General features: G+C 71.0%; 55 protein-coding genes, 1 tRNA gene and 1 pseudogene. 16 read left to right on the forward strand and 41 right to left on the reverse strand.

Annotated elements, in window-relative coordinates; all coding sequences use genetic code 11:
- Positions 1-564: 564 nt before the first annotated feature.
- Both ACILQS_RS02095 and nudC read right to left on the reverse strand, forming a co-directional pair.
- Positions 565-2,268, reverse strand: a complete 1,704-nt coding sequence (locus tag ACILQS_RS02095) for an ATP-dependent helicase (protein ID WP_395638444.1) — start codon at positions 2,266-2,268, stop codon at positions 565-567.
- Between the two features lie 4 nt (positions 2,269-2,272).
- On the reverse strand, positions 2,273-3,247 hold the full coding sequence (gene nudC, locus ACILQS_RS02100; protein ID WP_395638445.1) for an NAD(+) diphosphatase: 975 nt from the start codon (positions 3,245-3,247) through the stop codon (positions 2,273-2,275).
- Positions 3,248-3,281: 34 nt separating this feature from the next.
- On the opposite strand from nudC, the gene ACILQS_RS02105 reads away from it, so the two are divergent.
- Positions 3,282-4,265: a phosphotransferase gene (locus tag ACILQS_RS02105; protein WP_395638446.1), complete on the forward strand. Its 984-nt coding sequence runs from the start codon at positions 3,282-3,284 to the stop codon at positions 4,263-4,265.
- Between the two features lie 7 nt (positions 4,266-4,272).
- Complete coding sequence (locus tag ACILQS_RS02110; protein WP_395638447.1) at positions 4,273-4,815, forward strand: D-lyxose/D-mannose family sugar isomerase; 543 nt, start codon at positions 4,273-4,275, stop codon at positions 4,813-4,815.
- 83 nt (positions 4,816-4,898) lie between these two features.
- Here ACILQS_RS02110 and ACILQS_RS02115 read toward each other — a convergent pair whose 3' ends face one another.
- Genes ACILQS_RS02115 through ACILQS_RS02125 form a run of 3 tightly spaced genes read right to left on the reverse strand, consistent with a single transcriptional unit; the run spans position 4,899 to position 7,757 of the window.
- On the reverse strand, positions 4,899-5,312 hold the full coding sequence (locus tag ACILQS_RS02115; RefSeq protein ID WP_395638448.1) for an iron-sulfur cluster assembly scaffold protein: 414 nt from the start codon (positions 5,310-5,312) through the stop codon (positions 4,899-4,901).
- A 16-nt stretch (positions 5,313-5,328) separates the two neighbouring features.
- Positions 5,329-6,546 (reverse strand): Zn-dependent hydrolase, encoded by a 1,218-nt coding sequence (locus tag ACILQS_RS02120; RefSeq protein ID WP_395638449.1) that lies wholly within the window; start codon positions 6,544-6,546, stop codon positions 5,329-5,331.
- A complete protein-coding gene (locus ACILQS_RS02125; protein WP_395638450.1) occupies positions 6,543-7,757 on the reverse strand; it encodes a pyridoxal-phosphate-dependent aminotransferase family protein in 1,215 nt (404 codons plus the stop codon). The genes ACILQS_RS02120 and ACILQS_RS02125 overlap by 4 nt, the downstream gene beginning before the upstream one ends.
- A gap of 61 nt (positions 7,758-7,818) precedes the next feature.
- Between ACILQS_RS02125 and ACILQS_RS02130 the strand changes: the two genes are divergently transcribed.
- On the forward strand, positions 7,819-8,313 hold the full coding sequence (locus ACILQS_RS02130; protein WP_395638451.1) for a GNAT family N-acetyltransferase: 495 nt from the start codon (positions 7,819-7,821) through the stop codon (positions 8,311-8,313).
- Positions 8,314-8,415: 102 nt separating this feature from the next.
- Here the strand turns inward: ACILQS_RS02130 and ACILQS_RS02135 are convergent, their stop codons facing one another.
- Genes ACILQS_RS02135 through ACILQS_RS02160 form a run of 6 tightly spaced genes read right to left on the reverse strand, consistent with a single transcriptional unit; the run spans position 8,416 to position 13,363 of the window.
- Positions 8,416-9,579: an amidase family protein gene (locus tag ACILQS_RS02135; RefSeq protein ID WP_395638452.1), complete on the reverse strand. Its 1,164-nt coding sequence runs from the start codon at positions 9,577-9,579 to the stop codon at positions 8,416-8,418.
- Entirely contained in the window at positions 9,576-10,691 is a 1,116-nt protein-coding gene (locus ACILQS_RS02140; RefSeq protein ID WP_395638453.1) for an acetamidase/formamidase family protein, read from the reverse strand. Before ACILQS_RS02140 ends, ACILQS_RS02135 begins: the two co-directional genes overlap by 4 nt.
- A gap of 9 nt (positions 10,692-10,700) precedes the next feature.
- Positions 10,701-11,396: an ABC transporter ATP-binding protein gene (locus ACILQS_RS02145; protein WP_395638454.1), complete on the reverse strand. Its 696-nt coding sequence runs from the start codon at positions 11,394-11,396 to the stop codon at positions 10,701-10,703.
- The gene (locus ACILQS_RS02150; RefSeq protein ID WP_395638455.1) at positions 11,393-12,208 is read right to left on the reverse strand and encodes an ABC transporter permease; all 816 of its coding nucleotides are present in this window, start codon (positions 12,206-12,208) and stop codon (positions 11,393-11,395) included. Before ACILQS_RS02150 ends, ACILQS_RS02145 begins: the two co-directional genes overlap by 4 nt.
- Positions 12,186-12,950: a molybdate ABC transporter substrate-binding protein gene (gene modA, locus ACILQS_RS02155; RefSeq protein ID WP_395638456.1), complete on the reverse strand. Its 765-nt coding sequence runs from the start codon at positions 12,948-12,950 to the stop codon at positions 12,186-12,188. The genes ACILQS_RS02150 and modA overlap by 23 nt, the downstream gene beginning before the upstream one ends.
- Positions 12,947-13,363 (reverse strand): molybdopterin-binding protein, encoded by a 417-nt coding sequence (locus ACILQS_RS02160; protein WP_395638457.1) that lies wholly within the window; start codon positions 13,361-13,363, stop codon positions 12,947-12,949. Before ACILQS_RS02160 ends, modA begins: the two co-directional genes overlap by 4 nt.
- 89 nt (positions 13,364-13,452) lie before the next feature.
- Between ACILQS_RS02160 and ACILQS_RS02165 the strand changes: the two genes are divergently transcribed.
- Genes ACILQS_RS02165 through ACILQS_RS02180 form a run of 4 tightly spaced genes read left to right on the forward strand, consistent with a single transcriptional unit; the run spans position 13,453 to position 17,153 of the window.
- Positions 13,453-14,556 carry a ThiF family adenylyltransferase gene (locus ACILQS_RS02165; protein WP_395638458.1) on the forward strand — a complete coding sequence of 368 codons (1,104 nt, stop codon included), beginning with the start codon at positions 13,453-13,455 and terminating at the stop codon, positions 14,554-14,556.
- Positions 14,557-14,558: 2 nt separating this feature from the next.
- Complete coding sequence (gene glp / locus ACILQS_RS02170; RefSeq protein ID WP_395638459.1) at positions 14,559-15,749, forward strand: gephyrin-like molybdotransferase Glp; 1,191 nt, start codon at positions 14,559-14,561, stop codon at positions 15,747-15,749.
- Positions 15,746-16,747, forward strand: coding sequence for a bifunctional molybdenum cofactor biosynthesis protein MoaC/MoaB (gene moaCB, locus ACILQS_RS02175; RefSeq protein WP_395638460.1), 1,002 nt, complete (start codon positions 15,746-15,748; stop codon positions 16,745-16,747). The genes glp and moaCB overlap by 4 nt, the downstream gene beginning before the upstream one ends.
- Positions 16,740-17,153: a molybdenum cofactor biosynthesis protein MoaE gene (locus tag ACILQS_RS02180; RefSeq protein ID WP_395638461.1), complete on the forward strand. Its 414-nt coding sequence runs from the start codon at positions 16,740-16,742 to the stop codon at positions 17,151-17,153. Before moaCB ends, ACILQS_RS02180 begins: the two co-directional genes overlap by 8 nt.
- On the opposite strand, the gene ACILQS_RS02185 is transcribed toward ACILQS_RS02180, so the two are convergent.
- A complete protein-coding gene (locus tag ACILQS_RS02185) occupies positions 17,150-17,386 on the reverse strand; it encodes a MoaD/ThiS family protein (protein ID WP_395638462.1) in 237 nt (78 codons plus the stop codon). The genes ACILQS_RS02180 and ACILQS_RS02185 overlap by 4 nt on opposite strands.
- Positions 17,379-18,446, reverse strand: coding sequence for a GTP 3',8-cyclase MoaA (gene moaA, locus ACILQS_RS02190; RefSeq protein ID WP_395638463.1), 1,068 nt, complete (start codon positions 18,444-18,446; stop codon positions 17,379-17,381). Before moaA ends, ACILQS_RS02185 begins: the two co-directional genes overlap by 8 nt.
- 71 nt (positions 18,447-18,517) lie before the next feature.
- Between moaA and ACILQS_RS02195 the strand changes: the two genes are divergently transcribed.
- Positions 18,518-19,672, forward strand: coding sequence for a hypothetical protein (locus ACILQS_RS02195; protein ID WP_395638464.1), 1,155 nt, complete (start codon positions 18,518-18,520; stop codon positions 19,670-19,672).
- On the opposite strand, the gene ACILQS_RS02200 is transcribed toward ACILQS_RS02195, so the two are convergent.
- From ACILQS_RS02200 to otsA, 15 genes and pseudogenes are all read right to left on the reverse strand, one after another.
- A complete protein-coding gene (locus tag ACILQS_RS02200) occupies positions 19,669-22,947 on the reverse strand; it encodes a lamin tail domain-containing protein (protein WP_395638465.1) in 3,279 nt (1,092 codons plus the stop codon). The genes ACILQS_RS02195 and ACILQS_RS02200 overlap by 4 nt on opposite strands.
- A gap of 79 nt (positions 22,948-23,026) precedes the next feature.
- Complete coding sequence (locus tag ACILQS_RS02205; protein ID WP_395638466.1) at positions 23,027-23,296, reverse strand: hypothetical protein; 270 nt, start codon at positions 23,294-23,296, stop codon at positions 23,027-23,029.
- 174 nt (positions 23,297-23,470) lie between these two features.
- A complete protein-coding gene (ilvC, locus tag ACILQS_RS02210) occupies positions 23,471-24,496 on the reverse strand; it encodes a ketol-acid reductoisomerase (protein ID WP_395638467.1) in 1,026 nt (341 codons plus the stop codon).
- 99 nt (positions 24,497-24,595) lie between these two features.
- Entirely contained in the window at positions 24,596-25,105 is a 510-nt protein-coding gene (gene ilvN, locus ACILQS_RS02215; RefSeq protein WP_395638468.1) for an acetolactate synthase small subunit, read from the reverse strand.
- 80 nt (positions 25,106-25,185) lie between these two features.
- Positions 25,186-26,991 (reverse strand): acetolactate synthase large subunit, encoded by a 1,806-nt coding sequence (locus ACILQS_RS02220; protein WP_395638469.1) that lies wholly within the window; start codon positions 26,989-26,991, stop codon positions 25,186-25,188.
- A gap of 40 nt (positions 26,992-27,031) precedes the next feature.
- Positions 27,032-28,753, reverse strand: a complete 1,722-nt coding sequence (gene ilvD, locus ACILQS_RS02225; RefSeq protein WP_395638470.1) for a dihydroxy-acid dehydratase — start codon at positions 28,751-28,753, stop codon at positions 27,032-27,034.
- A gap of 43 nt (positions 28,754-28,796) precedes the next feature.
- Positions 28,797-29,633, reverse strand: a complete 837-nt coding sequence (locus ACILQS_RS02230; protein ID WP_395638471.1) for an aldo/keto reductase — start codon at positions 29,631-29,633, stop codon at positions 28,797-28,799.
- Between the two features lie 4 nt (positions 29,634-29,637).
- Complete coding sequence (mnhG, locus tag ACILQS_RS02235) at positions 29,638-30,045, reverse strand: monovalent cation/H(+) antiporter subunit G (RefSeq protein ID WP_395638472.1); 408 nt, start codon at positions 30,043-30,045, stop codon at positions 29,638-29,640.
- Positions 30,035-30,355 (reverse strand): monovalent cation/H+ antiporter complex subunit F, encoded by a 321-nt coding sequence (locus ACILQS_RS02240; protein ID WP_395638473.1) that lies wholly within the window; start codon positions 30,353-30,355, stop codon positions 30,035-30,037. The genes mnhG and ACILQS_RS02240 overlap by 11 nt, the downstream gene beginning before the upstream one ends.
- Positions 30,352-30,903 (reverse strand): Na+/H+ antiporter subunit E, encoded by a 552-nt coding sequence (locus ACILQS_RS02245; protein ID WP_395638474.1) that lies wholly within the window; start codon positions 30,901-30,903, stop codon positions 30,352-30,354. The genes ACILQS_RS02240 and ACILQS_RS02245 overlap by 4 nt, the downstream gene beginning before the upstream one ends.
- Positions 30,896-32,481, reverse strand: a pseudogene (locus ACILQS_RS02250) (Na+/H+ antiporter subunit D). The gene ACILQS_RS02245 and the pseudogene ACILQS_RS02250 overlap by 8 nt, the downstream one beginning before the upstream one ends.
- Positions 32,478-32,945 (reverse strand): Na(+)/H(+) antiporter subunit C, encoded by a 468-nt coding sequence (locus ACILQS_RS02255; RefSeq protein ID WP_395638475.1) that lies wholly within the window; start codon positions 32,943-32,945, stop codon positions 32,478-32,480. Before ACILQS_RS02255 ends, ACILQS_RS02250 begins: the two are co-directional and overlap by 4 nt.
- Positions 32,942-35,821 (reverse strand): Na+/H+ antiporter subunit A, encoded by a 2,880-nt coding sequence (locus ACILQS_RS02260; RefSeq protein ID WP_395638476.1) that lies wholly within the window; start codon positions 35,819-35,821, stop codon positions 32,942-32,944. Before ACILQS_RS02260 ends, ACILQS_RS02255 begins: the two co-directional genes overlap by 4 nt.
- A gap of 127 nt (positions 35,822-35,948) precedes the next feature.
- Positions 35,949-36,764: a trehalose-phosphatase gene (gene otsB / locus ACILQS_RS02265; protein WP_395638477.1), complete on the reverse strand. Its 816-nt coding sequence runs from the start codon at positions 36,762-36,764 to the stop codon at positions 35,949-35,951.
- The gene (otsA, locus tag ACILQS_RS02270) at positions 36,761-38,251 is read right to left on the reverse strand and encodes an alpha,alpha-trehalose-phosphate synthase (UDP-forming) (RefSeq protein ID WP_395638478.1); all 1,491 of its coding nucleotides are present in this window, start codon (positions 38,249-38,251) and stop codon (positions 36,761-36,763) included. The genes otsB and otsA overlap by 4 nt, the downstream gene beginning before the upstream one ends.
- A gap of 151 nt (positions 38,252-38,402) precedes the next feature.
- On the opposite strand from otsA, the gene ACILQS_RS02275 reads away from it, so the two are divergent.
- From ACILQS_RS02275 to ACILQS_RS02285, 3 genes are all read left to right on the forward strand, one after another.
- Positions 38,403-39,269: a sugar phosphate isomerase/epimerase family protein gene (locus ACILQS_RS02275; protein ID WP_395638479.1), complete on the forward strand. Its 867-nt coding sequence runs from the start codon at positions 38,403-38,405 to the stop codon at positions 39,267-39,269.
- A gap of 62 nt (positions 39,270-39,331) precedes the next feature.
- Positions 39,332-39,523, forward strand: a complete 192-nt coding sequence (locus ACILQS_RS02280; RefSeq protein ID WP_395638480.1) for a hypothetical protein — start codon at positions 39,332-39,334, stop codon at positions 39,521-39,523.
- The gene (locus tag ACILQS_RS02285) at positions 39,523-39,822 is read left to right on the forward strand and encodes a hypothetical protein (RefSeq protein ID WP_395638481.1); all 300 of its coding nucleotides are present in this window, start codon (positions 39,523-39,525) and stop codon (positions 39,820-39,822) included. Before ACILQS_RS02280 ends, ACILQS_RS02285 begins: the two co-directional genes overlap by 1 nt.
- A gap of 9 nt (positions 39,823-39,831) precedes the next feature.
- Here ACILQS_RS02285 and ACILQS_RS02290 read toward each other — a convergent pair whose 3' ends face one another.
- From ACILQS_RS02290 to ACILQS_RS02320, 7 genes are all read right to left on the reverse strand, one after another.
- Positions 39,832-40,557 (reverse strand): FadR/GntR family transcriptional regulator, encoded by a 726-nt coding sequence (locus tag ACILQS_RS02290; RefSeq protein ID WP_395638482.1) that lies wholly within the window; start codon positions 40,555-40,557, stop codon positions 39,832-39,834.
- 10 nt (positions 40,558-40,567) lie between these two features.
- Positions 40,568-41,341 (reverse strand): 3-oxoacyl-ACP reductase, encoded by a 774-nt coding sequence (locus ACILQS_RS02295; protein WP_395638483.1) that lies wholly within the window; start codon positions 41,339-41,341, stop codon positions 40,568-40,570.
- 3 nt (positions 41,342-41,344) lie between these two features.
- Positions 41,345-42,703, reverse strand: a complete 1,359-nt coding sequence (locus tag ACILQS_RS02300) for an aldehyde dehydrogenase family protein (protein ID WP_395638484.1) — start codon at positions 42,701-42,703, stop codon at positions 41,345-41,347.
- The gene (locus ACILQS_RS02305; RefSeq protein ID WP_395638485.1) at positions 42,700-43,416 is read right to left on the reverse strand and encodes a gamma-glutamyl-gamma-aminobutyrate hydrolase family protein; all 717 of its coding nucleotides are present in this window, start codon (positions 43,414-43,416) and stop codon (positions 42,700-42,702) included. The genes ACILQS_RS02300 and ACILQS_RS02305 overlap by 4 nt, the downstream gene beginning before the upstream one ends.
- A 5-nt stretch (positions 43,417-43,421) precedes the next feature.
- Positions 43,422-44,780: a glutamine synthetase family protein gene (locus tag ACILQS_RS02310; RefSeq protein ID WP_395638486.1), complete on the reverse strand. Its 1,359-nt coding sequence runs from the start codon at positions 44,778-44,780 to the stop codon at positions 43,422-43,424.
- Positions 44,781-44,890: 110 nt separating this feature from the next.
- Positions 44,891-45,313, reverse strand: coding sequence for a hypothetical protein (locus tag ACILQS_RS02315; RefSeq protein WP_395638487.1), 423 nt, complete (start codon positions 45,311-45,313; stop codon positions 44,891-44,893).
- Positions 45,314-45,373: 60 nt separating this feature from the next.
- Complete coding sequence (locus ACILQS_RS02320) at positions 45,374-46,246, reverse strand: SDR family NAD(P)-dependent oxidoreductase (protein ID WP_395638488.1); 873 nt, start codon at positions 46,244-46,246, stop codon at positions 45,374-45,376.
- Positions 46,247-46,322: 76 nt separating this feature from the next.
- Between ACILQS_RS02320 and ACILQS_RS02325 the strand changes: the two genes are divergently transcribed.
- The gene (locus tag ACILQS_RS02325; RefSeq protein WP_395638489.1) at positions 46,323-46,883 is read left to right on the forward strand and encodes a TetR family transcriptional regulator; all 561 of its coding nucleotides are present in this window, start codon (positions 46,323-46,325) and stop codon (positions 46,881-46,883) included.
- A 148-nt stretch (positions 46,884-47,031) separates the two neighbouring features.
- Positions 47,032-48,585 carry an amino acid permease gene (locus tag ACILQS_RS02330; protein ID WP_395638490.1) on the forward strand — a complete coding sequence of 518 codons (1,554 nt, stop codon included), beginning with the start codon at positions 47,032-47,034 and terminating at the stop codon, positions 48,583-48,585.
- Between the two features lie 52 nt (positions 48,586-48,637).
- Here ACILQS_RS02330 and ACILQS_RS02335 read toward each other — a convergent pair whose 3' ends face one another.
- Positions 48,638-48,916, reverse strand: a complete 279-nt coding sequence (locus ACILQS_RS02335) for a helix-turn-helix transcriptional regulator (protein WP_395638491.1) — start codon at positions 48,914-48,916, stop codon at positions 48,638-48,640.
- Positions 48,917-48,933: 17 nt separating this feature from the next.
- Positions 48,934-49,926, reverse strand: coding sequence for a TerC family protein (locus tag ACILQS_RS02340; protein ID WP_395638497.1), 993 nt, complete (start codon positions 49,924-49,926; stop codon positions 48,934-48,936).
- Between the two features lie 92 nt (positions 49,927-50,018).
- Here ACILQS_RS02340 and ACILQS_RS02345 point away from each other — a divergent pair, with 92 nt between their 5' ends.
- Positions 50,019-50,978, forward strand: a complete 960-nt coding sequence (locus ACILQS_RS02345) for a sodium-dependent bicarbonate transport family permease (RefSeq protein ID WP_395638492.1) — start codon at positions 50,019-50,021, stop codon at positions 50,976-50,978.
- Between the two features lie 114 nt (positions 50,979-51,092).
- Here the strand turns inward: ACILQS_RS02345 and ACILQS_RS02350 are convergent.
- Positions 51,093-51,165 (reverse strand) — tRNA-Lys (locus ACILQS_RS02350).
- A 45-nt stretch (positions 51,166-51,210) separates the two neighbouring features.
- Here ACILQS_RS02350 and ACILQS_RS02355 point away from each other — a divergent pair.
- Complete coding sequence (locus ACILQS_RS02355; protein ID WP_395638493.1) at positions 51,211-51,690, forward strand: peroxiredoxin; 480 nt, start codon at positions 51,211-51,213, stop codon at positions 51,688-51,690.
- Here the strand turns inward: ACILQS_RS02355 and ACILQS_RS02360 are convergent.
- Positions 51,665-51,997 carry a hypothetical protein gene (locus tag ACILQS_RS02360; protein ID WP_395638494.1) on the reverse strand — a complete coding sequence of 111 codons (333 nt, stop codon included), beginning with the start codon at positions 51,995-51,997 and terminating at the stop codon, positions 51,665-51,667. The genes ACILQS_RS02355 and ACILQS_RS02360 overlap by 26 nt on opposite strands.
- A gap of 263 nt (positions 51,998-52,260) precedes the next feature.
- Between ACILQS_RS02360 and ACILQS_RS02365 the strand changes: the two genes are divergently transcribed.
- Positions 52,261-52,509 carry a WhiB family transcriptional regulator gene (locus ACILQS_RS02365; RefSeq protein WP_191282935.1) on the forward strand — a complete coding sequence of 83 codons (249 nt, stop codon included), beginning with the start codon at positions 52,261-52,263 and terminating at the stop codon, positions 52,507-52,509.
- Here ACILQS_RS02365 and ACILQS_RS02370 read toward each other — a convergent pair.
- Together ACILQS_RS02370 and ACILQS_RS02375 are read right to left on the reverse strand one after the other, a co-directional pair.
- Entirely contained in the window at positions 52,506-53,999 is a 1,494-nt protein-coding gene (locus ACILQS_RS02370) for a sensor histidine kinase (protein WP_395638495.1), read from the reverse strand. The two genes, ACILQS_RS02365 and ACILQS_RS02370, sit on opposite strands and share 4 nt — an antisense overlap.
- Positions 54,000-54,003: 4 nt before the next feature.
- On the reverse strand, positions 54,004-54,804 hold an 801-nt coding region (locus ACILQS_RS02375), incomplete at its 5' end, for a CpaE family protein (RefSeq protein WP_395638496.1).

Consider the following 54,804-nt stretch of genomic DNA (forward strand, 5'->3'; position numbering starts at 1 on the left):
CGGGGATCTCCGAGTCGGGGTTCGCGATGCTGGCGCGGTCGCTCGAGGTCTCGCCGGAGGCATCCGAGGCGCTTCTCGATGCCCTCGCGCCGGTGCTCGCGACCGACGCGGCCGAGCCGCTCCCCCGGGCCGCGGTACTCGGGGAGGCTCTGCTCGCGCGGTCGGTCGCCGGCCTGCTGTCGTCGACCGGCGTCCTCGGCGCGCCCGAGGACGCGGCCGTGGTGGTGCTCGTCGCCGACTGGGTACTGGCGCCCGCGGATCATCTCGCCTGGCTCAACCGGGATGTGCCGCATCTGCCGGTCGTCGTGGGGGAGCGGTCGATCGCGGTCGGGCCGCTCGTCGAGCCGGGCGACGGGCCGTGCCTCTACTGCGTGCACCTCGCCCGGATCGACGCGGATGAGGCCTGGCCGGCGGTCGCCACGCAGTTGCTCGGGCGGGCCGGGCGGGAGGTCGGCGAACTCGAGAGGGTCGAGGCGGCGGTGTTCGTCGCGCGGCGGGTGCTCGAACGGCTCGCCGGAACACGGCTGCGGGGTCGGTCGTGGCGACTGGATGCCGGAGGCGGGGTCAGTTCCCGCGTGTGGACGCGGCATCCCGACTGCCGGTGCGGAGTTCCTGAAGGAACCGACTGGGCTGCCGTTCCTGCGCACGCTGACCGCGGCGCGCCCACGACAGGGTCAGCCGTCGGCGCGCTCGCGTGATGCCGACGTAGAAGAGGCGGCGTTCCTCGTCGATCGCCGCGAGCCCCCGGGCGTGCACGACCGGCAGCAGCCCTTCGGCGAGACCGGGCAGGTAGACCGACTCCCACTCCAGCCCCTTCGCCGAGTGCAGGGTTCCGAGCACGACGGCGCGCATCGGCAGGTCGCCCTTCGCCTGCTCGCGGTCGTCGAGTTCGGCGGCGAACCGCGCGAGGGTGACGTCTTCGGGCGTGCCCTCCGCGAAGCGCACGACGGCGTCGAGCCCCGCCCAGTCGGTCGCGCCGAGCTTCGAGTGACCGCGGTCGACGGTCCAGCCGGCGGCGCGGGCCGTGTCGGCGATGAACCCGCGCACCGGATCCTCGGGGAAGCGCTGCGCCTGCACGGCGAGCGCCGACATCACCTTGCGCACCGCCGGGATCTCGAAGAACGGCGTCCCGGCGAGCGAGCGCGTCACGATGCCGCGCGCCGCGAACGCCTCCTCGAACGCCCGCGCCTGGTCGTTGACCCGGTGCAGCACCGCGATCTGCTCCGGCGGAGTCCCGGCGGCCAGTTCGCCGACGACGGCCTCCGCGATCCCCGCCGCCTCCGCCGCGTCGTCGTCGTAGGCCACGGGCTCGGTGACGACGCCCTTGCCCGCGGTCGCGGCCCGCAGGTCGAGCGCTCCGGGGCGGCCGCGCATCAGGCGGTTCGCCAGGTCGAGCACCTGCGGCGCCGACCGGTAGTTGCGTTCGAGTCGCACGATCTCGGCGCCCGGGTGGTCGCGCTCGAACCCGAGCAGGTACGAGCTCGACGCCCCCGCGAAGGTGTAGATGGTCTGGTTGGCGTCGCCGACGACGCAGAGGTCGGTGCGGTCCCCGAGCCAGAGCTTCAACAGCCGGTGCTGGAGGGGCGAGACATCCTGGAATTCGTCGACGACGAAGTGGCGGTACTGCGTCCTCACCCGGTCGCGCGCGATCGGCTCCGAGTCCAGCAGCCCGGAGGCGAGCAGCAGCACGTCCTCGAAGTCGATGCGCCGGCGCTCGTCCTTGATCTCCTCGTACTGCCGCTGCACCTCGGCGACAGCGTCGGCATCCAGCCCCCGCGGCAGCGGACGCTCGCGCGCCGCGCCGACGTAGCGCTCGATGCTCAACTCCGACGTCTTGCGCCACTCGATCTCACCGGCGACGTCGCGCACCGCGCCGGGTCCGAGCCTGATCTTCGCCCGCTCGCCCGCTTCGGCGATGTAGCGCGCCTTGTTGTCCAGCAGCCGCGGAGCGGACCCGCCGACGAGGTCGGGCCAGAAGAAGCCCAGCTGCGCGAGCGCCTCGGCGTGGAAGGTGCGCACCACGGCGCCGGGGGTGCCGAGCACCCGCAGCCGGTGCCGCAGCTCGCCCGCGGCCTTGGCGGTGAAGGTCAGCGCGAGGAGCGTGCCGGGCGAGTAGACGCCCTCCTGGATGCCGTGCGCGATCCGGTGCGTGATCGCCCGGGTCTTGCCGGTGCCGGCACCGGCGAGGATGCAGACCGGTCCGAGGAGCGTCTCGGCGGCGTGGCGTTGGTCGGCGTCGAGCCCGTCGAGGAGGTCCACGGTGCTCACCCGGTCATCCCCACGTGCGGGCTCCGTCGGCGATCTCTCCCCCGTACCAGTGCTCGATGATCGCGCGGGCGATCGACGTCGGTCCGGGCAGGATCACGTCGCCGGCCTCCACCGCGGCGGTCAGCTCGTCGCGGGTGAACCAGCGCAGCGCGACGATCTCCTCGCCGTCGGGCTCCCCCGCGGTGTCCGCTCCGGGCACGGCGCGCGCGACGAACCCCACCATGAGTGACGCCGGGAAGGGCCAGGGCTGGCTGCCGAGGTACTGCGGGTTCTCCACCCGCACCCCCGACTCCTCGAACACCTCGCGGATGACCGCGGCCTCGAGCGACTCCCCGGGCTCGACGAACCCGGCCAACAGCGAGAAGCGCTTCGCCTCCCACATCGCGTTCGAGCCCAGCAGCAGCCGGTCGTCGTGGTCGGTCACCCCGACGATGACGGCGGAGTCGGTGCGCGGGAAGTACTCCTTGCCGGTCTCGTCCTCGCGCACCCAGCCGGCCTTCCCGGGACGGGTCTCGCCGCCCGCGAGCGGCGAGAAGCGCGACACCGTGTGCCAGTTCAGGATGGCGAGGGCCTGGGTGAAGAGGCCGGCGTCGCGTTCGTCGAGCCGGGCGCCGATGCGCCGGAGGTCGCCCCACTCCGCGGGTCCGGTCGGCACGTCGTCGAGCTCGTCGAACCCGTCCGGCGAGTCGACGGCGAGTGCCACGATCGGGGTGCCCACGGCCAGATCGGGCGCGGCGGTCGTCGTGCGCCCGAGGTAGACGGCCAGCGCTGCCTGCGGCACGACCGATGGCGGCAGGATCGCGAGGGTCGTCGGGGAGGCGAGCAGTGCCTTGCCCTCGTGCAGCACGATCGCCCGGGTGCGGGCGTCGTCGAGGAGGCCGTCGATCCCCCCGGCCCGGCCGAGATGGTCGCGGTCGAGGGCGGCGCGGGCGAGCGGCAGTCTCGCTGAGAAGGGAGTGGGTGCGGGAGTGTCGGACATCCGCACTCCTCCCGGGCCGACCTACCCTGTGGACATGGCCCGATCCCATCTCACTCTAGCGGCGCTCGCGACGTCCGCCGTGGCGGGCCTCGACATCGCCGCGGCCCAGCCCTTCGGCGCCCCCGGGGGCGACTTCGACGCCGCGATCCTCACCGGACGCGACGGCCGGCACTGGATCATCCGGGTGCCGCGCAACGAGCGAGCCGAACAGGAGCAGTCGGCCGATCTGATCGCGCTGCGCGCCCTCAGCGCCGGGGTGCGCGCGCGTCTGCCGTTCACCGTGTCGACCTTCGCCGGGCAGGTTCCGGTCGACGGCACGCGCGCGGTCGTGTCGGAGTTCGTCTACGGCTCCAAGGTGCCGCTCGCGTCGATGAGCCTCGAGCTGGCGGCATCCATCGGGGCCGGAATCGCCGCGATCCACGCGCTGCCGCCGAACGTCGTGATCGACGCCGGCCTGCCCTCGCACTCCCCCGTCGAGGCGCTCCGCGCGGTCGTCGCGCTCATGGATCGCGCCTCCGCGACGGGACTCGTGCCCGCCGCCCTCCTCGGCCGCTGGGAGCGGGCGAGCGAGGAAGCCACCCTGTGGCAGTTCACCCCCGCGGTCATCAACGGCGCGCTCGGCTCCGACTCGTTCCTGTCGTCCGACGGCGAGGTGACCGGCCTGATCGGCTGGCACGCCTTGCGCGTCGGCGACCCCGCGGCCGACCTCCAGTGGGCCGCCGCAGCGGGACCCGACATCGCCGACGCGACCTTCGCGGCCTACGCGCAGGTGCGCGGCACCGCCGACCGCCAGGTGCGGCAGCGTGCCGCACTGCTGTCGGAACTCGAGGTCGCCCGGTGGCTGCTGCACGGCACCGAGACGCGCTCGACCGAGATCGTCGACGACGCCGTGGCGATGCTCTCGGAGCTCGCCGACGAGACGCAGAAGGACCTCATGAACCCGATCGGCGGCCCGACGGTGCCGCTCGGCGTCGACGAGGTCGAGCAGCTGCTCGAACGCACCTCGCGCATCCACTGAGTCCCCCGTGCTGACCCCCGCCGAGATCGCCGACGCCCGGGCGTACGCGATCGCGGCGATGACGGATGCCGGCGTCGTGCTCACCGCCGCCGAGCAGGCCGATCTCGAAGTCAGCGACTTCGGACTCGGCGACCTCACGCGCACCGGGCTGCAACTCGTCGTCTACGTCAACACCGACCGCGTCTGCGCGAAGGAGATGGTGCTGCGCCCCGGGCAGACCTGCCCCGAACACGTGCACGTCGGCGCCGGAGACGAGCTCGGCAAGGAGGAGACCTTCCGGGTGCGCGCCGGCGAGGTCTGGCTCTACGTCGAGGGAGACCCGACGTCGGCGCCCCGGGCGGTGGCCCCGCGCCCCGAGCACTACACGGCGTGGCACGAGATCGTGCTGCGTCCCGGCGACCAGCACACGATCATGCCCGGAACGAAGCACTGGTTCCAGGCCGGCCCGACCGGCGCCGTCGTCACCGAGTTCTCCACCCGCAGCACCGACGAACGGGATGTCTTCACCGACCCCGACATCCGCCGCATCACCGTCGTCGCGGACGACTGACCGCGCTGGTCCGCCATCCGCGAATCGTGCCGGTCAGTTTCTCGTAGGCGCGATTCGCAAAGAGCGGACCAAGTATCCGAGGGTCAACCGAGGGCGTCGAGCGCGGCACGCCAGGCGAGGGAGGCGCAGCCGGCGCGGAGGGGATAGCGGCCGATGCGCGCGAACGCCTCGAGGTCGCCGAGGTCGGGCGCGGGCGTGGCTTCGGCGTCGAGGGTGCTCAGGTACCGGTCGGCGAGAGCGCGGAAGCCGGCGACGGAGAGCCCCGGCGCCGCACCACCGAGGGCGGATGCCGCGGCGGTCGAGACGACGCAGCCGTGCCCGTCCCAGCGGAGCGCCTCGATCGCGGCGCCGTCGAGCACGACCCGCACGGTGATGTCGTCGCCGCAGGCCGGGGACCGCCGGTGCGCCTCGCGACCCGCGTCGCCGCCGAGCCCCGCGCCCACCCGGGACTTCGCGAGCTCCTCGATGAGGACCGCGCGGTCCGGTTCGGTGAGCACGACGGGTCCCCCGCGCCTAGCGGTGCTGGTCGGCGAGGTGGAGCACGGCGGCTTCGAGGGCGTCGATCGCGGCGGCGACGTCGTCCTCCCGCACCGACTCGTCGGCGTGGTGGCTGATGCCGCCGGCGCAGCGCACGAACAGCATCCCGATCTCGGTGAGGTCGGCGACGGCCATCGCGTCGTGCCCGGCGATGCTGACCAGTTCGATCGGGTCGGCATCCCCCGTCGCGCGGATGCCGGCGGCCACCGCCGCCCGCAGCGACGGGGAGCACGGGGCCTCGGGCGCGGCGTGGGTGGAGGTCACCTCGAGGTCGAGGCCGCGTTCGACGGCGATGCGCTGCAGCTCGTGGCGGATCAGTCCCCAGGTGGCGTCGCGTCCGGCCGCCGTGCCGTCGCGGAGGTCGAGACTGAACTCGGCGAATCCGGGGATGACGTTGACGGCGTCCGGCTCGACGCGGATGCGCCCGACCGTCGCCGGACTGCCCTGATCGCGCGCGATGCGCTCGATCGCGATGATCGCCTCGCTCGCGCCGAGGAGGGCGTCGTGCCGCAGCTCCCACGGGGTCGCGCAGTGCCGCGCCTCGCCACGGTAGGAGATCATCCGCCGCTCGGCCGCCGCGATCGTCGTGACGACGCCGAGCGCGCGACCCTGCGCTTCGAGTCGCGGGCCCTGCTCGATGTGGCACTCGAGGTAGCCGATGACGCTGCCGGGCGCGCGCGCCGCGGACGCGATGTTCTCGGGGATGAGCCCGAACAGGGTCGCGGCATCGCGCAAGGTCACGCCGTCGGGGTCGGTCAGGTCGAGCCACGAGTCCCGCCAACCGCCCGCGAGCGCCCGCGACCCGAGCAGCGTCGCGCCGAAGCGGGTGCCCTCCTCGTCGCCGAACGCGACCACCTCGAGCGCGAACGGCAGGTCGGCATCCCGCAGCCGGTCGGCGACCTCGATCGCGACGAGCACCCCCAGGATGCCGTCGTACCGCCCCGCTCCCGGAACGGTGTCGAGGTGCGAACCGAGCAGCAGCGCCGGGCGGTCGTCGTCGTCCCTGAGCCGCCGCCCGCAGACGTTCGCCGCCTCGTCGGGCCAGGCCCGCAGGCCGGCTTCGCGCATCCAGGCCGCGGCGATCGCGTTCACCCGGGACTGCTCGGGCGTGAGGTACGCGCGCAGGATGCCGTCTTCCCACGCCGAATGCGTGGCGAGTTCGTCGGCGCGCGCCAGCACCCGAACGGCCGTCACGCGTAGCTCTCCAGCGCCGCGTCGACACCGGCACCCTGGGGCACCGACGCCCCGGCCCGCCGCAGCACCTGCTCGAGCGCCGCGAGGGTGGTGAGCACGGCATCCTTGCGGGCGTTGTAGCCCATCACGCCGATGCGCCACACCTTGCCGTGCAGCGGCCCGAACGAGGTGCCGATCTCGATCCCGTAGTCGGTGAGCAGCGTCGCCCGCACGCCGTCGGGGTCGACGCCGTCGGGGATGTGCACGCCGATGACGTTGTTCATGCGCACGCCCTGGTCGCCGAACAGCTTCAACCCGGTGGCGACGAGTCCCGCGGTCATCGCGGCGCCGTGCACGCGGTGACGCTCGACGGCGGCCGGCATCCCCTCCTCCATCAGGATGCGGGCGCACTCGCGCGCGCCGTAGAGCATCGTCGTGGCCTCGGTGTGGTGGTTGAGCCGCTTCGGGCCCCAGTAGTCGAGGATCTGCGCGAGGTCGAAGTAGTTGCTGCGGATCGGCGCGCTGAGCACCGGGTCGCCTTCGGAGCGGATGCCCGCCTCGACCGACTTGCGCGCCTCGATGACCGCGACCGCCTGCTCGGAGAGCGTGATCGGCGCCGAGCCGGACGGCCCGGCCAGGCACTTCTGGAGGCCCGAGGTGGCGGCATCCACCCCCCACTCGTCGGCGAGGAAGGTGTTGCCCGCGAGGCTCGCGGTGGTGTCGGTGTAGAGCAGGGCGCCGTGCTTCGCGGCGAGCGGGCCGATCTCGTCGAGCGGCTGGGCGACGGTGGTGGAGGTGTCGCCGTGCACGATCGCGAGCACCTTGGGCTTCACCGCGGTGAGTGCCTTCTCGATCTCGGCCGGCGTGAACACCGTGCCCCACTCGCGCTCCAGCACGTGCACCTCGGCGCCGCAGCGCTCGGCGATCTCGCGGAGCAGGTGGCCGAAGCGTCCGAAGATCGGCACGAGCACTTTGTCACCGGGCTCGAGCAGCGACACGAGCGCCGCCTCGATACCCGCGCGGGCCGTGCCGTCGACCAGCAGCGTCGCCTCGTTCGTCGTGCCGAAGACACCCCGGTAGAGCTCCTGCGTCTCGGCCATGTAGCCGGTCATCGCCGGGTCGTACTGGCCGACCAACTGCGCGCTCATCGCCCGCAGCACGCGCGGATCGGCGTTGATCGGCCCCGGGCCCATGAGAAGGCGGGCGGGCGGGTCGATCTGGTTCGCGGTCACGTTCTCATGGTGTCACTGGTTCGTTTCGGGGGGATGACGCCACCGTCGATAGCGTGGCCCCATGGTCCTCGAACTGCGCCCCGCGAGGGCGGACGACATCCCCCGGATCGCCGAGATCTGGCGGCCGGCGTGGCTCGACGGGCACCTCGGCGGCGTCCCGGACGAACTGGTGCGCATCCGCACCCCCGAGAACTTCGTGGTGCGGGCGACGGCGATCCAGCCGCACACGACTCTCGCGGTCGTCGACGGTGCGACGGTCGGGTTCGTCGCGGTCGCCGGGAACGAGATCGACCAGCTCTTCGTGGACGCTTCCGCGAGAGGCCTGGGGATCGCCGACCTGCTGCTGCGCGCCGGCGAGGACGCGATCGCCGCGGCGGGTCACCCGGAAGCCTGGCTCGCCGTCGTGGCGACCAACGCGCGGGCGCGACGCTTCTACGAGCGCAACGGCTGGAGCGACGGCGGGTCGTTCCTCTACGCGACCGACGGGGATGACGGCCTCCTCGACGTCTCCTGCCAGCGCTACGAGAAGTCGCTCACGCCGACTCCCGCGGGTTGAGTGCCCGACGCAGCCGGGGGTATCGAAACCCGACGTGCAACGACCGTATGACTTCGCGGTAACCCGGGGTGGGTTTAGATACACCGCGCTGAGGCGCGGCACTCAACCCGCGGTGGTCGGCAGCAGCAGCTGAGCGAGGTCGAGCAGGGCGAGGTCGCTGCCGCGCGGACCGACGAGGCACAGCCCCACCGGTTCCGGGACGCTCAGCGCCGGCACCGAGAGCCCCGGGCGCCCGGTCAGCCCGGCGACCACGGTGAGGCGCAGGGTGGCGCCGCGCACGGCATCCAGCTCGGCTGCCGACGCCTCGACCGACGGCGCCGCCGACGACGCCGAGGGCACGAGCAGCACGCGGTCGCCGAGCAGCTCCTCCAGCCGGGCGTAGTGGGCCGCAGCGGCGGCGCGGGCGTCGACTTCCTGCTCCCGGGTGACCCCGGCGGCGAGCGCGAACCGTTCCCGGGCGCCCGGGCCGACGGCATCCGGATGCCCGGTGACCCAGCCGCCGTCGGAATCCCAGGCCTCGGCGGCCTGCGTCACCCGGAACGCCTCGAACATCTCGGTGGGATCGCCGAGGTCGACGTCCTCCACGTCGAGACCGGCGAGGGCGGCGGTGAACGCCTCCCGCACGGCCGGCTCGGCGAGGGCGACGAGTCCGGGGTCGACGACGAACCCGCCCGGGTCGACCGTCACGGTGCCGAGAGCGACCTCGACGACGCGGCGCAGAGTCGCGGCATCGCGGGTCAGCCAGCCGACGGTGTCGAAACTCGGCGCCAACGGCCAGACGCCCGCGAGCGGCACCGCGCCGTGCGTCGTACGGAGCCCCCAGAGTCCTTGGTACGACGCGGGCACCCGGATCGAGCCCGCGGTGTCGGTGCCGAGACCGATCGTCGCCTCGCCGAGCGCGACGGCACTCGCCGGTCCGCTCGAGGATCCCCCGGGCAGCCCGCCGGGAACAGCCGGGTTCGGCGGCGGCCCGTAGTGCGGGTTGGCGCCGGCGATCGAGTACGCGAACTCATCGGTCTGCGCGATCCCGCGGAGGGCGGCGCCGGCATCCAGGAGCTGCTGCACCGCCGGGGCCGTGCCCACCTCGACCGGCGCCTCCGCGAGGAACGTCGGATTGCCGGCACCGACCGCGAAGCCCGCGATCTCGTAGAGGTCCTTCACGGCGACGGTCTCGCCGCTCAGCGGCCCGTCGGCGGCTCCCGCCACGAGGGGGTCACCGAGTTCTCGCCAGACACTCGTGTCGAAACTGTTCAGAGGCTCGGTCATCCGAAGTCCGCCTTCCTGATGCGCGCGTGCACGCCGGTCACCCGGTCGACGACCTGCGAGATGTCGAAATCGGTGGCCGCCGACAGGTACGCGTAGGCGTGCTCCTCGTCCATGTCGTAGCCGCCCACGAGGAAGCGGATGGCGGCGCGCACGGCCTTCTTCATCGCCTCGCGGAGGTCCTCGTCCATCCCGGTCGGCACCCAGTACTCGGCGGTCTCGACGACGGGACCGTGCTCGTGCACGAACGGCGCGAACGGATCGTCGGCCGGCACGATCCGGAACCGCAGGGTCGCCCGCAGCGACGCCTCCATCGCGGTGAGCGCGACCTCCCCGTCCCCCTGCGCGAAGTGCGGGTCGCCGACATAGGCGAGGGCGCCCGGCACGAGCACCGGGAGATAGAGGGTGCTGCCCACGGTCAGCAGATTGATGTCGATGTTGCCGCCGTGCCGCCCCGGGGGCACCGAATGCGGCCGGGCATCGCCCGGCACGGCGACGCCCATGATCCCCAGGAACGGTGCCATCGGAAAGTGCACGCGCTCCTCCGCGCCTTCTCGCCGGGGTATCGATGCTGTTTGCCGGAAATGGCCCTCTTCCGCGGTCGCGAAGGGGCCATTTCGGGCAGACAGCCCCTCACCCTCGCCGTCGAGGCGGGCGAAGATGCTGACGTTGGCGGGGCCGCGCGGGAACTCCCCTGGCAGCGCACCGCGGCCGTGCCGGTTCGAGATGACCCCGTAGGGCACCCGCGGCAGCAGTTCGACGACGTCGATCGCGAGCAGATCCCCGGGCCGTGCGTCGCGCACGAACACCGGTCCCGTCACGACGTGCGGGCCGTCCTCCGGATCGCGCGTGCGCGTGGCGGTCAGCTCGACCGCATCCCGCAGCACGCCTTCCGCCGCGACGCCGTGGCGTGCGAAGAACGCCGTCGGGTCGGACCCCTGGTCGTCGAGCACGCCCTCGTGACTGACCGTGTCGATCGTCACCTCGGTATCGGGATCCACTTCGAGCACGGGGGCGTCGGCGCCGGAGGGTAGCCGTCCCCAGAAGACCCGCGCGGGGTCAGCCGGGAGGTAGCTGCCGCGGATCGGTCCCTCACCCGGCTGGAGGATCGTCATCCCGCCACGTTACCGACTGAATCGAGCGATCCACGGCGTCGCCGGGGCGGCGGCGAGTTCGGCGAGAGTACCCCGTTGGACGATCCGACCCCGCTCCAGGACGGCGACCTCGTCGGCGAGCGCGGCGGCGTCGGCGGTGTCGTGACTGACGACGATCGTCGGCCCGCCGAAGTCCCGGATGTAACGGGCGAGATCGTCGCGCACCTCGTCGCGCACCTCGACGTCGAGCGCGGCCATCGGCTCATCCAGGACGAGCACGGCGGGCTGCGAGGCGAGCGCGCGCGCGACGGCGACCCGCTGCGCCTGACCGCCGGAGAGAGCCTGCGGATGCCGTTCCGCCAGCGCCCCGAGGTCGAAGCGCTCGAGCCACGACTGGGCCGAGGCGCGGGCGACGTCGCGCGAGGCGCCCCGAACGCGTTCGGGGAACGCGACGTTGTCGCGCACCGTGAGATGCGGGAAGAGCAGGAAATCCTGGAAGACGACCCCGATCCCGCGAAGCTCGGCGGGCATCCCGCCGAGGTCGCGCCCGTCGAGCCGCAGGGTGCCGGTGGCGTCGACGAGTCCGGCGATGGCGGCGAGCACGGTCGACTTCCCGGCCCCGTTCGGACCGACGAGCGCGAGCGCGCGTCCCGACGGCACCTCGAGACGCGCGACGACGTCGAAGGCCTCGCGTGGGACGACCAGGTCGACACTCAGCACGCTCATCGCACGACCCCGGGAAGCCAGCGGTCGCGGAGGGTCACCAGCACGGCGAGCGACACGACGAGCAGCAGCAGCGCGAGGGCGATCGCCGTGTCGGGGTCGGAGTTCATCGCCAGATAGGAGGCGATCGGCAGCGTGCGGGTGACGCCGGGGAACGACCCGGCGAAGGTGATCGTCGCCCCGAACTCCCCGAGGGCGCGGGTGAAGCAGAGCACCGCCCCGGCGGCGACCCCGGGCGCGACGAGCGGGAGCGTCACGAGGCGGAAGACCTGCGCGCGGCTCGCCCCCAGCGACGAGGCGGCCAGCTCGCTCCGGCGATCGGCGGAGCGCAACGCGCCCTCGACCGCGAAGACCAGGAACGGCATGGCGACGAACGTCTGCGCGATCACGACGGCGCCCGTGGTGAACGGGATGGTGATGCCGATCTCGGCGAGCCCCTGCCCCAGGACGCCGCGCCGACCGAGCAGCAGGAGGAGCGCGATACCGCCCACGACGGGCGGCAGCACCATCGGGATCGTGATCGCGGCGCGCAGCAGGCGCCGGGGCACGACCGCCCAGTCCACCGAGTGCGAGAGCAGGACAGCGAGCGGGATGCCGAGCAGCAGGCAGGCCGCGGTCGAGATCGCGGCGGTGAGCAGCGAGAGGCCCAGCGCCTGCAGAACCTCGGTGCCGGCGAGCAGGCGCGGCAGGTCGCCCCAGGGTGCGCGGAGGAGCAGCCCGAGGAGCGGGAGGACGAGAAGCGCGAGACCGGTCGCCGCGAGGACGGAGACGACGGGTCCGGGCCCGCGCCTCCTACGGGATGCCGAAGCCCGCATCGCGGAACACCTCGATGCCCTCGGCCGACCGCACGAAGTCGATGAACGCCTGCGCGGCCGCCGGGCTGCGGGCGCCGGCGAGCAGCGAGATCGGGTAGTCGTTGACGGCATCGCCCGCTTCGGGCACGGCGATGCCCTCGACGTCGTCGCCCGCGGCGATCACATCGGTGACGTAGACGAGGGCCGCATCCACCTCGCCGAGCGCGACCTTGGTGAGGGCCGCCTTGACGTCCTCCTCGAGGGTGTCGACGGACGGCGTGATGTCGATCGCCGCGAAGAGCTTCTCCGCGGCGGAACCGCACGGCACCGCGGGGTCGCACAGCGCGAGGGTCAGACCGGCGTTCGCGAAGTCGGCGAGTCCGGTGACACCGCCCGGGTTGCCCGCGGGGACGGCGATCTCGAGCACGTTGGTCAGCAGCACCTCGGGGTCGACCGTCAGGCCCGCCTCGGTGACGGTCGTCATCGTCGACGCGTTGGCCGAGAAGAAGATGTCGGCGGGCGAGCCGGAGACGATCTGCTCGGCGAGCGCCGAGCTGCCGCCGTAGGAGACGACGACGTCGACGTTCGGATGCGCCTCCTCGAACCGCGCCGCCAGCTCGTCGAGCGACTCGGTGAGCGACGCGGCGGCGAGGACCGTCACCGTTCCCGACAGCGTGTCGGGGTCGGTCGTCTCGGCGGCGGGCGCGGCGCACCCGGCCAGCAGGGCGATGCCGGCGGCGGCGATCAGGGACGGTTTCTTCACGTTCGGTTCTCCGGGGGGATCTCGACGGTGACGACGGTGGCCTTCGCGCTCGCGGCGGCGAGCATCCCCGGTTCCAGGCCGAGGTCGTCGGCGGCCTCCCGCGACATCAGCGACACCACCCGGAAGGGTCCGGCCTGGATGACGACCTGGGCCATCACCCCGTCCTTCGTCACGGCGGTGACGAGGCCGGTGAAGCGGTTGCGGGCGCTCGCCTTCGCCAACGGGAACGCGGCGGCGAGAGCGGATGCCGTCTCCGGCTCCTCGAGCAGCGGCAGCAGGTCGGCGCCGGCGATCACCTGACGGCCGGTGTCGGTCTTGCGGATGCGCAGCTTCCCCGCCTCGCCCCACCGCCGCACGGTGTCGTCGCTCACCCCGAGCAGAGCCGCCGCTTCGGCGATCTTGAACTCGTTCATCACTTTCCCCGCATCCGCGTCCAGAAGTTGCGATTCTATCCGCATCCGCGGATCCAGCGTCGACGAGTCGCGCCTGGAAGAATCGAAGGATGCCCGTCGACCCGTCCTCTCCCCGCTTCGCGCGCCAGCGGATCCTCGCGGGCTTCAGCGCGGACGGGCAGGCGGCCCTGGCCGGCGCGCACGTGCTCGTGATCGGCGCGGGCGGACTCGGCAGCGCCGCCCTGCCCCTCCTCGCCGCGGCGGGCATCGGCATCCTGACCGTCGTCGACGACGACACCGTCGCCGAGAGCAATCTGCACCGCCAGACCCTGCACACGGCCGCCGACATCGGCGCCAACAAGGCCGCCTCGGCCGCCGCGACGCTGCGCGCCCTCGCCCCCGACGCCGAGATCCGCGTCCTCGCGCAGCGGTTCGAACCCGGCGCGACCTTCGACGTGCTGCTCGACGTCGACGTGCTCGTCGACGCGAGTGACAACCCCGCCACCCGTTATCTCGCCAACGACGCCGCCGCGATCCGCGGCATCCCGCTGGTCTGGGGGTCGGCGCTCGGGTATGCGGGGCAGGTCGGCGTCGCCTGGGACGAGCGAGGCGTCGACTACCGCGACCTCTTCCCCGACGAGGGGGGCGCCTCCGACCGGGACACCTGCGAGCTCGTCGGCGTGCTGCCGAGCGTCTGCGGGGTCATCGGGGCGATGATGGCGACCGAGGTGCTCAAGCTCGTCTCCGGGATCGGCGAGCCCCTGCTCGGCCGGGTCGCCGCCTACGACGCGCTCACCGGCCGCACCCGCGAGATCGAGTACCGCCGCGATCCGGAGGCTGCGCGCCCCGGGTCGCTCGACGAAAGGACGTCGATGCCCGACGCCGACCACCTCGCCGACCACGCGATCAACGCCATCCAGCTCTCGGGCGAGCTGGCGGGGACGACCCCGCCCCTGCTCATCGACGTGCGCGAGCCCTGGGAGGCCGAGCTGGTGTCGATCCCCGGGTCGGTGCTGATCCCGTTGGGCGAGCTGCCCGACCGGATCGCCGAACTCGATTCCGACGCCGACATCGTGCTCTACTGCCATCACGGGCTGCGCTCCGACCGCGCGCTCCAGTTCCTCCAGCGCCTGGAGTTCTCCCGGGTGCGGCATCTGACCGGCGGCATCGACGCGTACGCGACGAAGGTCGACCCGTCGCTTCCGCGGTACTGACCGTGGCGCGCACGCCGGTCGCCGAGCACGAGGGACGCGTGCGCGCGCTCCTCGCCCCGCTGCGCACCCGCGCCCCCGAGACGGTGCCCGTCGCCGCCGCCCTCGGGCGGGTGCTCGCCGCCCCCGTCGTGTCGCCGATCGACCTCCCGCCGTTCCGCAACTCCCAGATGGACGGGTATGCGATCCGTTCCGCAGATCTTCCCGAACCGGGGTCACTTCTGATCGCCGCCGATATCCCCGCAGCGCCGGGAACGCCGTCTCCGCTGGTGGCCGGCACCGCGGCGCGGATCATGACCGGCGCGTCGATCCCGACGGGAGCGGATGCCGTGGTGCCGGTCGAGGACACGGTCGCGTCCGACGATGGCCGGGTCACGATCGCGTCGGTCTGGAGTGCGGGCTCGTATGTGCGGGAAGCCGGATCCGACCTCCGCGCCGGGGAGGACCTCCTTCCCGCCGGCCTCCGCCTGTCGTCCCGTCACCTCGCGGCGCTGTCCGCCGCCGGGATCACCTCCGTCGACGTCGAATCGCGGGTGCGGGTCGCGGTCATCTCCACGGGCTCCGAACTCGTCGCCCCCGGCGAATCCCTCGGGCCGGGCCAGATCGCCGACTCCAACGGCACCGCGCTCGTCGCGGCGGCCCGGGATGTCGCGGCGCAGATCGTGCTCGAAGGTCGCGTCGTCGACGATCGCGACGCCTTCGAGGCGCTCCTCGAAGCGGCGATCGCCGCCGACGCCGAACTCGTGCTGACGAGCGGCGGGATCTCCCAGGGCGCGTACGAGGTCGTGCGCGAGACCCTCGAGCCGCAGGGCGCTCTCGTCGACGTGCTCGCCATGCAGCCCGGCGGCCCGCAGGCGATCGCGTCGTTCCGCGGCATCCCGGTCGTCTGCTTCCCCGGCAACCCGGTGTCGAGCCAGTTGTCGTTCCTGCTGTTCGTCGAGCCCCTCCTCCGCGAGATCGCGCGGCTGCCCGACCGCATCCGCGTCACCCGGGTGCTCGACGCGCCGCTGACCTCGGTCGAGGGCAAGCGGCAGTTCCTGCGGGGGCGGTCGCTGCCCGACGGACGCGTCGAGACCCTCGGCGGACCGTCGTCGCACCTCGTCGCCGCGCTGGCCGCCGCCGACGTCCTCATCGACATCCCCGAGGACGTCGCCGAGCTGCCCGCCGGGGCGAGTGTGGAAACCTGGGAGCTATGAGCCAGCCCGGCGCCCGCCAACTCAGTCACCTCGACGCCGAGGGGCGCGCCCGCATGATCGACGTCGGAGGCAAGGCCGTCACCCGGCGGGTCGCCACCGCTGCGGGGCGTCTCGACACGACCGCCGAGGTCGTCGCGCTCGTGGTCTCCGACGGACTGAAGAAGGCCGACGCTCTCGCCACGGCCCGCATCGCGGGCATCGCCGCGGCGAAGCGCACGTCGGAGCTGATCCCGCTCGCGCATCTGCTGCCGCTGGATTCGGTGACCGTCGAGTTCGAGCCGGGGGAGGCATCCATCGGCATCCGCGCGACGGTCGCCGTCACCGCGAAGACGGGCGTCGAGATGGAGGCGCTCACCGCCGTCGCCGTCGCTGGGCTGACCCTGCACGACATGATCAAGGCGGTCGATCCCGCCGCCGTGCTCGGCGACATCCGGCTGCTCGAGAAGTCCGGCGGCAAGCACGGCCACTGGACGCCCCAGGGATCTGCGGGTCGAGTGCCGGCGGAGCCGGTGTATCGAGACCAGGCACGGGGAACCGCCGTCGTGATCGTCTCGTCGACGGGCGCCGCCGCCGGCACCCGCGAGGACCGCACCGGCCCCGTCATCGTCGACTGGCTGGCCGCGCAGGGCTACGCGGTCGAGGCGCCCGTCGTGGTCGCGGATGCCGACATCGCGAGCGCCCTCGGCGGCGCGGTGGCGGGGGCGCCGGCCCTTGTGATCACGACCGGCGGCACCGGCATCCACCCCCAGGACCGCACCCCCGAGGCGACCCGCGGCGTGCTCGACCGCGAACTGCCCGGGGTCGCCGAGGCGATCCGCGCCGCGGGACGCGCGGTCACCCCGACCGCGGCGCTCAGCCGGGCGCTCGCGGGGATCGCCGGCTCCACGATCGTCGTCAACCTGCCGGGATCGCCGGGCGGGGTGAAGGACGGGCTGGAGGTGCTCGGCACGCTGCTGCCGCACCTGCACGACCAGATCGACGGCGGCGGCCATGAGTGAACCGCTGGCGCTGATCACCGCCGACCCGATCGACCGCGCCTGGCTCGAAGCCCAGGTGCTCACGTCGACCGACGGCGCGCTCGTGGTGTTCGAGGGCGTCATCCGCGACCACGATCACGGCGAGGGCGTCTCGAGCCTCGACTACCAGGCGCATCCCGACGCCGAGCGCTTCCTCGCCGACGTCTGCGCGTCCGTCGCGACCTCGTCGGGCCTCCGCGTCGCCGCCGCCCACCGCATCGGCCACCTCGAGATCGGGGATGTCGCGCTCGTCGCCGCCGTCGCCGCCGCGCATCGCGCCGAAGCCTTCGCCGCCTGCGCGGAGCTCGTCGAGCAGATCAAGCAGCGGGTGCCGATCTGGAAGCGCCAGCACCTCGCCGACGGCCCCTCGGAGTGGGTCGGGCTCTAGCCGCCGGAGAACGGCGGGAGCACATCGACGCGGGCGCCGAGGGCGCGGGCGGGGTCGCGGGTGACGACGCCGTCGACGAGGAACGACCCCTTCGCGAGCACCGGACCCAGGGCGGGGTAACTCGCCAGGAGGGTGTCACGCAGCTCGCCGACCGTCGCGGCGGAGAAGTGCTCCTCCTCGCGGCCCGCGGCTTCGGCCGCCGCCGCGAAGTACCGCACGAGCACGTCAGCCACCGATCGCGCCCATCGAGCGTTCCGGGCGGATGAAGTCGTCGGCGTCGATCCCGTGTCCGGCCTGCTTGTTCCACATCGCCCCGCGCCAGCGGACCGCGATGTCGGCATCCGAGGCCCCGCCGCGCAGCAGGGCGCGCAGGTCGGTCTCGTCGTCGCCGAACAGACAGGATCGCACCGTCCCCTCGGCCGTGAGGCGCGTGCGGTCGCAGGCCTCGCAGAACGACCGGGTGACGGAGGCGATGATGCCGACGGTGGCGGGTGAGCCGTCGACGAACCAGTCCTCGGCCGGAGCCGACGGGTCGTCGCGGCCGGCGGGGGTGAGCACGAAGCGCCGCCCCAGTTCCTCGAGCAGCTCCTCGGCCGACACGAGGTTGTCGCGCCGCCAGGTCTCGTCGGCGTCGAGCGGCATCTGCTCGATGAACCGCAGCCGCACAGCGTTGGCGAGCGACCAGGCGAGCAGGTCGCCGGCATCCGGGAGCGTCTCGCGCAGCGCAACGGCGTTGATCTTGATCGGGCCCAGGCCCGCCTCCCGCGCGGCGTCGAGTCCGCGCAGCACGGCCGGGAGCCGGTCGCGGCGGGTGACGGCGGCGAAGTGCTCCCGGTCGACGGTGTCGAGCGACACGTTGATGCGGGTCAGACCGGCCTCCGCCAGCGCCGCCGCGCGACGGTCGAGCCCGATGCCGTTCGTCGTCATCGCGAGCGGGATGCCGGGGGCGACCGTCGAGGAGGCGCGGATGATGTCGACGAGGTCGGGCCGGGTCAGCGGCTCCCCGCCGGTGAACCGGATCTCGCGCACCCCGAGGTCGTGCACGGCGATGCCGACGAGCCGCCCGATCTCGTCGGCGCTGAGCAGATCCCGCGTCGGGATGACCGGGAGGCCTTCGGCGGGCATGCAGTAGGTGCAGCGCAGCGAGCACGCGGAGGTGATCGAGACCCGCAGGTCCCGGGCGATGCGTCCGAACCTGTCGACCAGTTCGTCGGTGCCGGGGCGCCCCTCCATCGACGGCGCGTCCGCGGGATCGCGGCGCAGCACCGGGATTCCGAGCGCGACGGGAGGCATCCACCCAGCCTACGGCGCGGATAATCGAAGGCGCCGGGAAGCCTGGTTGACTGGCACCACAGGGAGGTCGGATGCGCGCGACAGCACGCCGCTCGACGGCACGCCGGATCGCGGGGGTCGCCGTCATCGGGCTCGCCCTGCCGCTGGCCGCCTGCTCGACGGGCGACGCCGGAGGGGTCGGCCTCGTGCGCGAGGGGTGCCCCGCCGACATCCGCATCCAGACCGACGACCTGCCCCGGGTCGAGTGGGGCTTCCTGTACGGACTCCTCGACGCCGACGAGCTGCGCATCGGCGACGACTCGGTGAGCGCTCCGCTGCTGATCGACGGGGAACCGTCGGGGTCGACGCTGACGATCCTCGTCGGCGATCCCGACGACGGGGTGAGCGGCAGCGTCGCCCTCCACGACGATGAGAGCATCCTCCTCGCCGCGGTCGACACCGATGCCGCGATCCTCGACGCGGCGCGCACCCCGAGTGTCGGCGTCTTCGCGCCCATGCGCCGCGACTCGCAGATCGTCTACTGGAGCACGACCGTCTACGAGGGCGTCCGCACCATCCGCGCCATCGGCGACCGACTGACCCCCGACGGCCTCGGCCTGGTTCCCTTCGTGACCGCGCCGAACGATCCGTTCACCGATTACGCGATCGGCGCGGGGCTGCTCTCCGCCGACCAGGTCGTGACCGACGCCGAGCTCGGCGTCCCGGGTTTCGTGGAGGCCGGCGGCGTCTCCTCCCGTCGCGGTGACCTGCTCGTCGATCCCTATCGACTCGCGCTGCCCGAGGCCGGATCGCCGCAGGCGGTCGCCTGGCAGCTCATCGACGACATCGGCTACCAACGGGATGCCGGGGTGCTGTCCGCGCGGCCGCAGGCCCTCGTGCAGTACGCCGACTGCCTCGGGGTGCTGGTGCCCACGCTCCAGCGGGCCCTCGTCGACTATCTCGACGACCCCGACGCGACGACGGAGCTGCTCGTGGAGCTCTCCGCCGAGTTCGGCGATCCCGCCTACGACGCGGCGAGCGCCCACGCGGCCCTCGACCTGTTCGAGGCCGAGGATCTCGTCGGAGCCGGTCGCGACGGGACGATCGGTGACCTCGACTTCGGTCGCCTCCGCCACCTGATCGACCGCGCCGTGCCGGTGTGGGAGGACGCCGAGGTCGCGGTTCCGGCCGACGTGGAGGCCGAGGACATCGCGACCAACCGCTTCATCGACCGCTCGATCGGCTAGAGCAGCTCGACCAGCCGAGGGCTGCGCGGCGCGTACGCGAGGGGCGCGGGCGTCGGAGCCTCGGCGACGACCTGCACTGTCGCCACCGACTTCGGGTATTGGAAGTGCGCGGCGGCGGCGAACTCGTCGTCGTCCACGCCGTAGCGCCCCTGCAGCCCCGACTCGACGATCCGCCACGGTCGGCTGTTCGTCGGGGTGAGCGCCGATCCGTTGTCGGCCATCGCCTGGCGGTAGTCGTATTCGAAGGCCGACGTCTCGTCGAGGCGCAGCGAGAAGGTGTCGACCGCGATCGTTCCCGCCGCGAGGTCGATCTGCAACAGACGCTGGAAGCCGGTGGCCCGCTCCCCCGTGTGCGTGCGGAACTCCTGGTAGTCGGCCACGAGCTCGGTCACCGTGTGACCCGGGAGGCCGCCGGCATCCTCGGTGCGGATCTGCCCGAGACCGTGGAAGTGCCCGGACAGCACGAGCACGACGTTGCGGTTCGGCGCGATGACCCGCTCCCACAGCTCCTGCCCGCGTGACACCCAGCGCGACGACGAGGAGCGGTACGCCGCCGATTCGCGCGTCTTCGGGGTGACGTGCTCGTGCGTGGAGACGATGACGTTGTGATCAGGATGCGCCGCCACGACGCCCTCCGCCCAGGTCAATTCGGCGTCGCCGAACGCGTAGGGCAGGGACAGCATCAGGAACCGTGCCCCGGCATGCTCGAAGGTCGAGAAGTTCGCCGAGTTGTCGTCGGGGGCCAGCGATCCGCCGTACCAGGCCGTGCCGGCGTACCGGTCGGGGCCGAAGTACGTGTTGAACAGGGTCGCGTCGGCACCGCGCAGGTTGTCGTGGTTGCCGGGCAGCACGCTGTTGGGCACCCCCGCGTCGTCGAGGATCCCCTGGATGGCCGATGCCCGTTCGAACTCGCGGACGGCACGCACGTCATCCTGGGCCGGGTTGACGTAGTTCTGGATGAGGTCGCCCGTGTGGGTGGCGAACTCGATCTTGCGGCCTTCGGCGTTCGCCGCGATCCACGAGGCGAGGGTCGCGTAGACCTCGGGGTAGCTCTCACTCAGGTACTGGGTGTCGGTGATGTGCGAGATCGCGAAGTCGTAGGCATCCGGGTCCTGCAACTCGCCGTCGACGCCGGCGGCCAGCGTCGGCTGCGTGCGCGGACCGTTCTGCGCCAGCAGGGTCACGCGGTCGCCACGGATGTCGCCGGCCTCCAGCTGCCCGGAGAGCACGAGGTCGTCCCCCGTCCCGGCGTCGAGAAGGCGCCAGGCGTCCCCCGACCACACCGACAACTGCACCTCGGTGCGACCCAGGCCCCGCCCGGCCCAGCTCACCGTCGAACCCGCCTTCAGGGTCGCGGCGTCGAGCACGAGACGCTGGTACGGATAGCCGTACCCGTCGTCGGCCAGCGCACCGAGGGCCGACGGGTCGAGCCGGAGCTCGTCCTCGCCGGCGAGGGAGGTCAGCGCGCCGCCCTGGGTCGCACCACCCCAGGCCTCGAGGATGCCGACGGTCGCGCCGCGGGGCTCCTCCGGAGCGGTCGCCGGCGTCTGCGGTGCGGCCTCGACGTCGGGGCGGATGTCGACGCGCTCGGTCGGATCCGCAGAGGGGATCTCGTCGATCCGGCCGGGCGTCGCCTCCGCGACGACGAAGTCGTCCGCATCGACGCCGCTGAACTGAGTGCGCTGGAAGGTCTCCTTCAGCAGCCGATCCGGCTGGTACGTCGTCAACGCCGCCCCCGTCGTGCACGGGCTGAACGTCACGTTGACGCCGTCGATCTCGTTGGTCGCGTAGACGCCGACACTGTCGACACGCTCGCCGTCGGCGTCCGCGAGCCACACCCCGGTGCCGTTCAGCGAGAACGACGTGTCGAAGGTCGCGTCGGCCCCCTCGGCCGCCGCCGTGCCCGCCCGCGCCACGAGGTAGACCTCGCCGGGCTCGAGCAGTGTGCCGCGCGGAATCGTGACCTGGGGCTGGGTGGCGCGCGCGCCATCCACCATGCAGCGCCACGCGGTCCAGCCGCCGATGTCGACGCTCTCGTCGCCGTAGTTGCCGAGCTCGAGGTAGTTGCGCTGGACCGACCCCGCCGGCATCCCCTCCGGCGTCGGATCGGTCGCGAGTTCGCTGATCGCCACCCCCGTCGGGTCGGCCCCGGCGAAGGCGGGACCGACGAGCGCGTCGGCCCGCACCGCGTTCCGACGCCCGGGAGTCCGCGGGGCGATCAGGTAGGTGCCCGCCGCCGTGAGCTGGTACGACTCGGCGCGCGCCATGTCGAGCACCGCCGGCAGCTTCGCATCGCCCTGGCAGGCACTGTCGCCGTAGGCGGTCACCGCGACGCGGTCGACGAGCGCGCCGTCGGCATCGCGCACGAGCACGCCGAACTCACGATCGGCGAGCGGTCGGGTGTAGCGCGCGTCGGCCGCCTCCCCGAAGCCTTCGGCACCCGCGACCCAGGTCTCACCGGGCTTCAGTCGCGTGCCGGCGGGGATCGTCACTTGGAGCGTGTCGGGTCGGACGCGCCCCGACGCGGAGCAGCGGTAGAGCTCCCACCCTCCGAGGTCGACCGTCTCGGCGCCGGCGTTGCGCAGCTCGACGAAGTCGTCGTCCGATCCGCCGGGGCCCGCTCCGGCCAACTCGGAGATCACGACGTCGGCGACGGAGGCCGCGGGCGCCCGGAGGGCGTTGCGCTCGCCGAGGGTCGCCGGAGCGACGATCCAGTCCCGCGCGGGATCACCGGTGGCCGCGATGCGCTGCCAGCTCTCGTTCTGCGCGAAGTCGAGCACGTTGGGGAGGTTGCCGCCCGGCGGCGTGCACTCGCCGCGCGTCGGCCACGGCTCGTTCGGGTAGACGCCGACCATGTCGACGGCGGAGTCGTCGGGCGCCTCGAGGTAGAGCCCGTAGCCGGTGAGGTCGTAGGCGGCGGAGAAATGCAGGTCGCCCGGCAGGCCGATGCGGCTGACCGTGAGGATCTCGCCCGGCTGGAGCACCACCCCGCGGAGGTCGCCCTCCGTCGTGCCCACCTTGGCGCGGAGGGCCTTGAACGAGCAGCGGTAGACCTCCCAGCCGGTCAGGTCGACGGGCTCGTCGCCCCAGTTGCGCAGCTCGAAGAAGCCGTCGGCGTCGGACCGCGGCCCGCCGCCCGCCACCTCGTTGAGAAGCACGCTCGGGGTCGCGTCGTAGGCGGGCTTCGGCAACTCGGCCGCCGCAGGGCCGGCGACCGCGAGGCCTCCGCCGATCAGCAGCAGCGTGGACAGCGTCGCAAGCAGGGGGCGGAGCACGCGGCCAGAGTCGCCGCGCCGGGTGAACGGCCGGGGTCGCGAGAGGGGGTGTCGGGTGAACTGCTCCCGACCGCGACCGTCAGCGCGTCGGGTGGAGGTGGCGCACGGCGCGCGGGAGACGCACGGGCGCGTGCTCCTCGGCCTCGAGTTCGAGGCCACGCGCCGCGAGGCCGACGAACGCCCCGACGATGATCAAGACGACGGCGACCATGAACCACGAGACGCCGAGCGTCGAGGCGGGCTGCACCGCGGGGAGGCCGGCGGAGAAGCCGGCGAGGGATGCCACTACGAGCACGAGACCCATGCCCGCCATCGACGTTCCGGTCATCACACCGATGTGCTTGCGCATCGCAACCTCCGTCGAAGAACGAGACGGAGGCGGGGGCCGATGAGGACGAAAGACAACCGCCCCCGTCCCCACAATAGGGGGCACAGGGGCGGTCGTGAACCGTCAGCGGCTCAGGATTGGCTCAAGACTCAGCGCGCTCGCGCGCCGCAGGCGCGGAAGGTGGCACTGCGCCTGTCAGCGCGCAGCGCTGCCTTCCGTGTAGTCGGCGTCCTGCTGCTTCCAGGCGAACAGCGCCCGCAGCTCCTTGCCGGTGGCCTCGATCGGGTGCGCGGCACCCTTGGCCCGCAGCTCGAGGAACTCGGGAGCGCCGGCATCCTGGTCGCCGATGAAGCGCTTCGCGAAGGCACCCGACTGGATGTCGGCGAGCACCGCCTTCATGTTCTCCTTCACCGACGGGTCGATGACGCGCGGGCCCGAGACGTAGTCGCCGTACTCGGCCGTGTCGGAGACCGACCAGCGCTGCTTGGCGATGCCGCCCTCCCACATGAGGTCGACGATCAGCTTCAGTTCGTGCAGCACCTCGAAGTAGGCGATCTCGGGCTGGTAGCCCGCCTCGACGAGGGTCTCGAAGCCGTACATGACGAGCTGCGAGGTGCCACCGCAGAGCACCGACTGCTCACCGAACAGGTCGGTCTCGGTCTCTTCCGTGAAGGTCGTCTTGATGACGCCGGCACGGGTGCCGCCGATCGCCTTGGCGTACGAGAGGGCGAGGTCCCAGGCGTGACCCGACGCGTCGCGCTCGACGGCGATGATGTCCGGGATGCCGCGGCCCGCGACGAACTCGCGGCGCACCGTGTGACCGGGGGCCTTCGGGGCGATCAGGATGACGTCGACCCCCTCGGGCGCGTCGATGTAGCCGAAGCGGATGTTGAAGCCGTGCGCGAAGGCGAGCGTCTTGCCCTCGGCGAGGTTGTCCTTGATCGAGTCGTTCCAGATGCCGCGCTGGTGCTGGTCGGGCGCGAGGATCATGATCAGGTCGGCCCACTGGGTCGCGTCGGCGACGCTCTTCACCTCGAAGCCGTCCTCGGTCGCCTTCGCGGTCGACTTCGAACCGTCCTTGAGCGCGATGACGACCTCGACGCCCGAGTCGCGCAGGTTCTGCGCGTGGGCGTGGCCCTGCGAGCCGTAGCCGACGATCGCGACCTTCTTGCCCTGGATGAGGGAGAGGTCGGCGTCCTTGTCGTAGAAGATCTCAGCCATTCGTTCTTTTCCTTAGTTGTCCGTTGGTTAGTGTCTCGGCACGCGTCGCGCTTCGCGCGGCGCTACTCGACCTTGAGGGCGCGGCCTGCGGCCGTGCTCTCAATTCTTGAAGACGCGTTCGGTGATGCTCTTGCCGCCGCGGCCGATCGCGAGAAGGCCCGACTGGGCGATCTCCTTGATCCCGTAGGGCTCGAGCATCCGCAGCAGGGCCTGCACCTTGCCGCTGTCACCGGTGACCTCGACCACGAGGGCATCGGGGGCGACGTCGACCACGCGGGCGCGGAACAGGGTCACCGCCTCGAGGATCTGCGAGCGGGTGCCGTTCTCGACCTTCACCTTGATGAGCAGGTGCTCCCGCTGCACGGAGGCGTCTGGGTCGAGCTCGACGATTTTGATGACGTTCACCAGCTTGTTGAGCTGCTTGGTGACCTGTTCGAGCGGCAGCTCCTCGACATCCACCACCACGGTGATGCGGGAGAGCCCCTCGATCTCGCTGTGACCCACGGCGAGCGACTCGATGTTGAAGCCGCGGCGCGCGAACAGTCCCGCGACGCGGGTCAGCAGACCGGGCTTGTCCTCCACCAGGAGGGAGAGCACGTGACGGGACATCAGCTATCTCCTCGCGCCGCCGCTGCTGCGGCGCGAGCCGCTCCGTCGACCGAGCGCGGTCGCTCGACTCCGCTCATCGCTTACTCCTCTTCCCAGGTCGGGGCGGCGTCGCGGGCGTACTGCACCTGCGAGTTGCCGACGCCCTGCGGCACCATCGGCCACACCATCGCGTCGCGGCTGACGATGAAGTCGATGACGACGGGGCGGTCGTTGGTCTCGATCGCTAGCTTGATCGCCGGGTCGATCTCCTCCGGCTTGGTGACCCGGATGCCGAGGGCACCGTAGGCCTCCGCGAGCTTCACGAAGTCGGGCACCATGCGGGTCTGCTCCGAGGCGTTCATGTGACCGGTGTTGAGGTCGGTGAACGAGTGCCGGCCGTCGTAGAACAGCGACTGCCACTGCCGCACCATGCCGAGCGACGAGTTGTTGATCACGGCGACCTTGATCGGGATGTCGTTGATCGTGCAGGTCGCGAGTTCCTGGTTGGTCATCTGGAAGCAGCCGTCGCCGTCGATCGCCCAGACCAGGCGATCGGGTTGGGCCACCTTCGCGCCCATCGCGGCGGGCACGGAGTAGCCCATCGTGCCGGCTCCACCCGAGTTGAGCCAGGCGTTCGGACGTTCGTACGTGATGAACTGCGCGGCCCACATCTGGTGCTGGCCGACACCGGAGGCGTAGATCGCCTCGGGACCGGAGAGCTGGCCGATGCGCTCGATGACCGTCTGCGGCGCCAGGAGGCCGTCATCCGGATCGTCGGTGTAGCCGAGCGGGTAGTTGGTCTTCAGCTGGTTCAGCCTGGCCCACCACTCGTCGATGTCGCCCGTCTTGGCTTTGCCGGCGACATCGGCGAACGCGTCGAGCAGCTCGGGCAGCACGTCCTTGAGGTCGCCGACGATCGGCACGTCGGCGTGCTTGATCTTGCCGATCTCGGCCGGGTCGATGTCGACGTGCACGACCTTGGCGTCGGGGGCGAAGTCGGCCACCTTGCCGGTGACCCGGTCGTCGAACCGCGCGCCGAGGGCGACGATGAGGTCGCTCTCCTGCAGGGCGAGCACCGCCGGCACCGTGCCGTGCATGCCGGGCATGCCCAGGTGGTGCGGGTGCGAGTCGGGGAACGCGCCGCGCGCCATGAGCGTCGTGACGACGGGCAGGCCGGTGCGGTCGGCGAGCTTCCGCAGTTCCTTCGACGCCCCGGCGCGGATGACGCCGCCGCCGACGTAGAGCACCGGACGCTTGGCCTCGAAGATCATCTCGGCGGCCGCGGTGATCTGCTTGCCGTGCGCCTTCGTCACCGGGCGGTAGCCGGGGAGGTCGAGCTTCGGCGGCCAGGAGAAGGTCATCGACCCCTGCTGGGCGTCCTTCGTGATGTCGACGAGCACCGGTCCCGGCCGACCCGTCGAGGCGATGTGGTACGCCGCGGCGAGGGCCGCGGGCACGTCCTCGGCCTTCTTGACGAGGATCGAGTGCTTCGTGATCGGCATCGTGATGCCGACGATGTCGACCTCCTGGAAGGCATCCGTGCCCATCGAGGTCGAGAACACCTGACCGGTGATCGCCAGCATCGGCACCGAGTCCATGTAGGCGTCGGCGATCGCCGTCACGAGGTTCGTGGCGCCGGGGCCCGACGTCGCGATGGCGACGCCGACCCGGCCCGACGCGGCGGCGTAGCCCTCGGCCGCGTGGCCGGCGCCCTGCTCGTGCCGGGTGAGGATGTGGCGGATCGCCGTCGACGACATCAGCTCGTCGTAGAACGGCATGATCGCGCCGCCCGGGATGCCGAAGACGTCGGTGACGCCCAGCTTCTCGAGGGAGGCGAGGATCGCGCCCGAACCCGTCATGCGGTTCGGATCGGAGGGAGGTGCTGCGGGAGCTGCGTCAGCAGTCATGGGAGTCCCTTTTCGGAAGAGAGAGGTGTCGGAGCGCGGCTTACCCCGTGACCGCACCCTCGGCGGCCGAGTGCACGAGCTTGGAGTACTTCGCGAGAACGCCACGGGTATAGCGCGGAGGCAAGGGAGCCCAGCCGGAACGGCGGCTCTCCAACTCGGTCGGGTCGACCAGTAGGTCGATCGACCGGGCTGCGATATCGACCCGTATCAGATCACCATCCCTCACGAAGGCGATCGGACCTGCGTCCACCGCCTCGGGAGCGACGTGGCCGATGCACAGGCCGGTTGTGCCGCCTGAGAATCTGCCGTCGGTCAATAGTAGGACATCTTTTCCGAGGCCCGCTCCCTTGATGGCGGCGGTGATGGCCAGCATCTCGCGCATCCCCGGTCCGCCCTTCGGGCCCTCGTAGCGGATCACCACGACGTCGCCGTGCTTGATCTCACCCGCGGCGAGGGCATCCATCGCGGCGCGCTCGCGTTCGAAGACGCGGGCCGGGCCCTCGAAGGTGGCGGCGTCGAAGCCGGCCGTCTTGACGACCGCGCCCTCGGGCGCCATCGACCCCTTGAGGATGGTGAGCCCGCCGGTCGCGTGGATCGGATTCTCGAGGGTCTTCAGCACCTCGCCGTCGAGCGGCGCCGGGTTCAACTCCTCGAGGTTCTCGCGCATCGTCTTGCCGGTCACCGTCATCACGTCGCCGTGCAGCAGGCCGGCATCCAGCAGCGCCTTCATCAGCACGGGGATGCCGCCCCGCCGGTCGACGTCGTTCATCACGTACTTGCCGAACGGCTTGAGGTCGCCGATGTGCGGCACCTTCGCCCCGATGCGGTTGAAGTCGTCGAGGGTGAGGTCGACCTCGGCCTCGTGCGCGATCGCGAGGAGGTGCAGCACGATGTTGGTCGAGCCGCCGAGCGCCATGCCGACCGCGATCGCGTTCTCGAACGCTTCCTTGGTGAGGATCTGACGGGCGGTGATGCCCTTGTTGAGCAGGTTGACGACGGCCTCGCCCGAGCGGTGCGCGTACATGTCGCGACGACCGTCGGAGGCGGCGGGGCTCGCCGATCCGGGGAGCGAGAGCCCGAGGGCCTCGGCAACCGACGCCATCGTGTTGGCGGTGTACATGCCGCCGCAGGCGCCCATGCCGGGAGCGAACGCGCACTCGATGCGGTGCGCGTCTTCGAGGCTCATCGTGCCGGCGAGCACGCCGCCGACCGCCTCGAAGGAGTCGATGATCGTGATGTCCTTCTCGGTGCCGTCGGAGAGGCGCACCCACCCGGGAGCGATCGAGCCCGCGTAGAGGAAGACGCTCGAGAGGTCGAGCCGCGCGGCCGCCATGAGCATGCCGGGGATCGACTTGTCGCACCCGGCGAGCAGCACGGACCCGTCGAGACGCTCCGCCTGCATGACGACCTCGACGGAGTCGGCGATCACCTCACGCGAGACGAGGGAGAAGTGCATCCCCTCGTGGCCCATCGAGATGCCGTCGCTGACGCTCACGGTGCCGAACTGGAGCGGGTAGCCGCCGCCGGCGTGCACGCCCTCCTTGGCCGCGCGGGCCAGCCGGTCGAGGCTCAGGTTGCACGGAGTGATCTCGTTCCACGACGACGCGATGCCGATCTGGGCCTTGTCCCAGTCGGCGTCGCCCATGCCGACGGCGCGCAGCATCCCGCGGCTCGTCGTGGCTTCGATCCCGTCGGTGACGGTGCGCGAGCGGGGCTTGTGGTCCACCCCGGACACGCGGGAAGAAGGGGATGTTTCCGGCATGTGTCGAGGGTACCGCCCGCCCGGGGGCGTCGCTGTCGGCGCCTCAGTGTCCTTCGCGGTCGGAGTCCACGCCGGCGTCGGGACCCTGCGAGAGGGTCGCGATCGACGCGAGGTCGTCGTCGGAGAGTTCGAACGAGAACACGTCGAGGTTCTGCGCGAGCCGCGCACGGTCGCTGCTCTTCGGGATGACGACGAGCCCCTGCTGCACGTGCCAGCGCACGACCACCTGGGCAGGGGTGCGGTCGAGCCGCGACGCGATGTCGACGAGCACCGGTTCGGCGAGGAGCGACCCCGCCCCCTTGCGCCCGCCGAGCGGGCTCCAGGACTGGGTGACGATGCCGTGGGCGACGTCGTAGGCGCGCTGCTCGAGCCGCACGATCGCCGGGCTGATCTGGATCTGGTTGACCGCCGGCACGATCGAGGTCTCGGCGGCGAGCCGGTCGAGGTGCGCGGGGGTGAAGTTCGACACGCCGATCGCGCGGGCGAGCCCGTCGGCGTGCAGCTTCTCGAAGGTGCGCCAGGTCGACACGTACTCGTCGCGCTGCGGCAGCGGCCAGTGGATGAGCAGCAGGTCGACGTAGTCGGTGCCGAGACGCTCGAGCGCCGCGTGGAGCCCGGCGATCGCCCGGTCGGAGCCCTGGAACTCGCCGTCGAGCTTCGTCGTGACGAACAGCTCCTCGCGGGCGATGCCCGACCGGCGGATGCCCTCCCCTACGCCCGTTTCGTTGCCGTAGCGGGTCGCGGTGTCGAGGTGCCGGTACCCGACCTCGATCGCCGCGGCGACGACGTCAGCGGCTTCGGCGTCGTCCAGCGGCCAGGTGCCGGCTCCGACCTGGGGGATGCTCGCGCCGGTGTTCAAGGGGATCGCGGGGATGCTCATCCCCTCATCCTGCCCGGTCGCCGGCGTCCGACCCCTCATCCTCGCCGACCCCGGGCTCCACCGGTCCGCTGGCGCGCTCGACGTCGTCGGCGAGCTCGTCGACGAGCAGCAGGTCGCGTCGGTGGTTCTTGGTGCGGTAGCCGGCGCGGCCGATCATGTGCGCGGCGATCGGTTGGGTAAGCAGCTGGAAGAGCACGACGGGCACGAGCAGCAGCACCGCGGTCCACGAACGAGCGGAGAGCGCGATCGCGATCACGACGCAGACGAGCCCGAGCACCTGGGGCTTCGTGCCGGCGTGGAGACGGCTGAGGGCATCCGGAAAACGCAGCACGCCGACCCCGGCCACGAGGGACAGCAGGGCGCCGAGCACGACGAAGACCGCCGCGACGACGTCGATCGGATCATCGGTCACCGGGAGCCTCCTCCTTCACGCCGAGCACGGGCGCGGCGTCGCCGGGGTCGCGATCCTGCTGGCTGACGTACCGCGCGACGGCGACCGTCGACAGGGCGGCGGTGCCGGCGAGCACGATCATGATCGGCAGGGTGCGGGTGTGACCGCCGACGACCATCTCCGCGCCGATCACGAGCAGCAGGATCGTCAGCAGCACGTCGGCGGCGAGCATCCGATCGAGGATCGTCGGACCGAGGATGACGCGCACGACGGCCGCCGCGGCCGACACGGCGAAGAGCACGGCCGCGACGATGAGGATCACGGCGGTCACGAGGAGAGCCCCTCGAACTCGGCGCGCGAGCCGACCGCGCGGATGACGGACCGTTCGAGCGCGAGGGCGGCCCGGCGGTTGCGTTCGACCGTCTCGTGGTCGCCGGCCCCGAGGACGTGCAGGAACAGCAGCCCCCGTTCGCGGTCGATCTCGAGCACGAGGGTGCCCGGCACGAGCGAGAGCACGATCGCCGTGGTGACCATGACGAAGTCGGAGCGGGTGCGCAGCGCCACCTCGATGATCGCGTTCTGCGGCAGCCGACGCGGGCGGAACGCGTGGCGGGCGACGACGACCGACGACACCACGACATCCCGGGCGAAGCGCACGAGGAAGACCAGCAGCCAGAACACGTTCACCCGGCCCGAGAGTTCGACCGGCGGGAGATAGAGAAGCCGGGTCACGACGACGGCGACGACGATCCCGGAGAGCACGCTCAGCCCGGACACCTCGCCCCAGAGCAGCATCCAGAGCACCACGAGACCGAGCAGCAGAGGCACCTGCCGCCAGATCCGCCGGCGCGGGCCGGTGCCGGGCGTCGCCTCACTCATCGACGAACCCTCTCCCGTCGGGGAACACCGCGGTGACGTACCCGTTCTCGCCGAGCACCTCGGCCGCACGCTCCGAGTACTGGTAGATCGGCCCGGCGAAGACCGTGAGCGCAACGCCGGCGAGCACCAGCCCGACGGTCGCGGTCGTCATGAGCCGCGGGATGGCGCGGGCGCGTTCGACGACGGCGATCGCGCCCGTCCCCGGCGCGGCCTCGGTCGCGACGAATCCGGCCCCCTCGACGTGGGCGTCGTCCTCGTCGGCGTGCTTCGTCGGGGTGCCCCAGAACACGCGGCTCCACACGCGCATGAGGGCGTAGAGGGTCAGCAGCGAGACCAGGGCTCCGGCCACGACGCTCGCGAAGGCGAGCGGATCCTCGGTCGCGATGCTCGCCTGGAACAGCCCGAGCTTGCCGAGGAATCCGGAGAACGGCGGGATCCCGCCGAGGTTGAGGGCGGGGATGAGATACAGCACCCCGACCGCGGGCGCGAGCGCCATCAGCCCGCCCAATCGGCGCACGTTCGTCGAGCCGCCGACCTGTTCGATCAAGCCGGCCGCGAGGAAGAGCGCCGTCTGCACGACGATGTGGTGCGCGACGTAGTAGATCGTCGCCGCCGTGCCCGCCACCGTGCCGAGCCCGATGCCGAGGATCAGGAAGCCGATGTGGCTGACCAGGGTGAACGACAGCAGTCGCTTGATGTCGCTCTGCGCGACGGCTCCGAGGATGCCGACGACCATCGTCAGGATCGCGACGACGAGCAGCACGGGGTTGAGTTCCGGACTCGGGAAGATCAGGGTCTCGGTGCGGATGATCGCGTAGACGCCGACCTTGGTCAGCAAGCCCGCGAAGACCGCCGTGACGGGGGCCGGCGCCGTCGGGTACGAATCGGGCAGCCAGAACGACAGCGGGAAGACCGCCGCCTTGATGCCGAAGCCGAGCAGCAGCATGACGTGCAGCACGAGCTGGGTCTCGGGCGCGATCTCGTCCATCCGGACCGCGATCTGGGCGAGGTTCACGGTGCCGAGAGCCCCGTAGATCATCGCGATCGACGACAGGAAGAGAAACGACGACAGCAGGCTGACGACGATGTAGGTCGTGCCGGTGCGGATGCGCCGAGCGTGATGAGCACGTAGCTCGCCACCAGCAGGATCTCGAAGCCCACGTAGAGGTTGAACAGGTCTCCGGCGGTGAACGCCGTGTAGACGCCGGCCGCGAGGATCAGGTACGCGGGGTTGTAGATCGTCACCGGGGTCTCGTCGTCGCCGTAGGCGAGGCCCTGTCCGACCGAGAACAGCAGAACCGCGAGCAGCACGACGCTCGACACCACGAGGAGCAGCGCCGCAAGCCGGTCGACGACGAGCACGATGCCGAACGGCGCCGGCCACCCGCCGACCTCGACGACGAGCGTGCCACCGGCATCCACCGAGATCATCAGCGCGACGCTGACCGCGGTCGTGAGGGACAGCGCGACGACGGTGACGATCCGCTGCGCGCGCAGCCGTCGGCCGAGCGCGAGCACTCCGGCGGCGGCGATCAATGGCACCAGGACGACGAGCGGCACGAGGGTCTCGAGGGTCATGAGCTGCGCCCCTCGGACTCGGCGGCGGAGTCGGCCGACTCCTCCGGTTCCTCGGTGAACTCGCTGTCGTCGGCGACGAGATCGGGGGCCGACGCGAACTCGGAGCCGTCGCGATCGGTGCGCACGGCCCGGTCCGCGTCGTCGTCGGTGACGTCGTCGGCCTGCGCGAGGCGCCACGACCGGTAGATGAGAGCGAGCAGGAACGCCGACACCGCGAAGGTGATGACGATCGCGGTGAGGGCGAGCGCCTGCGGGAGCGGGTCGCTGATCGGCCCCTCGGTCTCGCCGTCGACGATCGGGGCGGCGCCCGGCGCCCCGGCGACGATGAGGATCAGCAGGTTGGCCGCGTTGCCGAGCATCAGGATGCCGAGCAGCACCCGCGTCATGCTGCGTTCCAGCAGCAGGTAGACGCCGCACGCGAACAGCGCGGCCATGATGACGACGAGGGTCAGCGAGACGGTCATGCGAGGGCCTTCTCGTCCGCGTCGGACTCCTGCTGGCGGTCGAGTTCGGCGCCGAGGCTGCGCAGCACGTCGACGACGAGCCCGATCACGACGAGGTAGACGCCGATGTCGAACACGGTCGACGAGACGACGTCGAGGGATCCGACCGGACCGAGGTCGAGGGTGAACCAGGCGGACGTGAGCGGGGCCGCGCCGAACAGCAACGGTACGGTCGCGGCGCCGGCGGCGAGCACGAGACCGGCCCCGAGCACCTTGCCCGCGTCGAACGGCGCGGCGACGGCGAGTTCGTGCCGCCCGCCCGCGAGGTACCGGGCGATCAACGCGAGACCGGCCACGAGTCCCCCGGCGAACCCGCCGCCCACCGCGTTGTGCCCCACCAGCAGGAGGTAGATCGAGACGACGATGAGCGCGTGGAAGAGCAGGCGCACGACGACCTCGAGCAGGATCGACCGGTTGTGCGGCGCGAGCGTCCGCCCGGCGAGAAGCCAGGAGCCGCGACCGTCGACCGCCTCCGCCGCAGCCCGACGCTCGCGGATCGACTCCCGTTGCCGTCGCCGACTGACGCGCGGCAGGTCGTCGGCCCGGGTGCGGATGAAGATGAGGCTCGCCACCCCGGTCGCCGCGGCGATCACGACCGTGAGCTCCCCCATCGTGTCCCAGCCGCGCATGTCGACGAGGGCGACGTTGACCACGTTGTAGCCGTGACCGATCTCGACCGCGAGTTCCGGCCAGGCTGCCGAGATCGGCTCGGCGACGCGCGATCCCGTCGCGACGAGCACGACCGCGGCCATCGTCAGTCCGACGGCGACCCCGAGCAGCGCCCGCAGCACGCGGTGCGAGCTGCCGTGCTTCGCGCCGAGTCGCGCGGGCAGACGGCGCAGCACGAGCACCACGACGACGAGCGTCACGATCTCGATGAGCACCTGGGTGATCGCCAGGTCGGGGGCGCCCTGGATGGCGAAGAGCGCCGCCATCCCGATGCCGGTGACACCGACGAGCACGACCGCCTGGAACCGCTTGCCGGCGACCGTCGCGGCGATCGCCGCCGCGATCATGAGGGCGCCGATGACCGGCTGTGCGGGGTGCTGAAAGAGATCGACCGACGCGGGCAGCGGCGCGGCGGGCAGCACCGCCCAGGTCGACGCGACGGCGACGAGCAGGATGACGGCGAGGTAGAAGGGCAGCGAGCCGCGCTGCGTCAGCCCGGTGACGACCGCCGAGACGGTGTCGATGCCGCGCAGCGTCGCCCGGTAGGCCCGCGCGCCCCAGGTGGATTCGGCACTCAGCGCGTCGGCCGGCATCCGTCGCGCGAGGAGCCCGGCGATGAGCACCCCGACGCCGGCGATGAGCGCCGAGACCCCGAGCGCCGGCTCGAGACCGTGCCAGAACTCCACGTGCCCGGCCTCGGCCGCATCGGGGTAGGCGGCGGCGATCCGCTGCGCGAGGGGATCGATCACCGACGCGAACGGGCCGGCGAGCAGGCCGAGGCCGGCGAGCGCGACGGGCGGCACGAAGAGCGCCGCGGTCTCGCCCCGCGGGTAGGACAGTTCGGCGGGGAGCGCATCCACCCCCGCCTTGTCGGCGAATGCCCCCCAGACGAATCGGATGCCGTACGCCAGCGTCAGCGCCGACCCGGCGGCGACTCCGGCGAGGGTGATCCACCCCCAGGCCTCACCCGCGGCGCCGGCGTCGACGAGCACGGTGAGCACCGCCTCCTTCGCCACGAACCCGAAGGCGATCGGCAGACCCGCCATCGACAGCACGGCGGCCGCCGAGGCGGCGGCGAGCACCGGGGCGCGCCGGCCGAAGCCGGTGATGCGACGCAGGTCCCGCGTGCCCGTTCCGTGATCGACGATGCCGACGATGAGGAAGAGCGCCGACTTGAACAGCGCGTGGGCGAGCAGCAGGAGCACGGCGGCGATCCCACCAGCCGCCCCGCCCCAGCCCGCGATGACGACGAGCAGCCCGAGCTGGCTCACCGTGCCGTGGGCGAGCAGCAGCTTGAGGTCGGTCTGCCGCAGCGCCTGCACGGCGCCGACGAGGAGGGTGACGAGTCCGAGGCCGACGAGGATCTCGCGCCAGCCGGGCACGTCGGCATACCCCGGGGCGAGCCGGGCGGTCAGGTAGATGCCCGCCTTCACCATCGCGGCGGCGTGCAGGTAGGCGCTCACCGGGGTCGGCGCGGCCATCGCTCCCGGCAGCCAGAAGTGGAACGGCACGATCGCCGACTTCGACAGCACCCCGACGAGGATCAGCACGATCGCGGCCGGCACCAGTTCGTGCTGCGGCGGATTGGCGATCAGCTCGGAGAGCGACGTGGAGCCGCCGAGGTGCGACAGCAGCACGAGCCCGACGAGCATCACCAGGCCGCCGAGGGTCGTCACGAGGAGTGCCTGGAGGGCGGCCGTGCGGCTCGCGCGCTTGCCCCGGTTGTGCCCGATGAGCAGGTAGGAGAAGACGCTCGTCGCCTCCCAGAACGCGAAGAGCAGGTAGACGTCGTCAGCCAGGACGAGCCCGTACATCGAGCCGGCGAAAGCGAGCAGGATGCCGGCGAAGCGCCCGACGCCGGCGTCGCCTTGCGTGAAGTACGCCGTGCAGTAGAGGAAGACGAGGGCGCCGACCCCGGTCACGACGAGCACGAGCAGCAGGGCGAGGGCGTCGATGCGGAACGACAGCGCGAGCCCGAGCTGTGGAACCCACGGGGTGATCTCGGTGACCGTGGCTCCGTCGAGGACCGCGGGGAGCGCCGTCAGAGCGTGGCCGAACGCGGCGGCCGGCACGAGTGCGGCCAGCGGGAAGACCGCCCGGCCGAAGCGACGGGCGAGGACGGGAACGACGAGCGCTCCGACGGCGAACGCGGCGAGGACTGCGAGCATGGCGGTCCTCCAGCACTTCTGTCGGCGGCGGCTCGCGGCGCGCGGCATCAGCCGTGGTCGTGGTCGTCGGGGAGAGATCCCCTGGAATCCCTCCATCCTACCGGGGGGCTTCCTGGGAGCGCCGGGGCTACTGCTCGTGCACGTCGCCCTCGCGGAAGGTGGCGAGCGTCGTCAGCACGAGCGCGATCTCCTCCGGTCCGCCGACGCGGAACGCGGCCTCGGTCGGCCCGAGCCCGCTCTTCACGCCGACGTCGTGCGAGAGCAGTGCGGCGAAGGCATCCTCGTCGGTCACATCGTCGCCCGCGTAGAAGACGGCGTCCGCCGCGGTATAGCGGCGCAGGTGCTCGACGGCTTCGCCCTTGGTGGTGGAGCGCACCGAGAACTCGAGCACGTTCTTGCCGCGCCGCACGGTCAGGTTCTCGATCTCCGCCTGCGCCTCGGAGAGGGCGACGAGGTGGGCGAGACGGGAGTCGTCGTCGGTCGCGAGTCGGGTGTGCAGCGCGAAACCGGCCGGCTTCGTCTCGAGCCACACCTGGTCGATCGAGTCGGCCACCTCCTCCAGCACCTCGTGCAGCACCTCGACCTGCTCGATCTCGGCGGTGTCGAGGCTGACCCGGTCGTCGGGGTCGTCGAGGCGGATCTCGATCCCGTGCGAACCGACGAGCAGCACCGTGTCGGGCAGATCGGCGACCTCGATGAGGCTCTTCAGGGCCCGGCCCGAGATCAGGGCGACGCGGGTGTTCGGCATCTTCAGGAGCGCGAGCACCGCCTCGCGCGCCTCGGGCAGCGCCCGCGCCTGCTCGGGCGAATCCACCTCCGGCGCGAGGGTGCCGTCGAAGTCGAGGGCGATGAGCAACCGACGGGTTCGGGCGAGTTCGCGCAACGCACCGATCAGCGGCCCCGGCAGCGGGGTCGCCGGAACGCGGTGCCGGGGTTCGCTCACGAGGCCGGGGGCCGCTCGACGGTCCACTCGAGATCTCCGAGGGGGTCGAGGTCGACGCCGAAGCGGTCGACGCCGTCGTTCGCTTCGCTGAGGGTGCGCAGGAACCCGCGCGACCAGTGCTGCACGTCGTTCTCCCGCACGCGCTTGCGCAGCGACCGCATCCGCTTGCGCCGCTCCGCGCGGGGCATGTCGACGGCCTGCATGATGGCGTCCTTGAGCCCGTCGATGTCGTGCGGGTTGATGCGCAGCGCCGTCTTCAACTCGTCGGCGGCGCCGGCGAACTCGCTCAGCACCAGCACGCCGTCCTCGTCGTAGCGGGCGGCGACGTACTCCTTCGCGACGAGGTTCATCCCGTCGCGCAGGGCCGTGACGAGCATCACGTCGGCGGCGAGGTAGAGGGCCGCCATCTCCTCGCGGGGGAACCCGTGGTGCAGGTAGTTGACCGCCTGATGCCCGATCGTGCCGAAGTCGCCGTTGATGCGGCCGACGGTGAGCTCGATGTCGTCGCGCAGGTGCTTGTAGGTCTCCACCCGCTCGCGGCTCGGGCTCGCGACCTGCACGAGGGTGACGTCCTCGACCCTCAGCCGGCCGTCTTCGAGCAGCTCCGAGAACGCCTTCAGCCGGTGGCCGATGCCCTTCGTGTAGTCGAGCCGGTCGACGCCGAGCATGACGGTCTTCGGATTGCCGAGCTCCTGGCGGATCTGGGTCGCACGCGCCTGCACGGCGGGGCTCCGCGCGAGCTCCTCGAACGCCTCGACGTCGATCGAGATCGGGAACGCCCGGGCGACCACCCGGCGCGCGGGCAGGTCGCCGTCGGGGGGCACGTCGATGTACGGGCTCTTCGTCGTGTGCCCGAGCAGCCGGCGCACCGCGCGGGAGAAGTTGCCGGCATCCGAGACGCGCTGGAAGCCGATGACGTCGGCACCGAGCAGTCCCTCGATGATCTGGGTGCGCCAGGGGAGCTGCGAGTAGAGCCCGTAGGCGGGGAAGGGGATGTGGTTGAAGAACCCGATCGTCAGGTCGGGTCGGGCGAGACGCAGCATCCGCGGCACGAGTTGCAACTGGTAGTCCTGCACCCACACGGTCGCGCCGTCGTCGGCGATCGCCGCCGTCGCGTCGGCGAAGCGCTGGTTGACCTCGACGTAGGAGTCCCACCAGTCCCGGTGGTACGTGGCCGGCACGATGACGTCGTGGTACAGCGGCCAGATCGTGTCGTTGCTGAAGCCCTCGTAGTAGTTCTCGATCTCGGCGTCCGAGAGCGCGAGCGGCACGATGCGGATGCCGTCGTGCGTGAACGCGGGGAGGTCGACGTCCGGCTGGCCGGCCCAACCGACCCAGGCGCCGTCGGCGAGGCGCATCACGGGTTCGAGCGCCGTGACCAGACCCCCCGGCGACTGCTTCCAGGAGGCGGAGCCGTCCTCCGCGATCACATGATCGACCGGCAGGCGGTTGGAGACGACGACGAAAGCGAAACGCTCGTCGGTCATTCTTCGACGGTAGCAGGGCGCCCTGAGAGGCCGAACCGCGTGCGTTCCGGCTCCGAATCAAGGACGACGACACCGTTCACGGGAGTTCCCGAGACTGTCACACGCAGGACACACGACCGCATTATGTTGGGACGCGATGATTCAGATCGGGATGAGCACCTCCTGCAACTTCCCCATGGGGGTCGAGCAGTCGTTCAAGCTCGCACGTCTCGCCGGGTACGACGGCCTCGAGGTCATGGTCACCACGGATCCGGTCTCCCGGGACGCCGCTGCGATCACGCAGCTCATCGAGAGATACGAACTTCCGGTGCTCTCGGTGCACGCCCCGTCGCTGTTCTGGATGCAGCTGATCGGCGGGCGGGACGCCCAGGTGAAGCTGGAGAAGTCGGCCGAACTCGCGGCTGCGGTCGGGGCATCCTCGGTCGTCGTGCACCCGCCGTTCCGCTGGGAGTCGAGCTACGCCAGGAACTTCGAACGCATCGTGCGGCAGACCGCCGCCAACACCGGCGTCGAGATCTGCGTCGAGAACATGTTCCCGTGGAAGGTCGGCACCAAGAACCTCAAGGCCTACGCCCCGAGCCCCGACCCGCTCGACCTCGACGTCGACGCGATGACCCTCGACTTCTCGCACGCCTCGCTCACCGGCCGCGACTCGCTGGAGTACGCGATGGCGATGGGCGAGCGCCTCCGCCATATCCACCTCTGCGACGGCATCCGCTCGGTCGACGACGGCAACATGCACGACGAGCACCTCGTTCCGGGCCGCGGCACGCAGCCGGTCGCCGAGACGCTCACCTACCTCGTCGAGTCCGGCTTCACGGGACATGTCATCGCCGAGATCGGTCTCCACAAGATCCGCAACGCGCAGGTGCGTCTCGACATGCTCGTCGAGACCGTGGCGTTCGCGAAGGAGTACCTCGGCCAGCAGCACGCCACCCGCGAACCCATCGCCGTCGCCGCCGCGCGCATCAACGGCCGCAGCGTGCGCCGCGCCCGCAAGGCCGCCTCGCGCTCCTGAGTCAACCCCCGCCGACCTCGGCGGGGTCGCGCGCTAGCGTGGAGCTCTACCTGGGAGGCCGGATGCGCAAGTTCATCTTCAACTTCAGCGTGCTGAGTTCGCTGTTCGGAGCGGTCGGTCTCGTGAAGACCACCACGCAGGGCCCGCGTGACTGGCGGCTCATCCTGCTCTGGATCGCGTGGGGCATCAACGTCGCGATCGCCGTCGGCACCGTCGCCGAGCAGGCCAAGGAGCAGGAACTGGAGGAGTGGTGATGTACGGACCCGGACACGGCTGGGGCTTCGGCCTCTTCTGGCAGATCGGCGCGTTCCTCGGCGGTCTCGTGCTCACGGCGGCGATCGTCGTGCTCGCGATCCTGCTCGTGCGCTACCTGATCGTCGCGACCCGCGCCGCCCAGCTCTACGTGGACACGCATTCCCCTGCGGCAACCCCGCCCGCGACGACGTCGACCGAGACCCCGCCGGCTGCGACCGAGCCGCCTCCCGCGACGCCCCCCTCGACGAAGCCGGCCCCGCGCCCGCGCACCCCGAAGACGCCCCCCGCCGCGCTCTGACCGAGTCGGTCAGGCGAGGAAGCCGCGCAGCAGGACGGCGGACGCTTCGAGGTGCTCGCGCATCGCCTCGGCCGCGCCCTGCTCGTTACCGGCGAGGATCGCGAAGACGATCGCCTCGTGCTGGCGATTGGAGTGCTCGATCGTGCGCGCGAGCAGCGGGAACGTGTCGAGCAGCTCGTTGACCCGCGACCGGTTGTCGGCGAGCAGGGTGACGAGCGACGGCACGCCGACGATCTCGGCGAACGCGAGGTGCAGCCGGGAGTCGAGGCGCCGGTAGTCCTCCTCCGAGGCCGCCTGCACCTCTCCGAGCCGGGTCCAGAGCAGCGCCCGGTCGTCGGCGCCGAGCGACCGGCTGGCGGCGGCCCGCACCGACCCGACCTCGAGGATCTCGCGAAGACCGACGACATCCTCGATCTCCGCCGCCGTCGGCATCACCGCCGGGGTGACCGGGGGTGCCGGCACGGGATCGGCGACGAAGGTTCCGCCGTAGCGTCCGCGCTTCGCCGTCAGGTACCCGGCTTCGGAGAGCTCGCGGATGGCTTCGCGCACGGTGTCGCGCGACACCGAGAACCTTGCCGCGAGGTCGCGCTCCGACGGCAGGGCCTGGCCGGGCGCGACGATGCCGAGCCGGATGGTCTGCATGAGCCGACCGACGGTGTCCTCGAGCGAGTTGCCGCTGCGGACGGGCCGGAAGACCGCGTCGTCGACGAGCGACGGCCCGGCGATGTTCGTCATGGCGCCGGCCTCATAGCGGGGTCACGTACGCCGCGCTGATGCCGCCGTCGACGAGGAAGGTGGAGGCCGTGACGAACGACGCGTCGTCGCTGGCCAGGAACGCGACCGCGGCGGCGAGCTCCTCGGGCTCGGCGAAGCGCCCGACGGGCACGTGGATCAGCCGCCGCGCGGCGCGCTCGGGATCCTTCGCGAACAGCTCCTTCAGCAGCGGGGTGTTGTCCGGTCCCGGGCAGAGCGCGTTGACGCGGATGCCCTGGCGGGCGAACTGCACGCCGAGCTCGCGGGTCATCGCGAGCACTCCACCCTTCGAGGCGGTGTAACTGATCTGGCTGGTTGCCGAGCCGAGAACGGCCACGAAGGATGCCGTGTTGATGATCGATCCCCGCCCCTGGGGCACCATGTGCCGCAGGGCCGCGCGCGAGCAGAGGTAGACACTGGTCAGGTTGACGAGTTGCACGCGGTCCCAGGCATCCAGCTCGGTGGTCTCGATCGAGTCGTCGTCGGCGGGCGAGATGCCGGCGTTGTTGAACGCGATGTCGACCGAGCCGTACTCCCGGGCGGCGGTGTCGAAGAGGGCATCCACCTCGGCCTTGTCGGCGACGTTCACCTTCACGAACAGGCCACCCACCTCGGCGGCCGCTTTCTCACCCGACGTCGGGTCGAGGTCGCCGATGACGACGCGGGCGCCCTCGGCGGCGAACCGGCGGGCGGTCGCGAGCCCGATGCCGGACGCGCCGCCGGTGATGACCGCGACGCGGTCGGCGAGTCTCTGGGTCAGGTCCATGGGCTACTCCTCGGTGCTGAAGAAGACGTTCTTGGTCTCGGTGAAGTGGAGGGCGGCGTCCGGTCCGAGTTCGCGGCCGAGGCCGGACTGCTTCATGCCGCCGAACGGGGTCGTGTAGCGCACCGACGAGTGCGAGTTGACCGACAGGTTGCCGCTCTGCACGCCGCGGGCGACGCGGATGCCGCGGCCGAGGTCGCGGGTCCAGATCGAGCCGGAGAGGCCGTAGATCGACGAGTTCGCGAGGGCGATCGCGTCGGCTTCGTCGTCGAACGGCAGCACGCTGACGACGGGGCCGAAGATCTCCTCGGTGGCGACGCGGTCGTCGCGGTTCGGCAGCAGCACCGTCGGCGCCATCCAGAAGCCCTTCCCGGTGGGCGCCGTGCCGCGGAACGCGACGTTCGCACCATCCAGGAACGACGACACCGAGTCGCGGTGCGCCCCCGAGACGAGCGGACCCATCTCGGTCGCCGCGTCGTGCGGGTCGCCGACCTTCCACGCCTGCACCGCGGGTTCCAGCAGCTCGAGGAACCGGTCGAGCACCGAACGCTGCACGAGCAGCCGCGAGCGGGCGCAGCAGTCCTGCCCGGCGTTGTCGAACACCGACCCCGGGGCGGTCGCCGCCGCCTTCTCGAGGTCGGCGTCGGCGAACACGACGTTGGCGCTCTTGCCGCCGAGTTCGAGGGTGACGGGTTTGACGAGCGCGGCGGCTTTCGCGGCGACCTGCTTGCCCACCTCGGTCGATCCCGTGAAGACGATCTTGTGCACGTCGGGATGCGTGACGAACCGCTCCCCGACGACCGAGCCGCGCCCCGGCAGCACCTGGAACAGCCCCTCGGGGAGCCCGGATTCGAGCGCCAGTTCACCGAGGCGGATCGCGGTGAGCGGCGTCCAGTCGGCGGGCTTCAGGAGCACGGCGTTGCCCGCGGCGAGCGCCGGCGCGAAGCCCCACGACGCGATCGTCATCGGGAAGTTCCACGGCACGATCACCCCGACGACGCCGAGCGGCTCGTGGAAGGTGAGGTCGATGTCGCCGGCGACCGGGATCTGCACCCCGAGCAGGCGCTCCGGCGCCCCCGCGTAGTACTCGAGCACGTCGCGCACGTGCCCCGCCTCCCAGCGGGCCGACGAGATCGGATGCCCCGAGTTGCGCACCTCGAGCAGGGCGAGCTCCTCGATCGCCCCGTCGACGGCGGCCGCGAACCGCCGCAGTGCCCGGGCCCGGTCGACGGGGGCGAGGGAGGCCCACGCCCGCTGCGCCAGCACGGCGCGGGTGACCGCCTCATCCACCGCCTCCAGCGGGGTGTGCGGCACCTCCGCCAGCACCGACTCGTCGGCGGGATTGATGATCGTCGTCGAGCTCATGCGCGTGCTCCTGCAAAGGTCCGGGCGGCGTCGACCAGCCCCGCGAACAGTCGGGCGTCGTCCGCGGCATCCTCTTCGGGATGCCACTGCACGGCCACCCCGAACGGAACGCCCTCCAGTTCGACCGCCTGCGCGATCCCCTCGGCGGAACGCGCGGTGACCCGGAGGCCCGCGCCGACGGCATCCACTCCCTGGTGGTGGTAGCTCTTCACCGGCAGCTTCGCGCCGACGAGGGCGTCGATCTCGCTGCCGGGTTCGGTCTCGACGACGTTGGTCGCGAACTCGCCCTTGCCGACCCGGAAGCGGTCGTCGCCGACGACGTCGGGGAGGTGCTGGTGGAGGGTGCCGCCGCGGTTGACGTTGAGCACCTGCATCCCGCGGCAGATGCCGAGGAACGGCAGCTCGCGGTCGATGGCCGCGGAGAGGAGGGCGTCCTCCCAGGCGTCGCGTTCGAGTTGCGGGCGGTCGGTGTGCTCCCCGAGAGGCTGCCCGTAGCGGGCGGGGTCGACATCCACTCCCCCGGTGATGATGAGACCGTCGATGCCGTCGAGCACCCGGTCGACGATGTCGGCGTCGGCGGGTTGCGGCGGAAGCAGCACCGGGATGCCGCCCGCCCGCTGCACGGCCTCGAAGTACACCGCGGGGAGGAAGGCCGCCGTGACATCCCAGACCCCGGTCTGCGCGCGTTGCTTGTACGTGGTCAAGCCGATCACGGGCCTCACAGTCGCTCGAACCCCCGCACGCGCTCCCAGTCGGTGATCGCGGCGTCGTACGCCTTCTGCTCGACCCGGGCGTTGTTGAGGTAGTGCGCGACGACGTTCTCGCCGAAGGCGTCCCGGGCGATCGTCGAGGCCGCGAACAGCTCGGCCGCGTCCCGCAGCGTGGACGGCACCCGCGGGGCGTCGGAGGTGTACGCGTTGCCGGTGAACATCGGCTCGAGTTCGAGTTCGTTCTCGATGCCGTAGAGCCCGCCGGCGATGATCGCCGCGACCGCGAGGTAGGGGTTCACGTCACCTCCGGGCACGCGGTTCTCGACCCGGAGGCCGGCGCCGTGCCCGACGACCCGCAGCGCGCAGGTGCGGTTGTCCATGCCCCAGGCGACCGCGGTCGGAGCGAACGAACCCTCCACGTAGCGCTTGTAGGAGTTGATGTTCGGCGCGAAGAACAGCGTCATCTCGCGCATCGTGTGCAGCAGCCCGGCGATCCAGTGCTCCATGAGCTTGCTCATGCCCCGACCGTCGGCCATCACGGCCGACCCGTCGGTGCCGCGCACCGAGAGGTGGATGTGGCAGGAGTTGCCTTCGCGCTCGTTGTACTTCGCCATGAAGGTGAGCGACTTGCCGTGCGCGTCGGCGATCTCCTTCGCGCCGTTCTTGTAGATCGAGTGGTTGTCGCAGGTCGCGAGCGCCTCGGTGTAGCGGAAGGCGATCTCCTGCTGGCCGAGGTTGCACTCGCCCTTGACGCCCTCGCAGTACATCCCGGCCCCCTCCATCCCGAGGCGGATGTCGCGCAGCAGCGGCTCCATCCGGGTCGAGGCGAGCAGCGCGTAGTCGATGTTGTAGTCGGATGCCGGGGTCAGACCCTGGTAGCCCTTGCCCCAGGCGGCGCGGAACGAGTCGTCGAAGACGATGAACTCCAGCTCGGTGCCGACGAACGGCACGAGCCCCTTCTCAGCGAGCCGGGCGATCTGCGTCTTGAGGATCGCGCGCGGCGACACGTCGACCCCGACCCCGTCGGGAGCGGTCAGGTCGGCCATCACGAGCGCCGACCCGGGCAGCCACGGGATGAGGCGCAGGGTGTCGAAGTCGGGCTTCAGCACCATGTCGCCGTAGCCGGTCTCCCACGACGAGATGGGGTAGCCGTCGACGGTGTTGTTCTCGACGTCGACGGCGAGCAGATAGTTGCACGCCTCGGCGCCGTGCTCGGCGACATCCTCGCGGAACAGTCGCGCCGCGACCCGCTTGCCGACGAGGCGCCCCTGCATGTCGGCGAAGGCGAGGATGACGGTGTCGATGTCGCGCTTGTCGATCAGCCGATTGAGCTCCTCAAGGGTGAGATTCCCCGAACGGACAGCCATCTGCTTCTCCTCACGGTCGGCTGTGCCGACCGCTCCAAAGGTATACCGGAAGTACCAATGTCGGCCATGGCTCAGGCCCGCCCGGCTCGGCGCCGGGCGAGCCCGAGTCGTCAGGCGAAGTACCGGGCGAACGCCGTGGTGTCCGCGTAGTACTCCGAGAGGCGGGCGATCTTGCCCTCGGCGAATTCGTACCGCTCGATGATCGATGTCGCGAAGCCCTCGGGGAACGCCGCGTTCGGCGAGAGAGTCAACTCGTACCAGTGCAGCACGACATCGCCCTTTTCGTAGTCCTCGCTTGCGCCGAAGGTGTACTGGGCTCCCGACTCGGTGGCCCAGGTCGCGGCAGTCGCACGCCACTGATTCCACCCGGCGTGCCCGACGAGACGGCCGAGACCGGGGATGCTCGCCGGCTCGTCGAGCACCGCGTCGTCGGTCACGTACTCGCCGAGCCCCGCGAGGAAGGCTTCTTCGTCGAGCATCGTGCCGAGGATGAAGGTGTTGTAGCGGGTGATGAATTCGAGGTTGGCGCTCACTGCGATGTCCTTTCGTCGGTGGTGCGGTGGGTGGAACTCTGTGGGGCGTCGAACGCGTGTTCAGCGCAGACGGTCGCCGAGGAGACGCTCGGATTCCTCCCAGAGCCAGCTCGCCAGCTCGGAATCCCTGACCTGCGGGTTGACGCGAGTCGCGACCCGGCGCTTCTCGTAGTAGCGGCCGGGCTCCCACTCGACCCCAGGCTCCGTCGAGGCGAACCAGACGAGCTGGTCTGCTCCCTCATCGGGGCTCGCCATCAGTCGGCGACTCAGCGGGTTGGTGGTGATCGCCTTCATCAGGCGGCTCTCCGACTGCGTGCCGAACCCCGTCGCGATGGTGCCGGGGTGGAAGGCGACCGCGGCGATGCCGTCGCCCCGATGACGCCGATGGAGTTCGGTCGTGAAGAGGATGTTCTCGAGCTTGACCGTGCCGTAGGCGACGGTCGGCCGGAAGCGGCGCTCCTGCTGGAGGTCGTCGCGAAGGATCTTGCCGGTCATCCGCGCCCCCACGCTCGAGGTCTGCACGACGGTGGCGCGGCTGTGCGCGAGCTTGTCGAGGAGCAACCGGGTGAGGAGGAATGGCGCCAGATGATTGACCTGGAACATGGGCTCGAATCCGTCGACCGTCTTCGTCGGGTCGCCGAACACCCCACCGGCGTTGTTGGCCAGCACATCGATCCGCGGAAGGCGCGAGAGTTCGCGGGCCGCGCGTTCCACGTCGTCGAGTCGGGCGAAGTCGGCGATGATCGGCTCCGTTCCGAGCCGGGCGGCGACAGCCGCCGTGCGCTCAGGGGATCGACCGACGGCGATCACGGTCGCACCGCCGTCGGCGAGTCTCTGCGCCGCCGCGGCTCCGATTCCTGAACTCGCCCCCGTGACGACGACGATCTTGCCCCTCACTCCGTCGCCGCCGCGCCGATCAGCCGTACCACCCATGATGCTTCCTTCCATCCAACACGTTGGTTGGTGAGAACGGTACACCAACCAAACCGTTGGTCGGTACCATGGCGAGATGAGCTCAGAGTCGACAAAGGAACGGATCCTCGCTGCCGCGACGACGGAGTTCGCCGCCTTCGGTCTCGCCGGCGGGCGGATCGACCGGATCGCTCGTGCGGCGGGCGCGAACAAGGAGCGCATCTACGCCTACTTCGGCAGCAAAGAGCAGCTATTCGCTGTCGTCGTGCGCGAAGCGGTCGAGCACTCGGGTTCCTGGGTCCCGGAACACGTCGAGGATCTCCCGGCCGCGGTCGGGCAGCTGTTCGACCTCGCCGTCCGTGAACCGGATATCGTCCGGCTCCTCGCCTGGTGGCGGCTCGAGTCCGATCGCATCCCGCTCGATCCCGAGGAGCTGGAGTCCTACCGGGCCAAGATCAGCGCCCTCCGCGGGGCGCAACGCTCGGGTCGAGTCGACGCGAGCTGGCATCCCGCCGACCTCCTGGCGATCGTCGGAGCGCTAGCCACCTCCTGGGCCACCGCTCCCCCGCCTCTGCTGGCCCTCGCCGACGCCGACGGCCCGACTGTCGTCGAACGACGCGCGGCCCTCGAACAGGCGATGCGCCGCATCATCCTCTGAGTCGCCTCGCAGGGGCTCAGCAGATGTAACGAGTCGTTAACACCCAAAGGTAGACACCAAGTACCAATGAGCGTCATAGTCATCGGCAAGCGTGGACGCCGATGTTCCGGGCGGTCCGCGTTCCCCGTTGGAATCCGGAAGGACCGTGATGGCAGAGACCACGAGCGTGTCGGGCGTCAAATACACGACCGCAGGCAAGGAGTACTTCGAGAAGCGCAAACTCCGGCGCAGCGCCGGGGTCTGGGGGCTGTGGGGCCTCGCCGTCGCCGCCGTCATCTCCGGCGACTTCTCCGGCTGGAACTTCGGCATCGACTTCGCCGGCTTCGGCGGGATGCTGATCGCCTTCGTCGTGCTGGTGATCATGTACTACGGCCTGACCTTCTCGATCGGCGAGATGGCGTCGGCGATGCCGCACACCGGCGGCGCCTACTCCTTCGCCCGATCGGCGATGGGGCCGTGGGGCGGCCTCGCGACCGGACTCGCGGAGACGATCGAGTACGTCGCCACCACGGCGGTCGTCGTCTTCTTCTCGGCGCAGTACGCCAACGGGATCACGACCGAACTGCTCGGCTTCGACCTCTCCGCCAACATGTGGATCTGGTGGATCGTGCTCTACCTGCTCTTCATCGCGTTGAACGCCGCGGGGGCGGCGATCTCGTTCCGGTTCGCGATCATCGTCTCGGTGATCTCGATCGGCATCCTCGTCGTGTTCGGCGTGATGGCGCTCGTCTCCGGCGCCTTCAAGTGGGACCTGCTCTGGGACATGGCGCCCAACCCGGAGGCCATCGGCGCCTCGGTGTTCCTGCCGGAGGGCATCTTCCCGATCCTGTTCGCGCTGCCGTTCGCGATGTGGTTCTTCCTCGGCATCGAGGAGCTGCCGCTCGCCGCGGAGGAGTCGCACAACCCGAGCCGCGACATCCCGCGGGCCGGGCTCTGGGCGCGCGGCACGCTCATCGTCACGGGCCTCATCGTGCTGTTCCTCAACACGGGCGTGCTCGGGGCCGAGGCCACCGGCGTCGCGGGTGAACCGCTGCTCGACGGCTTCCGCGCGATCGTCGGCGACCAGGCCGCGGCGCTGCTGTCGCTGCTCGCGCTGATCGGACTGTTCGCGTCACTGATGGGCATCATGTTCGCCTACGGCCGCAACATGTACTCGCTGTCGCGGGCTGGCTACTACCCGAAGTTCCTGTCGCTGACCGGCAAGCGCGAGACGCCGTGGGTCGCCCTCGTCGTCGGCGCGGTGCTCGGCTTCCTCGCGCTGGTGGTCGTGGATGTGCTCGGCCGCCTCAGCCCGGACGGCGCGGGTGCCCTCGCCGGGGCGATCGTGCTCAACATCGCCGTCTGGGGCGCGGTGCTCGCCTACTTCCTGCAGATGGTGTCGTTCATCATCCTGCGCCGGAAGTTCCCGAACGCCGATCGTCCGTACCGCTCGCCGTGGGGCCTCCCCGGCGCCTGGGCGGCGGCGATCATCGCGGCGATCGTCTTCGTCGGCGTGCTCATCAACCCGGCGTTCACCCCGGCGATCATCGCGATCATCGCCGTGTACGTGGTCATCTTCCTCGGGTTCGCCCTGTACGGCCGCAAGCGGCTCGTGCTCTCGCCGGAGGAAGAGTACGCCCTCTCCGGCGGCCTGCACGGCGACCCGCAGAAGGAGGGCTACGACGCCATGGAGGGCGAGGTCCCCGGCACCGGGAAGAAGTAGCGCGTCCCCACCTCGACGGCCTTCCTCCGCCACGCGCGGGGGGAGGCCGTCGTCATCCGAGGTCCTGGAGCGCCTCGATCAGATCGTTCACCGTGTGCGCGGCGTTGGAGGGATGCCGCAGCGGCCTGTCGCGGTGGAGAACGTAGTGGTTGCGTCGCCCGCGACGATGACGCTCGAGGTAGCCGGCCGCCTCGAGGTCGTTGAGGATGGTGACCGCGCTGCGGGTGGTGATCCCGATCGCGGCGGCGAGCTCCTCGAGGGTGGCGTCGGAGTTCTGGGCGATCTGCAGCAGCACGTGCGCGTGATGCGTGAGAAACGTCCAGTGCGCCATGGCTCCATTGTGTCCGGTCAACCGCGTGGGCTGTCGGCCACCTCGTCGTCGCCGGCCTCCCGGAAGAGTCCGGAACGCGGCGCGTCGACCGGCCGTCGCCCTTGGCCGCGCGTGGCGATGAGGCTCGCGACGACCGTCACGGTGAGGATGCCGATGATCACCCCGAGCGAGAGGGTCGTCGGCACCTTCCAGATGTCGTGCAGCGCCATCTTCACGCCGACCCAGATGAGAATGGCGGCGAGTCCGATCTTGAGATACACGAAACGGTGCACGAGGTCGGCGAGGAGGAAGTACATCGCGCGCAGGCCGAGGATCGCGAAGGCGTTCGCGGTGAAGACGAGGAATGCCTCGTCGGTCACGGCGAAGATCGCCGGAATCGAGTCGACGGCGAACACGATGTCGGTGACCTCGATGAGCACGAGCACCGCGAGCAGCGGGGTGGCGACGAGGGCGCCGCCGACCCGGGTGACGAGCTTCTGGCCGTGGTACGTGTGCGTCATCGGCACGAACCGTCGGAAGAGCTTGAGCACGCGCGAGGCGGCGGGATCGCCGTGGTCGTGGCGGTGGCGCAGCATCTGGATGCCCGTGAACACGAGCAGCGCGGCGAAGACGTAGAGCACCCACGCGAAGTTCTGCAACAGAACGGCGCCCGCGGCGATGAAGATCCCGCGGAACACCAGCGCGCCGAGCACCCCGAGGAAGAGAACCCGGTGCTGGTACTGGGCCGGCACGCCGAGGCTGGCGAAGATGATCGCCCAGACGAAGACGTTGTCGACTGCGAGCGACTTCTCGATGACGAACCCGGCGAAGTACTGCTGGCCGAGTTCGGCGCCAAAGAGCGCCCAGACGATCACCCCGAAGCTCACCCCGCTGAGCACCCAGAACACCGACCACGCCGAGGCCTCCCGCAGCCCGATCACGTGCGCGTGCCGGTGGGCGACCAGATCGATCGCGAGCATCGCGACGATCACGGCGATGACGGTGAGCCAGGCCCAGAGGGGGACGTCCAACACCACTCCTTTCGAGATTTCAATTAGTGAAGCAGACTTCGTATATCCTCCTCAATGCATGAAGAAAACTTCACAGGATTTCGGGAGGAACGATGGATGTCTCTAGCGCGGTGAGCAGCGTGCTGAGCGCTCCGGTGCTCGCCTTCGCCCTCGGGTTCGTCGCCGTACTGGTGCGCAGCGATCTGCGGGTGCCCGACGCGATGGCCCACGGACTCTCCATCTACCTCCTGCTGGCGATCGGACTGAAGGGCGGCGTTGCGCTTCGCGGGAGCGACGCGGGCGAGCTGGTCGTGCCGCTCGCGCTCGCGATCGGCCTCGGCCTCGTCATCCCCGTGCTCGCCTTCGTGGTTCTGCGCGTGGTGACCCCCTTCGACCCCGTCGACCGTGGCGCCATCGCTGCTCACTACGGCTCCACGTCGCTCGTGACGTTCACGGCAGCACTCGTCGCTCTCGAGTCGGCCGGGATCGCCGTTCCGGCCTACGCCGCGACGATGCTCACCGTGCTCGAGGTGCCCGGCATCCTCGTCGGCCTCCTCCTCGCGCGCCGGCACGCCACCGTGCGCGGCGGGTGGAGTGCGACGCTGCACGAGATCGTGACCGGCAAGTCGATCCTCCTGCTCGTCGGAGGCCTGGCGATCGGCGCCGTGATCGGACCGGCCGGCTATGCGAGTGTCGAACCGCTCTTCGGCGAGCTGTTCCGCGGCGTGCTGGTGCTCTTCCTGCTCGCCCTGGGGATCGAGGCCGCGCAGCGCATCGGCGCGCTCCGTCGGGGTGCCCTCGGCCTGATCCTGTTCGCCGCGTTTTTCCCGCTCGCTGTCGGCTCGCTGACCGTCCTGCTCGGCAGCGCCGCCGGCCTGGGCGTCGGAGGCGCTGCGATCCTCGGCGTGCTCTGCGCAAGCGCCTCGTATATCGCTGCCCCCGCGGCCGTGCGGATGGCGCTGCCCGAAGCGACGCTCGCCTACCCGCTCACCGCGTCACTCGGAGTCACCTTCCCGGTCAACCTCGCCGTGGGCATCCCGCTGTTCGCGGCGATCGCCGGGACCCTCGGCTGAGAATCGAGCCGCCTGACCTCGCGCACGGGAGTCGCGACGAGTCGCCTGGGCCGGGAGGGTCATGAGAAAGCAAAAGCCCCGTCTTCGCTGGCGAGAGCTAGGACGGGGCTTTCGTACACCCCCCGGGACTTGAACCCGGAACCCACTGATTAAGAGTCAGTTGCTCTGCCAATTGAGCTAGAGGTGCGTAGGTCCACGAGTGGACCGAGGGACAACGATAGCATGACCGACGATGACTGATCTCGTCCGCCTCGACGCAGGCGAACTCGCCCCCGACTTCACTCTCACCGACCAGCACGGGAAGCCGTTCACGCTCTCGAGCACCCGCGGCTCGAAGACGATCGTGTACTTCTACGGCGAAGCCGGCACCCCCGCCTGTACGAGCCAGGCGTGCGACTTCCGCGACAACATGGCGGTCTTCGAACAGGCCGGGTACCGGGTCGTTGGCATCTCGCGCGACGAGCCCGAGGCCAACGCCGGCTTCGCCGCCGACGAGAACCTGCCGCAGGTCATCCTCAGCGACCCGACCCGCGAGGTGCACGGGATGTACGGCACCTTCGGTGAGAAGCAGCTCTACGGACGGACCGTGACCGGGGTGATCCGGGCGACCTTCGTGCTCGACGAGGAGGGCCGCATCCTGATGCCGCTCTACAACATCAAGGCGACGGGGCACGTCGCGATGCTGCTCAAGAAGCTGCGTCTCGACCGCTGAGCCACAGCGCGGTCGGGCGGCACACGACCAGCACGAAGCCCACGACGCCGACGATGACGAGCGGCCAGCCCCAGCCGGGCTGAGCCAGGGCACCCTGCAGCGCTCCCACGCCGATCGCGAACAGCAGCACCTGGAAGACGACGCCCGCCGCACGCACCCAGGCCCGGCCGCGCCAGAGTCCGACGAGCACCGCGCCGAGCACGACGGCGGTCAGCGCGGCGAGGACGACCAGGGCAAGCGCGGTCGCGAGGGACGCCGGTGGCACGGTCAGCACCTCCACCAGAAGCAGGATGCCGAGCGCGAGCACGCCCGCGAACTCGGCCGCGACGACGACCGCCAGGGCCCAGACGGTAGCCGGGCGATGGCGGGGAGCTGAAGGATCACCTATTGATTCGATGTGACAAGTATGAAACCCTTACCCACGGTTGATGTGACGCCTACAGAGTCGTAGGTGAGTCCGGAAGGCCGACTTTCCCCCCAAACTTTCCGTTCTCACTTCGACCATGCGCGAAAACCTGAATGAGGAATCCGAATCGCGCCCGCGTCAGCAACAACATAAGGAGCACCACCATGGATTGGCGTGACAAAGCCGCCTGTCTCACCGCAGACCCCGAGCTCTTCTTCCCGGTCGGCAACACCGGACCGGCCGTCGACCAGATCGACAAGGCGAAAGCCGTGTGCGCTCGTTGTTCCGTCACCGAGCAGTGCCTTCAGTACGCTCTCGAGACCAACCAGGACTCGGGTGTGTGGGGTGGACTCAGCGAAGACGAGCGTCGGGCGCTGAAGCGTCGCGCCGCGCGCGCCCGCCGCGCCAGCTAGACCTTCGTCAGCCAGAGCAGGGGCACGTCGATCGTGACCTCGGTGCCCTCGCCTTCGAGGGTGTGCCAGTCGATCGTGCCGCCGAGTTCGCCCTGGATGAGGGTACGCACGATCTGCGTGCCGAGGCCCGACCCGACCTTCCCTTCGGGCAGCCCGACCCCGTTGTCGCGCACCCGGATCCTCAGGTCGCCGTCCTTGCGCTTCGCCGAGATCTCCACCTGACCGTCGGCGCGGCCGGCGAGGCCGTGTTCGACCGCGTTCGTCACCAGTTCGGTGAGGGCGAGGGCGAGCGGCGTCGCGTACGCGCTCGGGATCGCGCCGAACTTGCCCGTTTTGACCGGACGCACCGTCGTGTTGTGACTCGACGCGACCTCGGCGACGAGCATGAGCACACGGTCGAAGACGTCGTCGAAGTCGACGATCTGGTCGAGCCCCTCGCTCAGGGTGTCGTGCACCACCGCGATCGCCGCCACGCGGCGCATGGCCTGGTTGAGGGCATCCTTCGAGTCGTCGCTGCGGGCGCGCCGCGCCTGGATGCGCAGCAGCGACGCGACCGTCTGGAGGTTGTTCTTCACCCGGTGGTGGATCTCGCGGATGGTCGCGTCCTTGGTGATGAGCTCCTGCTCCTGGTGCCGCACCTCGGTGACGTCGCGCACGAAGATCGCCGCGCCGACCCGTTCACCGCGGAACCGGATCGGGATGGCCCGCAGGGTCACGGTGACGCCGCGCGCTTCGATGTCGGTGCGCCACGGGGCGCGGCCCGACACCACGAGCGGCAGCGACTCGTCGACGTGCTGCTTGTTGCCGATCAGGCCGGTCGTCACCTCCGCGAGCGACTCCCCCTCGAGTTCGCCCTGGAAGCCCATCCGGTTGAACGCCGAGAGGCCGTTGGGGCTCGCGAACGTGACGATGCCGTCGGCGTCGAGGCGGATCAGACCGTCCGAGGCGCGGGGGGCACCGCGGCGCGGCATCGACGGCGCCGCGAGGTCGGGGAAGTCGCCGGTGGCGATCATCGCGAAGATGTCGTTGGCGCACTGGTTGAAGGTCAGCTCCTGGCGACTCGGCGTGCGCGCCTCGCTCAGGTTGCTATGCCGCGTGAGCACGGCGATCGGATGCTCGGTCACCGCCTGGCCGCTCGGCGCGAGCCGCCGCACCACCGGGATCGCGCGCACCCGGGTCGGCGTCTCCTCGTACCAGTCCGGCGCCGCGGTGTCGACGATCTGCACCGTCTCGAACGCTTCGGTGACCTGCTGCTTCCACTCCGGCTTGATCTGCTGCCCGACGAAGTCGCGATAGAAGAGGGTCGCGGCCGACGACGGCCGGGAGTGCGAGACGGCGACGAACGACCCGTCGGCGGTCGGCACCCAGAGCACGATATCGGCGAAGGCGAGGTCGGCGAGCAGCTGCCCATCGGCGACGAGCAGATGCAGCCACTCGACGTCGGCCGGCGAGCGGTCCTGCGCGAGCATCAGCTCGGAGAGGGTCGACACCCCCCTACGTTACCTGCGGGCTGTTGGTTCGTTCCCCGGACAGCTCGGCGGCGAGTTTCCGGATCACCGCGCGAGCCGGCGACCGCGGGGCGACGTCGACGAGGGTGCGACCGCTCAGCAGGGCGGCATCGAACCCGGCCGGGTCCCACGGGATGAGGTGAGCGGGCGCGACCCCGCCGAAGCGCTCGAGCGTCGCGCGCACCTGGCCGGCGGGGTCGAGTCCGACCGCCCCCGACCGCACCTTGTTGGCGACGACCGTCACCCGGTCAGGAGCGACATGCTCGAGGAGCTCGGCGTGCCCGCGTAGGAAGCGCGCCAGCCCCACCGGATCGGCCGCGCCCACCGCGATCACCCGATCCGCGCCGCGCAGCACCTCGAGGGTGGCGGCGTTGCGACGCGGGGCGGCGACGTCGCTCACCAGCTCCTCGTCCTGCTCCAGGCCGGCCGCCACGTCGACGACCGTGATCCCCGCCCAGCTGCGTACGGCATCCAGGACTCCGGCGATGCGGGCGGGCGTCAGCTCCGGCCAGCGGGCCGGGCGACCGATGCCGGTCAGCACCCGGATTCCGCTGCGATGCACCGACGCGACCCGGTCGAGCTCGGCCGCCGTGAGAGCGTTCGTGCCGGCGAGGCGGCAGGCGGCGGCGAACCCCGGGGCCTCGTCGAGCAGCCCGAGCGAGGGGGCGACCGCGGCGCCGTGAGTGTCGGCGTCGGCGAGCGCGACCGAACGACCGGATGCCGCCAGCTCCCCCGCGAGCGCGATCGCCAGGCTCGTCCGCCCGGGGGCCCCGCCCGGACCCCAGAC

The sequence above is a fragment of the Pseudolysinimonas sp. genome (assembly GCF_044239695.1).
Taxonomy (GTDB): Bacteria; Actinomycetota; Actinomycetes; order Actinomycetales; family Microbacteriaceae; genus Pseudolysinimonas_A.

Excerpts from the sequence above, each read along its gene's own strand:
- ACILQS_RS02345 (WP_395638492.1), top strand. The coding sequence starts at position 50,019 with ATGGATGTCTCTAGCGCGGTGAGCAGCGTGCTGAGCGCTCCGGTGCTC.
- ACILQS_RS02180 (WP_395638461.1), top strand. The coding sequence starts at position 16,740 with ATGAGTGAACCGCTGGCGCTGATCACCGCCGACCCGATCGACCGCGCC.
- ACILQS_RS02320 (WP_395638488.1), bottom strand. The coding sequence starts at position 46,246 with ATGGGTGGTACGGCTGATCGGCGCGGCGGCGACGGAGTGAGGGGCAAG.
- ACILQS_RS02135 (WP_395638452.1), bottom strand. The coding sequence starts at position 9,579 with ATGACCGAGCCTCTGAACAGTTTCGACACGAGTGTCTGGCGAGAACTC.
- ACILQS_RS02325 (WP_395638489.1), top strand. The coding sequence starts at position 46,323 with ATGAGCTCAGAGTCGACAAAGGAACGGATCCTCGCTGCCGCGACGACG.
- ilvC (WP_395638467.1), bottom strand. The coding sequence starts at position 24,496 with ATGGCTGAGATCTTCTACGACAAGGACGCCGACCTCTCCCTCATCCAG.
- ACILQS_RS02255 (WP_395638475.1), bottom strand. The coding sequence starts at position 32,945 with ATGACCGTCTCGCTGACCCTCGTCGTCATCATGGCCGCGCTGTTCGCG.
- ACILQS_RS02310 (WP_395638486.1), bottom strand. The coding sequence starts at position 44,780 with ATGGCTGTCCGTTCGGGGAATCTCACCCTTGAGGAGCTCAATCGGCTG.
- ACILQS_RS02195 (WP_395638464.1), top strand. The coding sequence starts at position 18,518 with ATGCGCGCGACAGCACGCCGCTCGACGGCACGCCGGATCGCGGGGGTC.
- moaCB (WP_395638460.1), top strand. The coding sequence starts at position 15,746 with ATGAGCCAGCCCGGCGCCCGCCAACTCAGTCACCTCGACGCCGAGGGG.
- ACILQS_RS02280 (WP_395638480.1), top strand. The coding sequence starts at position 39,332 with ATGCGCAAGTTCATCTTCAACTTCAGCGTGCTGAGTTCGCTGTTCGGA.
- ACILQS_RS02165 (WP_395638458.1), top strand. The coding sequence starts at position 13,453 with ATGCCCGTCGACCCGTCCTCTCCCCGCTTCGCGCGCCAGCGGATCCTC.
- ilvD (WP_395638470.1), bottom strand. The coding sequence starts at position 28,753 with ATGCCGGAAACATCCCCTTCTTCCCGCGTGTCCGGGGTGGACCACAAG.
- moaA (WP_395638463.1), bottom strand. The coding sequence starts at position 18,446 with ATGCCTCCCGTCGCGCTCGGAATCCCGGTGCTGCGCCGCGATCCCGCG.
- ilvN (WP_395638468.1), bottom strand. The coding sequence starts at position 25,105 with ATGTCCCGTCACGTGCTCTCCCTCCTGGTGGAGGACAAGCCCGGTCTG.
- otsA (WP_395638478.1), bottom strand. The coding sequence starts at position 38,251 with ATGACCGACGAGCGTTTCGCTTTCGTCGTCGTCTCCAACCGCCTGCCG.
- ACILQS_RS02285 (WP_395638481.1), top strand. The coding sequence starts at position 39,523 with ATGTACGGACCCGGACACGGCTGGGGCTTCGGCCTCTTCTGGCAGATC.
- ACILQS_RS02245 (WP_395638474.1), bottom strand. The coding sequence starts at position 30,903 with ATGAGTGAGGCGACGCCCGGCACCGGCCCGCGCCGGCGGATCTGGCGG.
- ACILQS_RS02220 (WP_395638469.1), bottom strand. The coding sequence starts at position 26,991 with ATGACTGCTGACGCAGCTCCCGCAGCACCTCCCTCCGATCCGAACCGC.
- ACILQS_RS02295 (WP_395638483.1), bottom strand. The coding sequence starts at position 41,341 with ATGGACCTGACCCAGAGACTCGCCGACCGCGTCGCGGTCATCACCGGC.
- ACILQS_RS02275 (WP_395638479.1), top strand. The coding sequence starts at position 38,403 with ATGAGCACCTCCTGCAACTTCCCCATGGGGGTCGAGCAGTCGTTCAAG.
- ACILQS_RS02290 (WP_395638482.1), bottom strand. The coding sequence starts at position 40,557 with ATGACGAACATCGCCGGGCCGTCGCTCGTCGACGACGCGGTCTTCCGG.
- nudC (WP_395638445.1), bottom strand. The coding sequence starts at position 3,247 with ATGTCCGACACTCCCGCACCCACTCCCTTCTCAGCGAGACTGCCGCTC.
- ACILQS_RS02150 (WP_395638455.1), bottom strand. The coding sequence starts at position 12,208 with ATGCGGGCTTCGGCATCCCGTAGGAGGCGCGGGCCCGGACCCGTCGTC.
- ACILQS_RS02130 (WP_395638451.1), top strand. The coding sequence starts at position 7,819 with ATGGTCCTCGAACTGCGCCCCGCGAGGGCGGACGACATCCCCCGGATC.
- ACILQS_RS02145 (WP_395638454.1), bottom strand. The coding sequence starts at position 11,396 with ATGAGCGTGCTGAGTGTCGACCTGGTCGTCCCACGCGAGGCCTTCGAC.
- ACILQS_RS02140 (WP_395638453.1), bottom strand. The coding sequence starts at position 10,691 with ATGACGATCCTCCAGCCGGGTGAGGGACCGATCCGCGGCAGCTACCTC.
- ACILQS_RS02205 (WP_395638466.1), bottom strand. The coding sequence starts at position 23,296 with ATGCGCAAGCACATCGGTGTGATGACCGGAACGTCGATGGCGGGCATG.
- ACILQS_RS02365 (WP_191282935.1), top strand. The coding sequence starts at position 52,261 with ATGGATTGGCGTGACAAAGCCGCCTGTCTCACCGCAGACCCCGAGCTC.
- ACILQS_RS02160 (WP_395638457.1), bottom strand. The coding sequence starts at position 13,363 with ATGAACGAGTTCAAGATCGCCGAAGCGGCGGCTCTGCTCGGGGTGAGC.
- ACILQS_RS02335 (WP_395638491.1), bottom strand. The coding sequence starts at position 48,916 with ATGGCGCACTGGACGTTTCTCACGCATCACGCGCACGTGCTGCTGCAG.
- ACILQS_RS02105 (WP_395638446.1), top strand. The coding sequence starts at position 3,282 with ATGGCCCGATCCCATCTCACTCTAGCGGCGCTCGCGACGTCCGCCGTG.
- ACILQS_RS02230 (WP_395638471.1), bottom strand. The coding sequence starts at position 29,633 with ATGAGCATCCCCGCGATCCCCTTGAACACCGGCGCGAGCATCCCCCAG.
- ACILQS_RS02355 (WP_395638493.1), top strand. The coding sequence starts at position 51,211 with ATGACTGATCTCGTCCGCCTCGACGCAGGCGAACTCGCCCCCGACTTC.
- ACILQS_RS02330 (WP_395638490.1), top strand. The coding sequence starts at position 47,032 with ATGGCAGAGACCACGAGCGTGTCGGGCGTCAAATACACGACCGCAGGC.
- ACILQS_RS02260 (WP_395638476.1), bottom strand. The coding sequence starts at position 35,821 with ATGCTCGCAGTCCTCGCCGCGTTCGCCGTCGGAGCGCTCGTCGTTCCC.
- ACILQS_RS02300 (WP_395638484.1), bottom strand. The coding sequence starts at position 42,703 with ATGAGCTCGACGACGATCATCAATCCCGCCGACGAGTCGGTGCTGGCG.